Here is a 56314-nt window from a genome sequence, read left to right on the forward strand (position 1 = left end):
ACCATCGCCCCGCCGAACCCGGCGAGCGCCCGGCCGGCCAGGGCCACGCCGAAGTCGGGGACGAAGGCGGTCAGGAGGTTGCCCGCGGTGAAGACGGCGAACCCGGCGAGGAACAGCGGCCGCCGGGCCCTGCGCGCGGTGCACGCGGCCATCACGGGCCCCAGTACGGCGTAGGTGAAGGCGTAGGCGGTCAGGAGCCAGCCCGCGGTGCCCACGGACACGCCGAGCGAGTCGGCCGCGTCCGGCAGGATCCCGGCGATGACGAAGCTGTCGGTGCCGATGGCGAACATTCCGGCGGCGAGGACGAGGAGTGATCGGTACACGGGGGCGGGACCTCCGGTGGGTGTGGGGGCACCACGGGTGCGGTGCCTGCGGTGGATGCGAGGGGCGCGCCGGGGCGCCGGGCGCCGGGGGCGTCCGTGCGAGCGCTCGATGTAACTGAACCTGTTACGACACAGGGTGCAAGAAAGGCCGGTCCGCTCGGACCGGCCCGTTCGGCAGGGTCAGGCGACCGTCTCCTTGAGCACGTCGGCGACGGTGACCGCGGCCAGTTCGGCCTTCATCGCCTCCTCCGCACGGTCGTACGCGCCGCGCAGGACCGGCGGAATGCCGCGCCCCACGGGGCACTTCCGGTTGGGGGCGGAGGCGTGGAGGGCGAGGAGCGGGTCGGGCTCGACCGCGAGGTAGACGTCCCGGAGCGTGATCGCACCGGGCTCGCGGGCGAGGCGCCAGCCCGCGCCCTGGCCGCGCTGCGACACGACGAGGCCCGCGTCGCGCAGCCCGCCGAGCGTGCGGCGGATGACGACCGGGTTGGTGTTGACGCTGGCGGCGATCTCGTCGGACGTCACGATGCCGTCGGGCCGCTTGGGGCAGACCAGGGCCATCCACGTCAGCGCGTGCGTGGCCACGGTCATGCGGCTGTTGGCGCTCACGGGCCCTCCGGTCGCTCGGTTCGCTCGGCTCCGCTGTCGAAACTGATTCTGTTACGACAGGGGCGCGGCTGTCCAGCCCTGCCCCTGTCCGCGCAGGTGCGCGAGCGCGTCGAGGGGGACGTCGAGGGGGACCTCGGCGTCGGGAGGCGCAGTCATCCGAGGAGCGCGGGCGGCGGGTCCGACGGCCGCAGGAAGGTGACGGTGGGGTGGTCCTGGGGCGCGGCGGGCGGGGTGACCCGGGCGCGGACGCCGTAGACCTCCGCGATGAGGGGCTCGGTGATGACCTCCACCGGCGTGCCGTGCGCGTGCGCCCTCCCCTCCTTCAGGACCAGGATCTCGTCGCAGAACATCGCCGCCAGGTTGAGGTCGTGCAGGGCGATCACCGTGGTGACGGGGAGGGCGGCCACCAGGGCGAGGAGGTCCAGCTGGTGGTGGATGTCCAGGTGGTTGGTGGGCTCGTCGAGGAGGAGCTCGCGGGGGGACTGGGCCAGGGCCCGGGCGATGTGGGAGCGCTGGCGTTCGCCGCCGGAGAGGGTGTGCCAGGGCTGGTCCGCGCGGCCGGACAGGCCCGTGCGGGCCAGGGCCTCCGCCACGGCCCGCTCGTCCTCTGTGGTCGACGGCGCCCAGGCGCGGCGGTGCGGCACCCGGCCCAGGCGTACGACGTCCCGCACCGTCAGGTCGACCTGGGTGTCCGCCTGTTGCTCCACCAGGGCGAGACGGCGGGCGACCGCGCGGCGGCCCAGGTCGCGCAGCGGCTCGCCGTCGAGGGTGACCGCCCCGGCGGTGGGGGCCAGGACGCCCGCGAGGAGGCGCAGGAGCGTGGACTTCCCGGAGCCGTTGGGGCCCAGGAGGCCGACCACCGTGCCCGGCCGCGGGGCCAGGGTGACGCCGTCGACGATGAGGCGCCCGCCCGCGGCCCGGGAGACCCGGTCCGCGCTGAGGCCCGCGCCGCCCTCCGCGGGACCTGCCGAAAGCTCCCCCGGAAGGCCCGCCGAAGGCTCCGTCGAAGAACCTGCCGAAGGCTCCGCCCGCGACTCCGCCGCGCTCATCCGACCCTCCTCGTGCGGTAGAGGACCGCCACGAACGCGGGGACGCCGATCAGCGACGTGACCACCCCGACCGGCACCTCCTGCGGGTCCAGGAGCGTACGGGCCAGGGTGTCCACCCAGATGAGGAACACCGCGCCCGTCAGGGCCGTCACCGGCAGCAGGCGGGCGTGGCGCGGACCGACGAGCACACGGGCCGCGTGCGGCAGGGTCAGGCCGACGAAGCCGATGGCCCCGGCCGCGCTGACCAGGGCCGCCGTGAGCAGGGCCGTGGTGCACAGCAGGAGCAGCCGGACCCGGGTGACGTGCACGCCCAGGGCGGCCGCCGCGTCCTGGCCGAAGGCGAACGCGTCGAGGGTGTGGGCCTGGGACAGACAGATCACCAGGGCCACGGCGAGGACCGCCGCGCACACCGCCACGTCCGTCCAGTCCGCGCCGCTCAACGAGCCGAGCAGCCAGAACAGGACGCCGCGCGTCGTCTCCGCGTCCGCGGCCGTCAGGATGACGAAGGAGGTGAGGGAGGAGAAGAGCTGCATGGCCGCGACGCCGGACAGGACCACGCGGTCCGTGGTGGCGCCCAGGGCCTGGCTGAGGAGCAGCACGAAGCCGAACGCGCACAGGGCCCCGGCGAAGGCCCCGCCGGAGACCGACACCGCTCCCCCGCCGACCCCGAGGACCACCACCGCCACCGCGCCCGTGGACGCCCCGGAGGACACCCCGAGGACGAAGGGGTCGGCGAGCGGATTGCGCAGGAGCGACTGGAGGACCGCGCCGCACACGGCGAGGCCCGCCCCGCAGACGCCCGCGAGCAGGGTGCGCGGCATGCGCAGGTTCCACACGATGCCGTCGCGCAGCGGGGTGAGCCGGGCCTCGCCCCAGCCGAGGTGGGCGGCCACCGCCGCCCAGACGTCCGGTACGGAGATGTCGGCCGGGCCGATGGTGACGGCGACGGCCACCGAGAGCGGGAGCGCCACCAGGCCCGCCGCCCACAGCAGGGCCGTGCGCCAGGCGCCGGACCGGAGGCGCGGGCCGCCGCGGGCCCGCTCGCGTGCGGCCGTGCTCACCGCGCCAGGCCGAACGCGCGCAGCCCCGCCGCGACTTGCTCGATGCCGTCGACCGTGCGGATCGTCGGGTTGAGGGCCTGGCCGCTGAGCAGCACGTACCGCTTCTTCTTCACGGCCGTGAGGTTCTTGGTGACGGGGTTGGACTCCAGGAACCTGATCTTCTGGCGGGCGCTCTCGGCCGACTGGGCCTTGCGGGTGAGGTCGCCGATGACGAGGACGTCCGGGTCGCGGTCGGCCACGGTCTCCCAGTTGATCTGGGGCCACTCGGCGCGCGTGTCGGCGAAGACGTTGCGGACGCCGAGGGCGCGGGTGATGACGCCGGGCGCGCCGCAGCAGCCCGCGATGTAGGGCGCCTTGGAGTCGGAGAACCAGTACAGGACGGACGCGTCGGACGCCTTGAGCGTCCGCTTCGCCCTGGTCACGCGGGACTTGAGGTCCGCGACGAGGCGCTCGCCGCGCGCCTGGACGTGGAAGACCCGGGCCAGGTCGCGGATCTCGCCGTAGACGGTGTCCATGGTGAGCGTCTTGGTGCGGGTGCCGTCGCCGTCGCCGCCGTTGTCCTTGCCCGCGCAGTCGGTGGGCGAGACGTAGACGGGGACGCCGAGCTCGGTGAACTTGGCGCGGTCGGCGACGCCGCCCTTGCCGACGGTGTAGAGGAACGACGCGCTGACGAAGTCCGGCTCCTTGGAGAGGACCTTCTCCAGGGACGGGTAGCGGTCGGCGAGGCGCTCGACCTTCGCGTTCTGCTTCTTCAGGCGGGGCAGGACCGGGTCGGTCCAGGTGCCGGTGCCGGCCATGCGGTCGGCGAGGCCGAGGGAGAGCAGGATCTCCGTGGAGCCCTGGTCGAGGGAGACCGCCCGCTTCGGCGGGGCCGTGACCTCGGCCTTCTGGCCGCAGGAGGTGACCGTCACCGGGTAGCCCGCGGCCTTGGCACCGGCGTCCTGCCGCTGCGCGGAGCCGCCGCCGCAGGCGGTGAGCAGGAGCAGGCCGCCCGCCGCGAGCAGCGCGGTCAGACGCGGCCCGGGGGCGGTGCGGGCACCGGGGGCGGCGCTGCGGGGACGGGCGGCCGCGCGGCGTGCGCGAGGGGCAAGAGGGGGCACAGGACTTCCCGGGTCTCATGGCTCATGCGCGGAGCCTGGTCTGCGAAACCCCGCCGCCCGGCGCGCGGTCGGCGGTGCCAGCAGGTCTTCGGACTCGGGTTCGTCCGGGCGGGGCCGCCTTCCCGGATGTCCGTGACATCCAGTGGCCGCTGGTCCCGCCCGTCCCCCTCACCGCTGCGCGTCAGTTCCGGATTCCCACCGGATTCCCTGGCCCGGGTACGGGCGCGACTGGCGTGCGCAAGCTATCACCCCGCCGCGGGCCGGGAGGACGTCACCCCTGCTCGGGGCGTGGTTCGCCGCGGTAGGTGCCGAAGGACCACTTGTTGCCCTCCGGGTCCGCGACAGCGAACTCGCGGCTGCCGTACGGCTGGTCCTCTATCTCGCGGATGACCTTCACGCCCGCCTCCTTGAGGCGGCGGTGGAGGGCGTCGACGTGATCCGTGACGACGTACGCGCCGAACGTCCCCGGCTTGAGGCACCACTCGGCCGACCGCGGGTCGTAGGAGCCGAGCATGACGCCGCCGCCCTCGGGCCAGTCGAGCTGGGCGTGGGCGACGCGGCCGCCGTCCTCGTACACGGCGGTGCGCAGGAAGCCGACGGTGGTGACGAGGAAGTCGATGAGGGCGGGGGCGTCGTGGGCCTGGAAGGTGGGCCAGACGTCGGGGGCGCGGAGGTTCGGGGTGGTCCGAGTGCTCTGTACCGCTTCGTTGGTGTTCATGTCCCTCAGTCTTCGCCGTCGCGGTGCCCCCCGGCTTGGATATTCCGGCACTCCTCGGCCAGCCAGGCGCTCGGGCTCGCGCCCGTGTACTGGCGGAAGTCGCGCACCAGGTGGGAGTGGTCGTAGTAGCCGCAGTCGGCGGCGACGCGGGCGAGGTCGGCGGGCGCGCCCGCGACGACCGCGCGCACGACCCGCGCCTTCGCGTGCTGGAAGCGCATCAGGCGGGCGGCCTGCTTGGGCGGCACGCCGGTCTCGGCGCGGAACAGGGCCGTCAGGCGGCGTTCGCTGAGCGCGACGTGCGCGGCCAGGCCCCGCAGGGTGCCCGCGCCCCGGTGCCGGGCGAGCCAGGCCCAGGCCTCGGCGACCTCGGGGCGCACCGGGGCGAGGCGCCCGGCGTCGGCGGCGCGGCGCGCCAAGTAGGCGTTGAGGCAGGCGAACCGCTCGTCCCAGCCGTCGGCCTCGCACAGCCGCTCGCGGACGTCGGCGGCGATCCGGCCGAGGACGTCCGTGCCGTCGGTGACGAGCCGTCCCGTCAGCTCGGCGGCCGGGAGGCCGAGGAGCGAGCGGGCCGCGAGCGGGTGCACGGCGAGCTGGATGCCCGCCTGGTGCTCGGGCTGCACGACGTACGCCGGGCTCTGGTGCAGCCCGCCCACGACGATGTCGGTGCGCACGGCGTCGGGCCCGGTGGCCTGCTCGGCGGTGGAGCCGGTGACGACGGGCCCGTCGAGCGAGAAGATCAGCGTCAGATACGGCGACGGCAGGCCGCGGTGCAGGCCCGGCGCCTCGCCGCTCGTGCGGTAGCCCACGGCGGACACGACCTTGCCGCCCTGCTCCGGCGGGAGCGGGGGGCGGACGAACTCGCGGCGGGCGGTGTCCATGCGTCCATTGTGACCACGCGCGGGGCGCCGGGCACGGCTTCGCGGGCGCCGGGCACGGCCTCGCGGGCGCCGGGCACGGCCTCGCGGGCGCCGCCGCGCCTACCCGCTCCGCCGCGTCCCACGCCCGCCACGCACCGTGACATCGATCATGGGAATCGGCTGCGCGCGCTCGTAGCATGGCCCGCCGCTCCGCACCGGGCGGCGCGTCACCTCCGAGGATCCGAGGAACGGACACCATGGCTGTACGAGCACGAAGCAGGACCAAGCGGGCGGCCCTCGGACTCGCGGGGGCGCTCGCCGCGGCGGTGTTCGCGGGCGGTGTGCTGTGGCCGGGCGCGGACGCGGCCACGGCGAGCCCGTCGGCCGCGCCCGTCCGGCTCGCGCACTGGCCGAAGCCGGTGGCCGCCGAGCTCGGCGAGGTCATCGCCGAGAACGCGCACAACGGCGCGTACGCCGTCTTCGACGCGGACAACACGACGTACCGCAACGACCTGGAGGAGGCGCTGCTTCCGTTCCTGGAGATGAAGGGCGTCCTGACCCGGAAGTCGATGGCCCCGTCCCTGAAGGTCATCCCGTTCAAGGACACGGCCACGCACCAGGAGAGCCTCTACAGCTACTACACCCGCCTCTGCGAGGTCGACGACCAGGTCTGCTACCCGTGGGCCGCGCAGATCTTCGCCGGCTTCACGCTGAAGCGGCTCAAGGGGTACGTCGACGAACTGCTCGCGTACGACAGGCCGATCCCGGCGACGTACTACGAGAACGGGAAGGTGACGCGGACCGAGGTCCACCGCCCCGAGTTCTCCCCCGGCATGCGCGAGCTGTACACGTCCCTGCGCGCGCACGGGATCGAGGTGTACGTGGTGAGCGCCGCGAGCGAGGACCTGGTGCGGATGGTGCTCGCCGACCCGAAGTACGGGTACGGGGTGAAGCCGCGCAACGTCATCGGCGTCGGCCTCCAGCTCAAGGACCCGCGGACCGGCCGCGTCACCAGCTCCCGCAAGGAGATCGCCGAGGGCCGCTTCGGGCCGGAGGACCGGGCGCGGCTCGCCCGCTACGAGCTGACGCCGAACCTGTGGGCGCCGCTGACCTGGTACCAGGGCAAGCCCGCGGCGATCTCCACGTACATCGACGAGTGGAAGAAGCCCGTCCTCGTGGCCGGGGACACGCCGTCGAGCGACGGGCCGATGCTCTTCCACTCGGCGGACGTGCGGCACGGGGGCGTACGCGTGTGGGTCAACCGCAAGGACGGCTACATGGAGCAGCTGGACGAGATGAAGCGGAAGAACGCGGCGCGGCAAAGGGAGTTGGGGCAGCCCGTGACCGCGGACAAGCGGTGGCTGACGGTGACGCCGGAGCAGCTCGGCTAGGCACCGCTCCCGTCCAGGCGGCGGAACGCCGTCTCGACGGCCGGGCGGTCCGCGCCGTCCGCGAGGAGGGCGTGGAGCAGCAGGCGGGCCTTGGGCGCGTCGAGGGCGCCCGCGGAGATCAGGCCGCGGGACAGCAGGTCGGCCTCGGAGCCGGGGCCGCGGTAGGTCTCGCTGAGGAGCGGGCCCGCGCCGGTGCGCGAGGCGAGGACGACGGGCATCCGGGCGGCGCGGGCCGCGAGCGGTTCGACCAGCCACTGGGGTGCGTGTCCGGCGCCGAAGGCCGCCACGACCAGGCCGTCGAAGCGGTCGTCCACCGCCTCCAGGAGCTCGCCGCCGTCGCCCAGGGAGAGGGTCAGCAGGGCCACGCGGGCGGCGTTCCCCAGCCGCAGCGGGCGCTCCACGGTGGGCTCCTGGGGGCGCAGCAGGATCCGCGGCACGCCCTCCACCACGCGGCCGAGCGGGCCCGCGCCGGGCGAGACGAACGTGGTGAGGGAGGTGGTGTGCGCCTTGCGCGCGTGCCGGGCCGCGTGGATCTCGTCGGCGAGGACCACGAGGACGCCGAGGCCCCGGCAGCGGGGGTCGGCGGCGACGGCGAGCGCGGCGGCGAGGTTCGCCGGGCCGTCCGCGCCCGGCAGGTCGGGGCGGCGCATCGCGCCGGTGACCACGATCGGGGCGCGCGGCGCGCACACCACGTCGAGCAGGAAGGCCGTCTCCTCCAGGGTGTCGGTGCCCTGGACGACCACGACGCCGTGGCCCGCGGCGGTGGCCTCGTCCACGCGCTCCGCGAGGGCGGCCAGGTCCGCCAGGGTCAGGGAGGAGCCCGGGAGCCTGCGGAAGTCGTGCAGCTCCGTCTTGACGTCGTCGGGGACGGGGACGGCGGCGAGGGTCTGGGAGCCGGTGAGGCGGGCGGAGCCGCCGCCGGAGTGGGCGGAGATGGTGCCGCCGAGGGTGAAGACGCTGACGGTTGTGGTCATGCCGGAGGCTCTCCCCGGGCCCGCACCGGCCCGAAACCAGGAGGCGTGGTCGCGCTCGTCACACGGCGGTCCGGGCGGCGGGCCCCTTCGGTACGCCGTTCAGTACGCCGTGGTCGCGGTGAGGACCCCGGCCTCGATCGCGCTGGTCAGCGCCTTGTGGTCGGTCGCGTTCTGGGAGACGTAGCGCACGGCGAAGGCCGCGACGGCCCGGTCGAAGGTGTCGGCGGAGCCCAGGTAGGCGGCGATGGCCACGCGGTCGCCGGAGCGGGCGTGGGCCCGGGCGAGGGCGGTGCCGCAGAGGCGGGCGTAGGCGAGGAGTTCGGCGGGTTCGAGGGCGGCGACGTCCACGGAGCCCTTCATGTCGCGCAGCTGGCGCCAGTAGTAGGCGCGGCCCTGCGGGCCCGTCATCCAGCCGAGGAAGATGTCGCCCGCGGCCTGGAGCAGGCGCTGGCCCGCGACGACGCGGTGGCCCGGGTGGAGGTAGGGGCCGCTGGGCAGGTGCTCTTCGAGGACGGACCGCACGGCCTCCTTGATCTGCAGGAACAGCGGGTCCTCGGCGTCCCGGCCGGTCAGCAGCACGATGAAGCAGCGGGTGCCGACGCTGCCGACGCCGACGACCTTGCGGGCGGCGTCCACGAAGCGGTAGCGGTCGAGCAGGAGGCGGCGCTCCTCGGCGAGCGTCGAGCGGTAGTCGCCGAAGATCTTGCGCAGCGCCGCCATGTCGGGGGCGCCCGCCGGTTCGAGGAGGGGCGGGTCGTGGACGATGCGGCGGCGGTCGTCGACGACCTCGGTGAGTCTGCCGAGAGCCTGGAGGCTGGTGCGGCGGCGGGCGTGCGCGAGGCGGGCCGCGGCGCGCTCGCGCTGGTGCGCGGAGTCCATGAGGCGCAGCACGTCGCCGGTGTCGACGCTGGCGTACCAGACGTCCAGCTCGCCCTTGCGGGCCAGGCGCCGGATGCCGGTGCGGTAGGCGGTGACGGCGGCGAGGGCCGCGTCGTGGGCGCCGTCCTCGCCCCCGCCGGTCTCGCGGGCGGCCACGGCGACGCTGGCGGCGAGGCGTTTGACGTCCCATTCGAAGGGGCCGGGGTAGGTCTCGTCGAAGTCGTTCAGATCGAACAGGAGGCGGCGCTCGGGCGAGGCGAACACGCCGAAGTTCAGCAGGTGCGCGTCCCCGCAGAGCTGCACGGTGAGGCCGGTGTGGCGCTGCGCGGCGAGGTCGCCCGCCATCACGGCGGCGGCTCCGCGCAGGAAGGCGAAAGGGGACGCGGCCATGCGCCCGTAGCGGATCGGCAGGAGCTCCTGCACGCGGTCGGCGGCCTGCCGCTCCAGGACGGCCACCGGGTCGGGCCGGTCCGCCGAGGGGATCCAGATCCCGTGCGAGGACCGGGAGGCCCGTTTGCGGGCGGCCTTGCCCCGCTCCGCGCGCTCGGCCGCGGTGGTCATGGGCGGTCCCCTTTCCGCGGGGCGGGTCCGGGGTGCTCGCGGGGCACCCCGGACCCGCCCCTCTTCCCGTGGTCAGGGGGCCCTCCCCCTGCGTCCCCGTCTATCGCTCTTCGCGCCCGGCCTCAAACGCCGGACGGGTTTGAGGGGCCAAGAGCAGCCAACGCCGGAGCGCGCGGGCGCGCATGTCGGTTACGCCGGGCGGGTGACGCCGGACGCCGGGGCCGGGGGGGGGGAGGATCCGCGTCAGCGGTTGTAGCGCATGAAGGCGCGCACCATGTGGCACGTCGTGTCGGACGGGGGGTGGATGCCCACCGTTTCGGCCATCGTGCGTATCCGTACGTTGCTCGCCTGGTTCGGCACCCAGACGCCCGCGTCGAGGAGGGCGATAGCCAGGCGCATGGCCTTGAGGCGGCGGTTGTGCGTGATGTACCACTCGCGGGGGCGGCCGGGCGGCAGGGGGTGCTTCTCCATCGGGACGTACGGCACGTCGAGCAGCGGCTGCTGGCCCTGGCACGGGGTGCGGGACGCTCGGGACGGGGTGCGGTTGCGGGAGCGGGCGGTCGGCTTGGCGGGCACGGACGGGACTGCGGCAGCGGGCACGGACATCCTCCTGTCGCGGTTCGGGAACCCTCGCGGGCCCCTTCGAACATTGCTTCCATTCTACGTGCCGGCACTGACAACGGCCCGTGCCCAGAGGAGCAATCCCCGCTGGCCAGAAGGGGTTTGAGGGGGCGTGGGGCGGATGGTTCGGAGGTAGCGTGTGCGGCATGGAGATCTGGATCAACCCCGCCTGTTCGAAGTGCCGCAGCGCCCTGACGCTGCTCGACGCGGAGGGCGCCGACTACACGGTGCGCCGCTATCTGGAGGACGTGCCCACCGCCGACGAGATCCGCGACGTGCTCGGCAGGCTCGGCCTCGAACCCTGGGACATCACCCGCACCCAGGAGGCCGCCGCCAAGGAGCTCGACCTGAAGGACCGCGCCCGCTGGCCGCGCGACGACTCGGGCCGCGAGGCGTGGATCGAGGCGCTCGCCGCGCACCCGAAGCTCATCCAGCGGCCGATCATCACGGCGGACGACGGCACGGCGGTGGTGGCCCGCACGGAGGAGGCGGTGCGGGACGCGCTGGGGCGGTGACGCGCCCCGCCCGGTGACCTGGCGGCGCGGGGCGGCCGGGCGAGGCGCGGGGCGGCCCGGCAAGGCGCGGGGCGGCCCGGCAAGGCGCGGGCCGACCGAGCGACAAGAGCGGGCAAACCTTTACAGACACGTGCGTATCCGTACGTAGGGTGGAGCGCTCCACCCGGGCCGGACCTGCGGCGCGGGACGAGCGAAGGGAGCGGCCCGTGCGCAGCTGGCTCGCCGGGGGCGTCTACGGCACGGTGCTCGCGAGCGCGCTGCTCGCCGCGCTGCAGTCCGAGGGCGAACGCTTCACGCCGTACTACGACGCGGCCTGGGTCATGGTCACCGCGGGCACGGCGGCGCTCGCCCACGGCTACGCCCACCACATGGCCACGCACAAGCCGGGCAGCGGCAGCCACCGCTGGCGCCAGCTCGGCTGGGCGCTCGCCGACGAGTGGCCGGTGGTCATCGCCTGCTGGCCGACCGTCGCGCTCCTCGTCCTCGCCGGGATCATGGACTGGCCCGAGCGGAGCGTCACGTATACGGGGCTCGGCCTGAACGCGGCGCTGCTCTTCGGGTGGGGCACCTTCGCCGCGCTGCGCTCGGGCTACCGCAGGCGCTCGGCCGTGCTCATCGGCGTCGCCGACGCGGCGATCGGCCTGCTGATCGCGGCGGCCAACGCGGTGATCAAGTAACGCCGGGCCCCGGCCCCGCGGGGTGATCTGAACCACTCCCGCCCCAGGTAACACGGGGTTCACATACGGGCAACGGACGGGAAATCGCGCGTTGACAGGCTGCCGTCATCGCCACGGCCCGCAGCACCCGCACGACTGCGCCGTACCAAGTGTTCTAAGGATGAGGCCCGTGACCTTCAAGGCTGAGTACATCTGGATCGACGGCACCGAGCCGACCGCCAAGCTCCGTTCCAAGACCAAGATCCTCACCGATGACGCACAGGGCGCCGAGCTCCCCCTCTGGGGCTTCGACGGCTCGTCCACCAACCAGGCGAAGGGCCACGCCTCCGACCGCGTCCTGAAGCCGGTCTTCTCCTGCCCGGACCCGATCCGCGGCGGCGCCGACATCCTGGTCCTGTGCGAGGTCCTGAACACGGACATGACGCCGCACTCCTCCAACACGCGGGCGCTGCTCGCCGAGGTCGAGGAGCGGTTCGCGGCGCAGGAGCCGATCTTCGGCATCGAGCAGGAGTACACGTTCTTCGAGGGCGACCGCCCGCTCGGCTTCCCGGCCGGAGGCTTCCCGGCCCCGCAGGGCGGCTACTACTGCGGCGTCGGCGCGGACGAGATCCACGGCCGCGACGTCGTCGAGGCGCACCTGGAGCACTGCCTCGCGGCGGGCCTCGGCATCTCCGGCATCAACGCCGAGGTCATGCCCGGCCAGTGGGAGTTCCAGGTCGGCCCGCTCTCCCCCCTCGAGGTCTCCGACCAGCTGTGGGTGGCCCGCTGGCTGCTCTACCGCACCGCCGAGGACTTCAAGGTCTCCGCCACCCTCGACCCCAAGCCGGTCAAGGGCGACTGGAACGGCGCGGGCGCGCACACGAACTTCTCCACCAAGGCCATGCGCGAGGGCTACCCCGCGATCATCACCGCGTGCGAGTCGCTCGGCGAGGGCTCCAAGCCGATGGACCACGTCAAGAACTACGGCGCGGGCATCGACGACCGCCTCACCGGCCTGCACGAGACCGCCCCCTGGAACGAGTACTCGTACGGCGTCTCCGACCGCGGCGCCTCGGTCCGCATCCCGTGGCAGGTCGAGAAGGACGGCAAGGGCTACATCGAGGACCGCCGCCCGAACGCGAACGTCGACCCGTACGTGGTGACGCGGCTGCTGGTCGACACCTGCTGCGCGGCCCTGGAGAAGGCCGGTCAGGTCTGACCCGTTCCGTCCGTTGTGCCGGTTTCTGCGAGGGGCGCCCACCGCTGTGGTGGGCGCCCCTTTCGTGCTGCTCAACGCCCTTGTCAAAGGCGTCACTTCACGCCATCCAGATGTCAAGACGGCGTATCAACGTTCGAGAAGGGGTCTGGCGGACCCGTTCCCATCTGCTTCAATGGGGCCATGGGCAGCTTCCAGAACACCGCGACGGGTCATCATGACCTTGAGCCCTTCTGGCCTTCCCGGCAGCACCACGACTTCGACCGGGTGTGTTGCCGCGCGCTGAACGCGCGGGCCCTCTAAAGCCGTTCCCCCGGCCTCCGGCCTGACGCGCACGACGTACGTCCTCGACGACTCCTTAGCGCGAAAGAGCTGACTCATGGCGAACTCCCGTACCTTCACCGCCGCCAACGCCGCCACCGCCACCCGTCCCGCCGTGCCCTCGGCGCGGGGACGGCTGCGGGCCGTCACGCCCGACGAGGTGGCGCGGATCTCCGACCTCGCCGACTTCTCCGGCTTCCTGCCGCCCGGCGCGACGCTCCTGCCCGCGCCGCAGCACACCCTGCCCACGCTGCCGGGCCAGCCGCCGATGATCGGCTACCTGGTCCTGCTGCCCGCCGGGCAGGAGCACCTCGCGGCCGTCGCGCCCGACCCCGAACAGGCCCCCGGGGCGAGCGGCGAGGGGCCCGTGCGGATCGACGCCGCGCGGCGCTCCGCACACGTCGACGGGCGCCACCTGGACCTCACGTACCTGGAGTTCGAGCTGCTCGCGCACCTCGTCGCGCACCCGCACCGGGTGCACACCCGCGACCAGCTGGTGACGACGGTGTGGGGCTACGGCCACGTGGGCGACGGGCGGACCGTCGACGTCCACGTCGCCCGGCTGCGCCGCAAGCTCGGCGCCGAGCACCGCAGGACGATCCAGACCGTGCGGCGCGTGGGCTACAAGTACGCGCCGCCGACGGCGGGCTGACCCGCCCGTTCTCCTGCTGGCGGAATCCGGTTCCCGCGGGCCGGTCCTGGCGGGCAGAGTGCGGATCATGAGACTTCTGATGCTCGGTGGTACGGAATTCGTGGGCCGGGCCGTCACGGAGGCCGCGCTCGCGCGCGGCTGGGACGTGACGGTCTGCCACCGCGGGCGGCACCCGGCGCCCGCCGGGACGCGGGCGGTCACCGTCGACCGCGCGGCGCCCGGCGGGCTCGCCGCCCTCGCCGCCGACGGCGGCACCTGGGACGCCGTCGTCGACACCTGGTCGGGGGCGCCGCGGGCCGTGCGGGACGCCGCGCGGCTGCTCGCTGGGCGCGCCGGACGGTACGCGTACGTGTCCAGCGGCTCGGTGTACCGCTACCCCGGCGAGGCGGGCTCGGACGAGTCGTTCCCCGTCGTGGACGGCGACCCGGACGCGGACGCGGTGGCGTACGCCGAGGACAAGCGGGGCGGTGAACTCGCCGCCGAAGCCGCCTTCGGTCCTGAGCGGACGCTGCTCGTGCGGGCCGGGCTGATCCTCGGCCCCTACGAGAACATCGGGCGCCTTCCGTGGTGGCTGAACCGGGTCGCGCGGGGCGGTCCCGTGCTCGCCCCCGGGCCGCGGACGGCGGGCATCCAGTACATCGACGTACGGGACCTCGCCCGGTGGACGCTCGACGCGGTGGCGGCCGGGCTGCACGGGCCCTACAACCTCGTGTGCCCCCAGGGCCACGCCACGATGGGGGACCTCCTGGAGGCCTGCGTGGACGTGGCCGGGGGGCCTGGCGCCGAGCTGCGGTGGACGGCGCCGGAGGCCGTCCTCGGCGCGGGCATCGAGCCGTGGTCGGAGCTGCCGGTGTGGCTGCCGCCGGGGGAGCTGTACGAAACGATGCACGACACGAGCGCGGCCAAGGCCGGGGCGCGCTGCCGCCCCGTGGCCTCGACCGTGGCCGACACCTGGACCTGGCTCCGGACCCTCGGCGGGGTGGCCCCCCACCGCCCGGACCGCCCGGCGGTGGGCCTCTCGCCGGAGAAGGAGGCGAAGGCCCTGGCGTAGCCCTGGCCGGGGCGCCGGGCGGCGCCCCGGGCCGGGGGTGTCACGCCGGGACCCTGACCCGGGCCGGAGCCTCCGTCGGGGTTTCGCCGTGGGAGACCTGCGGGAGCCAGCGAAGGCCCCGGGGGGTGTGCCAGTTGCGGTCGCCGAGGAGGGTCATGAGGGAGGGCAGCAGGATCATGCGGACCACCGTGGCGTCGAGGAGGACCGCGACCCCGAGCCCCACGCCCATCTGCTGCATGTCCTGCATGGACAGCATGCCGAACACCGCGAACACGGCCACCATGATCACCGCGGCTCCGGTCACGGCTCCCGCGGTCCGCGAGATGCCCTCGCGGATCGCGGCCCGGTTGTCGAGCCCCTGGTCGCGGGCCTCGCGGATCCGGGAGACCACGAACACGTGGTAGTCCATCGACAGGCCGAAGAGGACGACGAGCACGAACAGCGGCATCCAGCTCTCGATGGCGCCGGCCTTCTCCGAGCCGATGAGCGAGGCGCCCCAGCCGTGCTGGAAGACGGCCGTCATGACGCCGTAGGCCGCGCCCACGGAGAGCAGGTTCAGGGCGATCGAGGTCACCGCGATGACCACCGAGCGGAAGCTGAGGAGCATCAGCAGGAAGGTGACGGCGGCGATGAAGAGGAAGACCGGCACGATGCCCTCGCCGAGCTGGTCGGTGAAGTCCCGCGATCCGGCGAGCTCTCCGCCGACGTAGGCCTCCAGGCCGTCGGCGCGGGTGCCGGCGCGGAAGTCCCGCACGTCCGACCTGAGGTCGTCCAGGGCCTTCTTGGCGGCCGCGTCGCTGCCGGTGCCCGGCAGCGGCACCTCGATCTCGGCCACGTTCGCGGCCTGGTGCAGCGTCAGCTCGGCGCCCTTGCCCGCCTGCGCGGTGAGCGCGCGCAGGCCGTCACGGACCGGCGCCGCCCCGATGTCGTCGGCGTGCACGACGACGCGGGCGGGCGCGGGGCCGCCGGGGAACTCGTCGGTGATCTCCCGGTACGCCACGGAGAGCCGCGCGTCCGAGCCGAACTGCTTCTCCAGGCCGAGCTGTTCGGTCTTCATGCCGAGCGCGGGCGCGGCCAGGGCGAGCAGCAGCCCGGCGGAGGCGACGGCGAAGACCTTGGGCCGGGCGAGGACCGGCTTCACCAGGGACCCGGCGAGCGTGCCGCTGGCGTGGACGCCCTTCTTGGCCCGGCGGTTGAGGAAGGGGATGCGCCCGGCGTCGATGCGGTCGCCGAGCCAGGACAGGAGCGCGGGCAGGACGGTCACGGAGCCGAGCATCGCCACGCACACCACCAGGATCGTGGCGACGGCGAAGCCCTTGAAGAGGAGCAGGCCCGACAGGAACATGCCCGCCATGGCCACCATCACGGTGAGGCCGGAGACCAGGACGGCGCGCCCGCTGGTGGCGGCGGCGATCCGCAGCGCGGTCTCGGCGTCGTGGCCCGCGGCCCGCTCGTCGCGCTCGCGCCGCAGATAGAACAGGCAGTAGTCGACGCCGACGGCGAGGCCCATCAGGAACATCACGGAGTACGTGGTCTCGGCCATGTGCACCGCGTGGCTGGCGAGCCCGAGCAGCCCGAAGGCGGCGACGCAGGCGGTCAGCGCGAGCCCGACGGGGAGCAGCGCGGCGACGACCGCGCCGAAGGCGACCAGGAGGATGGCGAGCGCGAGCGGCACCGCCATGAACTCGGCCTTCTTCAGGTCGTCGGCGAGCAGGTCCTTGAGGAACTTCTCGGAGCTGGCGTCGCCGAACTGGTGGACGGCGATCCCGTGCGCCTTCCCCGCGTCCCTGGCCTCGTCGACGGCCGCGAGCACCGGGTCGACGCGGTCGGCGGCCTGGTCGGACTCACCCTTGACCGCGAAGCGGAGCAGCGCGTCCTTGCCGTCCTTCGAGGGCAGCGGCGGCTGCACCTTCGTCGTCTCCCCGGTCTTCTCGATCGCCGCCGCGAGGTCCGCGGCCGCCTCCCGCCAGCCGTCGGCGGTGCGCGCGCTGACCATGACGAGTTCGGAGGCGGGCTCGTCGATGCCGGCGTCCTTGAGGATCGTCGCGGCCCGCGCCGAGTCGCCGGTGCCCATCTCGTCGTCGTCCGCGGTGACGGTGCCCGTGGCGCCGCCGACGACGGTGGCGAGCACCACGAAGAGCAGCCAGCCGAGGATCGCCTTCTTGCGGTGGTGCGCGCTCCACACCCCGAGTCGTGCCGCGAGGTTCAGCCTCTTGGCGCTCATGACCTTCGCCCCCATTGGTAAGCGTGAGTTAAGCGAGTTGACGTGAATCACGCTAGGAATCGGCGGCGCCCGGCCCCAGCCGCCGAACCCCCCTCTCGGTGAAGCACAGGGCGAGGCCGGGGGGTGTCGTCAGGTACACCCCCGTTCCGGTGGCGGAACCGAATGACCCGGGCCGCCCCGACCAGGGAAACTGTCCTTGTGCCCGGTGTTCTCGAACACGGCGGGACACAGCGGGCCACGGGCGGACACCGCCGGACGCGGCCGGTCACGGCAGCCGAGGAGAGGGAGACCATGAAGACGTCGAGGGTGCGCGAGAGCCTGCTCGCGGGAGCGCGCGGCCTGTATATGACGGTGCTCTCACTGGTCGGGTCGATCACGCTCTTCGTGCTCTCGGTGGTGTCGATCGTGCTGATCCCGCTCGGGATCGGCGTGTTCACCACCCCGCTGGTCCTGACCGCCGTACGCAAGTACGCGACGCTGCACCGCGTGCACGCCGGGGAGTGGGCGGGCGTGCCGATTCCGGTCCCCTACCGGCAGGAGCCCGCGCGCCCTGCCCGCGGCGTGGTCGGGCAGGTGGAGCGGTGCGGCCGGATGCTCAAGGACCCGGCGACCTGGCGGGACCTGCAGTGGCTCCTGGTGAACATGACCTTCGGCGTGGTCCCGGCGATCCTGCCGCCCGCCCTGGTCCTGTACATGGCGTACGGCTGGGTCCTCGCCTGCGGCGTCTGGAAGCCGATCTACGACGCGGGCGGCGGCGAGTGGTTCGCCTTCATCCACGTCACCTCGCAGAACGCCGCGTTCGCCGCCGCCGCGCTCGGCACCGCCTTCTTCGTACTGAGCCTGTACGTCAATCCGCTGCTGCTGCGCGCCCACTTCCAGCTCTCGCGCACCCTGCTGGCCCCGACGGCCACCATGCGGGAGCGGGAGCTCGCGCAGCGCGTGGACCGCCTGGAGGAGACCCGGCACGACGCCGTGGACAGCTCCGCCGCCGAGCTGCGCCGCATCGAACGCGATCTGCACGACGGCGCGCAGGCCCGCCTGGTCGCCATGGGCATGGACCTCGGCACCATCGAGGCCATCGTGGAGCAGAACCCGGCCAAGGCCAAGGAGATGATCGCCAAGGCGCGGCAGAACTCCGGCGAGGCGCTCACCGAGCTGCGCGACCTGGTGCGCGGCATCCACCCGCCGGTCCTGGCCGAGCGCGGCCTCGGCGACGCGGTGCGGGCCCTCGCGCTGCGGCTGCCGGTGGCGACGGACGTGGACGTGGACCTGGCGGGGCGGGCGGACGCCTCGGTGGAGTCGGCGGCGTACTTCGCGGTGAGCGAGGTCCTGACGAACGCGGTCAAGTACGCGCAGGCGGAGCAGATCTGGGTGGACGTCCACCACACGGACGGCATGCTCCGCATCGCGGTCACCGACAACGGCAAGGGCGGGGCGAGCGTCGGCTCGGGAACCGGCCTGAGCGGGATCGAACGGCGGCTCGGTACATTCGACGGCATACTCGCCGTCAGCAGTCCCGTTGGCGGCCCGACCATGGTGACCATGGAGATCCCTTGCGAGTTGTCCTAGCCGAAGACCTCTTCCTGCTGCGCGACGGCCTGGTGCGGATGCTGGAGGCGTTCGACTTCGAGATCGCGGCCGCCGTGGAGACCGGACCGGAACTCACCAAGGCCCTGGCGGAGCTCCAGCCGGACGTCGCCGTCGTCGACGTCCGGCTGCCGCCGTCGCACACCGACGAGGGGCTCCAGTGCGCCCTCGCCGCGCGCCGCGCGCGCCCGGGCCTGCCGGTCCTCGTCCTCTCCCAGCACGTGGAGCAGCTGTACGCGCGCGAGCTGCTCGCCGACGGCACCGGCGGCGTGGGGTACCTCCTGAAGGACCGGGTGTTCGACGCCGGGCAGTTCATCGACGCGGTGCGCCGGGTCGCGGCGGGCGGCACCGCGATGGACCCGACGGTCATCCAGCAGCTCCTGTCGCGGCGGTCGGCGAACGAGCCGCTGGGCGCGCTGACCCCGCGCGAGCGCGAGGTCCTGGAGCTGATGGCGCAGGGCAGGTCCAACGCCGCGATCGCCGCGCAGCTCGTGGTGACGGAGCGGGCCATCGCGAAACACACCTCCAACATCTTCGCGAAACTCGGCCTTCCGGTCTCGGACGACGACAACCGCCGTGTCCTCGCGGTTCTCGCATTCCTCGACCAGGGCCGCTGATCAACTTCCGGTCGCCGTAAGGGATTTACCCGCTCCGCGTTGAACGCGGCGGGCTCCTGGTGCGTACGTCAGCCCATGGGACGCACCACACGACGCACGTCACGAAAACGATCAAAGCTGGCCGGGCGGGCGATCGCCGCGTCGGCGGCGCTCATCCTGGGCGGCGGCGGACTCGTCGCGGTGAATGTCTACGCGAACGCCGAGGAACGTCCGCCGCCGGACGTCCGGAACCAGAGCCAGGTCCAGGGGGACGGGCCCCGGGCGACCACCATCAGCTGTCCGGACGTGGGCAATCAGCTGCCCGCGGTCCCCAAGGACGCCCGCGCCGAGGTCGACCGGCGGCTCGCGGAGCTGGACAGCCAGCTCACCGAGGCGTACGCGCGCTTCGCCGAGGCCGAGAACCCCGAGGACCAGAGCGCGGTCCTCGATCCGCTGGAGGAGCAGCGGCGGCCGACCCTCGACTCCATCCGCACGGCGCTCGACCGGAGCGGCGAGGCCCCCGAGAACCTGGACGGCATGGCGCGGTGCACCATGCGCGCCGACGACGACGGCCCGCCGCAGCAAGGCACGGGCCAGGACGCGGACCAGGACCAGGGCGCGGGCCAGGGCCAAGGGCCGGGCCGGACCCAGGAGCCGGGCCAGGACCAAGGACCGGGCCAGGGCCAGGGCCAGGGCCAGGCGGGCAACGGCCCCGAGGCCGGGGACTTCGTCGACATCACCTCCGTACGGCCCAACGTCCAAAAGCCCCGCAACCAGCGCGGCGCGTCACGCGGCGCCTTCACCACCCGCTGCGGCACGAACGAGAACGGCAAGTTCAACCCGGACAACGTCATCGTGGCGCCCGGCGTGAGCAACGGCGCCCACCACATGCACGACTACGTCGGCAACCAGGAGACCGACGCCTTCTCCAGCGACCAGGAACTCGCCGGCGGCCGCACCAGCTGCCGCAACCAGGGCGACAAGTCGACGTACTACTGGCCCGTCCTGCGGCTCCAGAACGGAAACGACGAGGACGACTCCGGTGCGGACGGCGGCGGCCGGGACAAGAACGTCGGCGAGATCCAGACGCCGGACCAGGTCACGCTGAAGTTCGTCGGCAGCCCCGTCGGCAAGGTCACCGCGATGCCGCGGTTCCTGCGCGTCATCACCGGCGACGCCAAGGCGTTCACCAACGGCGACGCGAACGCCAACGCCTCCTGGAGCTGCACCGGATTCGAGAACCGGCAGCTGAAGGACAAGTACCCGATCTGCCCCGAGGGCAGCGAAGTGGTCCGCACCTTCCGCTTCCAGAGCTGCTGGGACGGCCGGAACACCGACAGCGCCAACCACCGCACGCACGTCGCGTTCGCCGACCCGCGCAGCGGCCGCTGCCCCCGGGGCTTCCGCGCCGTGCCGCAGCTGGTGCAGCGCATCGTGTACGACGTGCCGCCGGGCCCCGGCTTCGCCGTGGACTCCTTCCCCGAGCAGCTGCACAAGCCCGTCACCGACCACGGTGACTTCATCAACGTGTTCGACCAGAGGCTGATGCGACGCGTCGCCACGTGCCTGAACGAGGGCCGTCGCTGTTCTTGACGCCGCGGGCCGCCGGTGGCTGACCGCGCCCGGGCGGCGGGGCCGGGTACCGGCGCAGCCCCGCGCCCCTTCGGGTGCTCTGCGCGGTCAGCCCGCCGGTGTGTGGTGCGAGGACCTCTCCACCGTCCCGCCGAGGTGGCCGCGCAGCGCCCTGAGCACGCCCGGCTCGCCCACCGCGACCCACTTGCGGCCCACGAGGTAGCTGCCGCCGTAGTCCTTGGCCTGGTTGAGCCACTCGCGCTCGCCCCGGTCGGTGGCGAAGGTCGCAAGGACGAAGCGGCCGTCGCCGTTCCGGCAGTTCGCCCGGCGCAGCTCCGCCGCGTCCGTCTGGACGTCGGGCGCGCACTCGGCCCTCGCCGCGAGCTGCTCCAGGGTGCCGGTGGCCGTCGCGGGGCGCGCGGGCCCCGCCCCTTCGCCGCCGTCGCCCGCGAGCCCGGCCGCGATCACCAGGCCGATCGTGGTGGCCGAAACGGCCCCGGCCGCCCACACCATGCTCCTCATCCGCCGCTCCCGTCTCATCAGGTGATGTGAACGCGCCGTGTCCGTGCGTTCCGTCGCGCCCCGCAGGCCGCCCGGATACCGTGCGCCGCAGCCATCGACGCAGGGGGTACACATGTACGAGCCATCGCGACGCTCCGTCCTCGGCACCGCGGGCGCCCTCGGCCTCACCGGCCTGGGCACCGCCCTTCCGGCCGGGCCGGCCCGCGCGGCCGAAGGGCCCGTCCGGGGCCCGGCCTTCGATACGGATGCGGCGCGCGCCGTGCTCAATCGTCGACTCCCGCACCACGCGGACCAGTTCCGGCTCAGACTCGTCCCGGCGCACGGCCGCCGGGACCGCTTCCGCGTGACCGGGACGACGGGGCGCGTCGAGGTGTCGGGCACCACCCCCGCCGTGCTGCTCGCCGGAGTCCACTGGTACCTGAAGTACGTGTGCGGCGCGCACCTCGCCTGGAACGGCGGCCAGCTGAACCTGCCGCGCCGGCTGCCCGCGCCCGCGCGCCCGCTCACCCGGTCCACCGCGCTCCCCCACCGGTTCGCGCTCAACGACACCAACGACGGCTACACCGCCCCGTACGCCGACTGGCCGTACTGGGAGCGCATGATCGACCTCCTCGCCCTGCACGGCTGCAACGAGGTCTTCGTCATCGCGGGCACCGAGGCCGTCTACCACCGGCTCCTGAAGGACTTCCGGTACACCGACGCCGAGTCCCGCGCCTGGCTGCCCGCGCCCTCGCACCAGCCCTGGTGGCTGCTGCAGAACCTGTCCGGCTACGGCGGCCCGCTCTCGCCGGAGCTCATCGCGCGTCGCGCGGAGCTAGGCCGCCGGATCGTGGACCGGCTGCGCGAGCTGGGCATGGCGCCGGTCCTGCCCGGCTACTACGGACACGTCCCCGACGGCTTCGTCACCCGCAACGGCGGCGACGCCCGCGTCGTCCCGCAGGGCACCTGGCACGGCTTCAAGCGGCCCGACTGGCTGGACCCGCGCACCGACGCGTTCGCGCGGGTCGCCGCGGCCTTCTACCGCCACCAGCGCGATCTGTTCGGCGCGGCCGGGCACTTCAAGATGGACCTGCTGCACGAGGGCGGCACCGCGGGCGACGTGCCCGTGCCGGACGCCGCGCGCGGCGTGGAGAAGGCCCTGCGCGCCGCGCACCCGGGCGCGACCTGGGTGATCCTCGGCTGGCAGGAGAACCCGCTGCCCGAGCTGCTCGACGCCATCGACAGGAAGAAGATGCTCATCGTCGACGGCGTCTCCGACCGCTACGGCAGCGTCACCGACCGCGAGAAGGACTGGGGCGGCACGCCCTACTGCTTCGGCACCATCCCGAACTTCGGCGGGCGCACCACCATCGGCGCCCGCGCGCACGTCTGGCAGGAGAAGTTCTTCGCCTGGCGCGACAAGCCGGACAGCGCGCTCGCCGGGACCGCCTATCTGCCGGAGGCCACCGACCGCGACCCGGCCGCCTTCGCCCTCTTCTCCGAACTGGCCTGGCGCGACGGCGAGGTGGACCGCGCCGCGTGGTTCTCCTCCTACGCCGACTTCCGCTACGGCGGGCACGACCGCGCCGCGCGGTCCGCCTGGCGCGCCCTGCACGACACCGCGTACCAGCACACGGCGGTGGAGCGCAGCGACCCGCACGACTCGCTGTTCGCGGCCCGCCCCGACCTGGCCGCGAACCGCGCCGCCGAGTACGCGCCGCGCGCCCTCACCTACGACCCCGCCCGCTTCGACGCGGCCCTCGCGGGCCTGCTCGGCGTCGCACCGCGCCTTCGCGGCAGCGCCGCGTACAAGTACGACCTGGTGGACGTGGCGCGCCAGGCCCTCGCCCACCGCAGCCGCCAGCTCCTGCCGCAGCTCAGAGCCGCCTATCTGCGCAAGGACCAGGACACCTTCCGGGCCCTGTCCACGCTGTGGCTGCGCCTGATGCGGCTCGCGGACGACGTGACCGGCGCGCACGAGGCCTTCCTGCTCGGGCCGTGGCTCGACGACGCGCGGCGGCTCGCCACCGGCGACACCGAGCGCGCCGAGTTCGAGCGCACCGCGCGGGCCCTCATCACCGTGTGGGGCGACCGCCCCACCTCCGAGGGCGGCAATCTGCACGACTACGGCAACCGCGAGTGGCACGGCCTGCTGCGCGACTTCTACACGCCGCGCTGGCAGCGGTGGCTGGACGAGCTCGCGGACGCGCTCGCGGCGGGCCGCGCGCCCCGGGCGGTCGACTGGTTCGCCGCGTTCGAGGAGCCGTGGACGCGCCGCCGCGACGACCATCCGCTGCGGCCAGTCACCGACGCGCACCGCACGGCCTCGCTGGTCCGGGACGCGCTCGCCCGCGCGCCCTACCAGGGCTCCTTGGAGGTCACCGCCGAGCCGCCCGCGTTCCCGCCCGGCGGCGGCGCCCGCGTCGAGGCCCGCTTCCGCAACGTCAACGGGCTGCGCGCCACCGGCCGCGTCGACTTCGCCCTCACCGGCATCGACGCCGCGCCCGACGGGCCGACGTCGCTGCCCCGCGTGCCCGCCGGCGGCTCCGGCACGGTCGCCTGGCGCGCGCACGCCCCCGGCACCCCCCTCGACCGGCCGCTGCGGCCCCTCCCCTACACGATCGCTGTGGAGTACGGTCCGCGGGGCGAGCCGCGGGTGCGGGCGGTCCACGAAGGCACCCTCTTCGAAGCCGGGCCCCTCGGCCCCGAGTGGCGCACCCACACCAACAACGCCGCCGTCTTCGGCGAGCTCGACGGGCGGTACGCCATCGACGGCGCCGGGGCCGATCTGTGGCGCGGCACCGCGGAGTTCGGCACGCTCTTCAGGCCGGGGGCCCTGCGGGACGGGGGCTCCGTGACCGTGCGCGTCGACTCCCAGGCGGCCACGGGGCCCTGGGCCCGGGCGGGCCTCGTCGCCCGCAACTCCCTGGCCGCCCCCGGCTCCCCGGGCTTCCTGAACCTGGCCGTCACCCCCGCCAACGGGGTCGTCCTCTCCTACGACACGAACGGCGACGGCACCCTGGACACCTACCGCCGCGTCACCGGGGTGAAGGCGCCGGTGCTGCTGCGCCTCTCCCGGGCGGGGGGCTCCTTCACCGGGGAGTTCTCCACGGATGGCGGGGCGTCCTGGCGGGCCGTCGCCACGGTGCCCCTGCCGGGGGTGGCCGCGGTCCAGGACGTGGGCCTCTTCATGACCGCGGCCAACGCCGGCGCGGGGGCCCGCGGCCTCGTCGAGTTCAGCGCCTGGCACCTGACCTGACCTCGCGGCGCGCCCCAGACCCGCCCCTTCCCGCTTCCTGGGGGCTCCGCCCCCAGACCCCCGCTCCTCAAACGCCGGAGGGGCTGAAAGATCTGCCGCAACCGGCGACAGTTCCAGCCCGTCCGGCGTTTGAGGACGAGGCGCGAAGCGCCAAAAAGGGGGGAGCACGGGGGCGGCAGCCCCCAGTGTGAAGTGACCGTCGGACCATTCGCTCGTTCTGCTGAACGTGTCGTCATCGCAGTCCACGAAAGCCGCCGCGCCGACCGGAGGGGCCGGGGAGACCGGGTCCGCCAGGTCCGTCGTCGACGTCGAGCAGGCCGAAGCCGCCCTCGTCGAGCACTACCCCCGCCTGGTCCGCCTGGCCTACCTGGTCCTGCCGCCCGGCCTCGGCCGCAACCGCCGCGTCCTGACCGCGCACGCGCTCGTCCAGCGGGCCCTGCCCCGCGGCCGCGCGCAGACCGCGGTCGTGCCGGACCAGCGCGGCCCCGGCCGGAGCGCCGACCCCGGCTACGCCTACGTACGCCGCCACGTGCTGCGCGCGGCCCTGGAAGCGGGACTTCCGCTCAAGCGCCGGGCCTGGCCCAAGCGGTCCCAGCTGCCGCCGCTGCTGCCCCAGGTGTGGGGCCTCAGACTGTTCCCGCGCTCCGGCGGCGCCGACGAACTCGCCCTGGACCAGCGGCTCTCCGCCCTGTCCGGGCCCGCCCGCGCCGTGTACGTGCTGCGCGGGCTCGAACGGCTCGGGGACGACGAGGTGCGCCGCGCCCTCGACGCCGCCGGGGTCGCCGACGTGGACACCGCCCTCACCGAGGCCGACGGCGTCGAGGCCCTGTACGCGCTCCTGGAGTCCCCCGAGTTCGACCCGTGCTCCCTCCAGGCCAGGCCCACCGACCTGATGCGGCGCAGGCAGCACCTGCGGGCCGCGGCCGTGGCCGCCGCTGCCGCCCTGGTCTGCGGGGCGCTGCTCGGCATGCCGGGCGAGGGCTGGGGCCCGGACGGCGCCGCCGCGCCCCCGTACGCGAAGAACCCGGCCGCCGAGGCCGCGCTCGACCCCGCGAAGCTCACGAAGGCCGCGCCCGCCGCCTGGAAGCGCTCCCCGCGCACCGACTTCACGGTGTGGCCCGCGCGCGGCGAACTCACCGGCGACACCGCCCTGTTGCGCCGCGCCCTCGCGGTGTGGGCGCGGCCCGGCGAGTCCGTACGGGTGTCGGCGACGCCGGGCACCGCGGCGGGGGCGCCGCCCGGGCCCGCGCAGCTGCTCTTCGCGGGCGAGGTCGACGCCGCGCGCGTCGTCCTCCTCCACGACGGCCTGCGCGTCGTGCGGTACGCCGAGCCCGAGGACGGCACCGGCGGCGCCGCGCTCGACTTCGCCCGGGTCGACGGCGCCACCGCCGCCGACTCCGGCGCGGTCGTGCTCGGCCGCTCCGACGGCAACGTCCGCTATCTGACGGCTCCTTGGGTGCGCTCCGCCGCCGTCCGCGACCTGCTCAGGCCGAGCGGCGCGGCCACCGCGCTGCGGCGCGGCGCCGACGGCGTCACCGCGCCCTTCGCGAGCCCCGCCCTCGCGGGCGACTGCCGGTCCTGGAACGCGCTCCAGCTGCGCGAGGCGGACGGCGCCACGCGGCTCTCCACGGACCTCGGCGAGCTGACCCCCGCCCGGCTCACCGCGGGCCGGCCCACCGCGCCCCGCGACGCCCGCGCCACCGACTGGGACCGGACCGCCTGCTCCCTCGCGGCCGCCCGCTCGCACGGCGTCCGGTCCGTCAACGCGTGGCAGTACGCCCGCCAGGCCCTGCCCGACGGCAGCGGCCAGGCGCGCTGGGTGTGCACCCGGGCGGAGACCTGGCAGGGCAACGCGAGCCAGGCCCTCGCCCAGGTCCTGACGCCCGGCGCCGCGGCGGGCGCCGTCGCCGCCAAGGCGGAGAACTCGCCCGCCTGCGGCGAGCGGGAGCCGCGCGTGCTCGCGGGCGTGCTGTGGAAGGCCCGTACGGGAAGCTGGTACGTCCTGGCCGCGGGCAGCGAGGACGTGGTCTCGGTGCGGGTCTCTGGGCGAGCGCCTGTTGCCGGTCCCGTGGCCGCGCTGCCCGCGAAGCGGGGCGAACGGCTTCAGCTGACCGCGAGGCTCGCGGACGGCTCCAGGCTCAGCGTTCTTCACTGACCTCCGCCGTCGACCGTCTGCGGACCGTCGTGGCTCGTCGCGCAGTTCCCCGCGCCCCTATGGGGCGCGGGCCCTCGGGCCGCGACCTCCATGGGGCGCGGCCCGAAAAGCCCCTCCGAGGGGTGTACCCACGGGGTTACTCGGCCGTACATTGACGCCATGTCTAACACGAAGGCCCGGCTCCCCCAGCCCGTCGCCTCCGAGCACATACCGCTCAAGGCCCGCAACGTCTCCTTCTCCTGGGAGAAGACGCCCCTCCACTGGCTCCCGGGCGACCCCTTCACCACGCACACGATCAACGTCCTGCACCTCCTGCTGCCCGCGGGAGAGCGCTGGTTCGTGCACGTGTACAAGCAGGCGCTCCCCCTCATCCGCGACGAGGAACTGCGGGCGGACGTCATCGGGTTCATCGGCCAGGAGGCCATGCACGCGCAGGCCCACGACGAAGTCCTGCCGCACCTGCGGGAGCAGGGCCTCGACCCGACCCCGTACACCGCCCAGGTCGACTGGCTCTTCGAGAAGCTGCTCGGCGACCGGACGCTGCCGCCGGGCCGGGCCCGCCGCTGGTGGCTCCTGGAGCGCGTCGCGATGATCGCGGCGATCGAGCACTACACCGCCTTCCTCGGCGACTGGGTCCTGAACGCGCACGAGCTGGACCGGCGCGGCGCCGACCCCACGATGCTGGACCTGCTGCGCTGGCACGGCGCCGAGGAGGTCGAGCACCGCTCCGTCGCCTTCGACCTGTTCGTGCACCTCGACGGCTGCTACCGCCGCCGGGCCCGCACCTGGGCCACCGCCTTCACTGCGCTGGTGTTCCTGTGGCAGCGCGGCGCCCGCTTCTTCATGGAGAACGACCCGACGCTGCCCGGCGGCAAGGCGACCTTCAGGGACTTCCACCGGAGCGGGCGCGCGGGCACGCTGCCCAGCACCGGCGCCATGCTCCGCTCCATCCCCACGTACCTGAGCCGCTCCTACCACCCCTCGCAGGAGGGCAGCACGGCCCAGGCCGTCGCCTACCTCGCCGCGTCCCCCGCCGCCACCGCCGCCGAGGCCCGCGCGAACGGAGCCGCGTGACCATGCCGCTGCCCCGCACCGCCCGCACCGCCCTGCTCGTCACCGGCGCCGTCCTGGTCGCCGGGCGGACCAGACGCGCCCTGCGCCGCCGCATCGGCGCGTCCCCGCTGTGGCCGCTGCCCGCCCTGGAGACGCCCGTCTCGGGGCAGCCGCGCTCGCGGGCGCTGCGGCTGCGCGTGGCCCGCCACGAGCAGGTCGCCGACGGCGTCGTCCAACTGCGCCTGGAGGGGCGGGCGTTGCCCGCCTGGGAGCCGGGCGCCCACCTCGATCTGGTGCTGCCATCGGGGCTCGTACGGCAGTACTCGCTGTGCGGCGACCCCGGCGACCCGTCCTCGTACACGATCGCCACCCGCAGGATCGGCGCCGACGAGGGCGGCAGGGGCGGGTCGCGCGAGGTGCACGAGGAACTGTACGAGGGCGCGGAGGTCGAGGTGCGCGGGCCGCGCAACCGCTTCCCGCTGGTCGCGGACGCCCCCGCGTACGCGTTCGTCGCGGGCGGCATCGGGATCACCCCGATCCTGCCCATGGTCCGGGCCGTCGAGGCCCGGGGCGGCAGCTGGCGGCTGCTGTACTGCGGGCGCGGCCGGGCCTCCATGCCCTTCCTCGACGAGGTGGAGAAGGCGGGCGGCGAGCGGGTCACCGTCGTCGCCGAGGACACGGACGGGCGGCCGGACGTCGCCGGGTTCCTCGACGGCGCCGCCGAGCGGGGCGCCGCCGTGTACGTGTGCGGGCCCGAAGGGCTCATGGACGCCGTGGCCGCCGCGCTGCCCGAGAGCGGCCCGCCGCACCTGGAGCGGTTCGCGCCCCGCGCCCCGGCGGACGGCGGCGCCTTCGAGGTCGAACTGCGCCGCAGCGGCCGCACGGTGACCGTCGACGCGGACACCACGGTGCTCGCCGCCGTCCGCAAGGAGCTGCCGAGCACCCCGTACTCCTGCGAGCAGGGCTTCTGCGGCACCTGTCAACAGCGGGTCCTGGAGGGCGAGATCGACCACCGGGACGAGCTGCTCACCGACGGCGAGCGGAGCGACTCGATGCTGATCTGCGTGTCCCGCGCGCGAGGGGAGCGGATCGTCCTCGACCTGTGAGCACGCCGACGGCGGCGAACGGGCGGAGCAGGGGCCTCCGTTCATGGTCCGAACGGATCGGTAGAGTGTTCGCATGACTACGGGGACGCGGCGCAGGATGGGTGTCGAGGAGCGGCGGCAGCAACTGATCGGGGTGGCCCTCGAACTGTTCAGCCACCGCTCGCCCGAGGACGTGTCCATCGACGAGATAGCCTCGGCCGCCGGCATCTCGCGCCCGCTCGTGTACCACTACTTCCCCGGCAAGCTCAGCCTGTACGAGGCCGCCCTGCAGCGGGCCGCCGACGAGCTGGCCGAGCGGTTCGTGGAGCCGCGCGAAGGGCCCCTCGGCGCCCGCCTGCTGCGGGTGACGGGCCGGTTCTTCGGCTTCGTCGACGAGCACGGGCCCGGCTTCTACGCGCTGATGCGCGGCGGACCCGCCGTCGGCTCCTCCACGACGAACGCCCTGATCGACTCGGTGCGCCAGGCGGCGTACGACCAGATCGTCGCGCACCTGGGCATCGCCGCGCCGCCCGCGCGCCTGGAGCTCGTCGTGCGCTCCTGGATCTCCCTCGCCGAGTCCACCGCCCTGATCTGGCTGGACGGCCGCCGCATCCCGCGTGCCGAGCTGGAACGGCAACTCGTGCACGACTTCGCGGCGTTGGCGGCGGTCAGCGCGGCGTACGACCAGGAGATGGCGGAGCTGCTCGGCCAGGTCCTCGCCGACGAACCCGCCGACGGCCCGTTCGCGGACCTGCTCTCCCGCCTCGCCGCGTTCGCGCCGCCCGCCGTGCTGCCGTCCTAGCTCCCGGGCCCGGCGGCGGCGCGCCCGCCGCCGTCGGTGAGGCGCAGCGCCAACAGCGCGATGTCGTCCTCCCGTTCGCGGCCGAAGCACTCCAGGAGCGTGTCGCACAGGGCCGTCACGCCGTGCGGAGCCCCGGCGGCCGCGACGCGCAGGTGCTCCATCGACACGGCGAGGTCCGTGCCGCGCGTCTCGATCAGGCCGTCGGTGACCATCAGGAGGCGGTCCTCGGGCGTCAGCCGCACCTCGGTGGGCTCCGGGCGCGGCAGCCCGAGGCCGAGCAGCGGGCCGCGCGCCCTGACGTACCCGGCCCTGCCGCCGTCGTGGACGACCAGCGGCGGGATGTGCCCGGCGTTGGCGACCCGGACGCGGCCCGTCACCGCGTCGACGAGCGCCAGGCACAGGGTGGCCGTGACGTCCGGGTGGTAGCGCTGGAGCATGCGGTCCAGGCGCCCGGCGAGCGCCCCGGGCTCCGGGTCCTCCACGCAGTAGGCGCGCAGCGCGTGGCGCAGCTCCACCATCACCGTGGCCGCTTCCAGGGAGTGGCCCACGACGTCGCCGATGCCGGTGAGCACGCCCGCGGACGTGGCGAGCACCGCGTAGAAGTCGCCGCCGATCTCCGCCTGCCGCGAGGCCGGTTCGTAGCGGACCACGACCTCCGCGCCGGGGGTGTGCGGCAGCCGGGCCGGCAGGAAGCTGCGCTGGAGGGTGAGGGCGACGTGGCGCTCCTCCTCGTACATGAAGAGCTGCTCCGCGACGCGTGCGGTGGCGTGGGCGAGGCGCGTGAGCTCGGCGGCGTGGTCGTGCGCGTGGGCGGGGGTCGCCAGGCACACCGGGGCGTGGTCCTCGCGGGTCCGGGCGAGGGCGAGCAGCGCGCCGTCGGGCGGGGCGAGGAGCGGGTCGTCGTACGCGTGGTGGCCGCCGTGGCCGTTGCCCGCGCGGGAGTCCGGGCGGGGCCCGAGGACGTCGGGGCCCGCCGCGAAGGGGCCCGCGCCGAAGAACCCGGCGGGCCAGACCGGCGCGGGGATCACCGTGCTGTGGGCGCCGGTCCTGCCGGACATGAGGCTGCGCAGCAGCCGGGCCACGGCGTCGTGGGCGCCCCGGTCGGGCAGCGCCGTGGCGGCCCGGCGGCGGGACAGGCCGCGGTGCATCTCGCCCTCGTCGTCGAGCACGAAGGCCGCGGCGGGCGTGCCGCTGAGCCGGGCCGCCTGGGTGGCCGCGGTCTCGGCCAGCTCGTCCGGGCAGCCCGCGGACTGGATGTCGAGGACGGCCTCGGCGAGCAGCGCGAGCCGGCCCGCCCGGGTCGTGGCCGCGCTGCGGTGCCGGGCGCCGCGGGCGGCGGCGCGCACCACCGCCTCGATCTCCTCCGGCTCGGCGGGCACGGTCAGATAGGCCTCGGCGCCCGCGTCCAGGCCCCGGCAGCGGTCGAGGGTGCCGTGCGCGACGGCGGAGAAGTGCACGACGGGCAGGCCCGCGGTCGTCGGTGACGCCTTCATGCGGCGGCACAGGTCGTAGCCGCTCATGTCGGGCAGGCCGACGTCGACGAGCGCCACGTCGGGCAGTTCGCCCGCGCGCAGCCGGGCGTCGAGGGCGAGCAGGGCCTCGCCCGCGCTCCCGGCGAGCAGGACCCGGTGGCCCGCCCGGCACAGGACCGCGTCCAGCGCGTACCGGCTCGCGGGCACGTCGTCGACCACCAGAACGGTGGTGGCGTCCGGCCGGGCCTCTTCCTTCCGGCCCGCGACGTTCTCCATGACGCCCACGTGGACTGCCCCCCGGAGCTGCGGACGACAGCGGGCCCCCTCGGCACGCTCGGATCGCCCGTCCACGCTAGCGCTCCGGCACGCTCCTGGGGAGCGCATGGCGCCCTTGCGCCCCCGTCCACGGCGAACGCGCGGGCCGCGCCGGGTCCGCCCGCTCGTGACCTTCGCCTCCCGCCGGGCGTTCACCAGGGCGTCCGGCTCCCCCGCGCACGGCATCGGGAGGGGCGCAGTCGATCCCCGTACCGGCAAGGGACTTCATGACCCAGCACCTCACCGACGCACCGGCCGACGACGCCGACCGCACCGCCGCCGCGCCCACCGGCTGGTGGCGCGACGCGGTCATCTACCAGGTGTACCCGCGCAGCTTCGCCGACTCCGACGGCGACGGCATGGGCGACCTGCCGGGCGTCACCGCCCGGCTCCCCCATCTGCGACGGCTCGGCGTCGACGCCGTCTGGCTGTCGCCGTTCTACGCCTCGCCGCAGGCCGACGCGGGGTACGACGTGGCGGACTACCGCGCGGTCGACCCGGTGTTCGGCACCCTCGCCGACGCCGACGACCTGGTGCGCACGGCCCACGGGCTCGGCCTGCGCGTGATCGTCGACATCGTGCCGAACCACTGCTCCGACCAGCACGAGTGGTTCCGGAAGGCCCTCGCCGACGGCCCCGGATCGCCGCTGCGGGAGCGGTTCCACTTCCGCCCCGGCCAGGGCGCGCACGGCGAACTCCCCCCCAACGACTGGGAGTCGGTGTTCGGCGGCCCGGCCTGGACCCGGGCCGCGGACGGCGCGTGGTACCTGCACCTCTTCGCGCCCGAGCAGCCCGACTTCAACTGGGAGCACCCGGCGGTGCACGAGGAGTTCCGCTCCGTCCTGCGGTTCTGGCTCGACCTCGGCGTCGACGGCTTCCGCGTCGACGTGGCGCACGGCCTGATCAAGGCGCCGGGCCTGCCGGACGTCGGCCACGGCGAACAGGTCAAGCTGCTCGGCTCCCGGCCCACGCCGTACTTCGACCAGGACGGCGTGCACGAGGTCTACCGCGACTGGCGCGCGGTCCTCGACGCGTACGACGGCGAGCGCGTCGCCGTGGCCGAGGCGTGGACGCCGACGGTGGAGCGCAGCGCCCTGTACCTGCGCCCGGGCGAGCTGCACCAGGCCTTCAACTTCGCCTATCTGACGACCGAGTGGGACGCGGCGGCGCTGCGTGCCGTGATCGACCGCTCGCTGGCCGCCATGAACGCCGTGGGCGCCCCGGCGACCTGGGTGCTCTCCAACCACGACGTGGTCCGGCACGCCACCCGCCTCGCCCCCGGCGACCCGGCGCGCGGCCTGCGCAGGGCCCGCGCCGCGACCCTGCTCATGCTGGCGCTGCCCGGCTCGGCCTACCTCTACCAGGGCGAGGAGCTCGGCCTGCCCGAGGTCACGGACCTGCCCGACGAGGTGCGTCAGGACCCGGCGTTCTTCCGCGGCTCGGGCGCGGGCGGCGCGGGGCAGGAGGGCACCCGCGACGGCTGCCGGGTGCCGCTGCCCTGGTCGGGGACCCGGCCGCCGTTCGGCTTCGGGCCGGTGGAGGGCGGACCGAGCTGGCTGCCGCAGCCCGCCGCCTGGAAGGACCTCACCGTCGAGGCGCAGGAGGCCGACCCGGGCTCGACGCTGTCGCTGTACCGTGCCGCGCTCGCCGCGCGCCGGGCACAGCCCGCGCTGGGGGCGGGCGAGGCCGTGGAGTGGCTTCGGGCCCCGGAGGGCGTCCTCCTCTTCCGACGGCACGCGGAGGAGGGCCCCGGCGGTGCCGTCGTCGTCGCCGTGAACCTCACGGACCGTCCGGTGACGCTCCCCGCTCCCGGCCGGCTGCTCCTGAGCAGCGCCAACTCGGAACCGTCGGAGGCCGAGTTGGACGGCTCCGCCGCGGGCACCGTCGTACCCCCCGACACGACGGTCTGGTGGGCAGCGTGAGAGTCGCCCGGTACAGTCCAACCCTGTGACCGCGCGACTGGCCGACATCGCAGCCCAGGCGGGGGTCAGCGAGGCGACCGTGAGCCGGGTCCTGAACGGCAAGGCGGGCGTCGCTGCGGCCACCCGTCAGTCCGTGCTCGCCGCGCTCGACGTCCTCGGCTACGAGAGGCCCGTACGGCTGCGCAGGCGCAGCGCGGGCCTCGTCGGCCTGATCACGCCCGAGCTGGAGAACCCGATATTCCCCGCGCTCGCCCAGGTGATCGGGCAGGCCCTGACCCGGCAGGGGTACACGCCCGTCCTGGCCACCCAGACCCCCGGCGGCTCCACCGAGGACGAGCTCACCGAGATGCTGGTGGACCGGGGCGTCGCGGGCATCATCTTCGTCTCGGGCCTGCACGCCGACACCACCGCGGACACCGAGCGCTACGAGCGGCTGCGCGCCCAGGGCGTCCCGTTCGTGCTCGTCGACGGCTTCTCGCCCACGGTGCGGGCACCGTTCATCTCGCCCGACGACCGCGCGGCCATGCGCCTCGCGGTCACACACCTGGCGTCGCTCGGCCACACCCGCATCGGCCTGGCCCTCGGCCCGCGCCGCTTCGTACCGGTACAGCGGAAGATAGAGGGCTTCGCGCGCACCATGCGGGAGCGCTTCCAGCTGGCGCAGGACGCCGTCGAGGCGGAGCTCGTCGAGCACTCCCTGTACACGCTCGAAGGCGGTCAGGCGGCGACGTCCGCGCTCCTGGACCGCGGCTGCACGGCCGTCGTCTGCGCCAGCGACATGATGGCGCTCGGCGCGGTGCGGGCGGTGCGGGACCGGGGCCTGGAGGTGCCGGACGACGTCTCCGTCGTCGGCTTCGACGACTCGGTGCTCATCGCCTTCACGGATCCGCCCCTGACGACGGTCCGCAAGCCCGTGCCCGCGATGGGCCAGGCCGCGGTCCGCACGCTCCTCGAGGAGATCGCGGGGACGCCCGCGCCGCACAGCGAGTTCGTCTTCATGCCGGAGCTGGTCGTGCGCGGCTCCACGGCGATGTGCCCGGACGGGCGGCCGGGCACCGGGTCCGCCCCCTAGGAAATCGGCCTGAAGCGGCTCGTCCCTGAGGTGTAGGGAGTGCGCCCGGAACCCATCGGGGGGATGATCTGAGGTGAGGTGGGTATCTGGCAGACTCTGTGCCTATGGGTGAGATGACTGTGACGACACTGGAAGGCCGCCGGCGGCCCACCACATCACCCACCGCGGGCGAGCAGGATGACCGCTTTGGGCGGAATTTGCTGCGCCGCTTGCGTACGCCCCGACGACCACGGCTGTGGTTCGAGATCCTGCTGATCGCGGTGAGTTACTGGACGTACTCGCTGATCCGCAACGCCGTGCCGGAGCAGAAGTCGGCCGCGCTGCGCAACGCCGACTGGATCTGGGACGTGGAGAACACCCTCGGCATCGCCGTGGAGCGTTCCGTCAACCACGCCGTGGATTCCGTGACATGGCTCATCGTCGGCATGAACTACTACTACGCGACGCTGCACTTCATCGTCACGCTCAGTGTTCTCGTGTGGCTGTACCGCAGTCATCCCGGGCGGTACGCGGCCACGCGCCTGGTCCTCTTCGCGACCACGGCGGTGGCCCTGCTCGGTTACTACCTGTATCCGCTGGCTCCGCCCCGGCTGATGCCCGGCGGGGACTTCATCGACACCGTCATCGTGCACAACACCTGGGGCTCGATGGCGTCCGGCGACCTCAAGAACATGTCGAACCAGTACGCCGCGATGCCGTCCATGCACATCGGCTGGTCCCTGTGGTGCGGCCTGACCATCTTCGCCCTCGCCTCGGTGCCCTGGGCGAAGGTCCTCGGCCTGCTCTACCCCGTGGCGACGCTCGTGGTCATCGTCGCCACCGCCAACCACTTCTGGCTGGACGCGGTGGGCGGCATGATCTGCCTCGCCTTCGGCTACGCGGTCGTCCGCCTCTGGTACGGCGCCTTCCCTTACGCCCTGCCTCAGCAGATCCCGCCACTCCGGGCCTGATCCTCAAACGCCGGAGGGGCTGGATCTTCCAGCCCGTCCGGCGTTTGAGGACGAGGCGCGGAGCGCCGATACGGGGGTCCAAGGGGGCGGAGCCCCCTTGTTCGGGAAGGGGCGGGCCCGGGGCGCACCGCGAAGGGCTACGCCCCGTAGAAGCGCGCTTCCACCACGGCCCGGGCCCGCCGGGTGGTGCGGCGGTAGTCGTCCAGCATGTCCCCGACGTGCCCGGCCTCGTACCCCAGGTAACGCCCGACCGCGGCGAGCTCCCGCCCGTCGGACGGAAACGTGTCGCCCGCCCGCCCCCGCACCAGCATCACCGCGTTCCGCACCCGCGTGGCGAGCACCCACGCCTCGTCGAGGATCGCGGCCTCCTCGCCGGGGATGAGCCCGGCCGCGCAGGCCGCGGCGAGGGCTTCCCGGGTGCGGGTGGTGCGCAGGCCCGGCTCGGCCCAGGCGTGGCCGAGCTGGAGGAGCTGCACGGTCCACTCGACGTCGGAGAGGCCGCCGCGGCCCAGCTTGGTGTGCAGCGTGGGGTCGGCGCCGCGCGGCAGGCGCTCGGTCTCCATCCGGGCCTTCAGCCGGCGGATCTCGCGGACCGCCTCGTCGCCGAGCCCCTCGGCGGGGTAGCGCAGCGGGTCGACCAGCTCGACGAAGGCCCTGCCGAGGTCCGCGTCGCCCGCGACGGGCTCGGCGCGCAGGAGCGCCTGGGACTCCCAGACGAGGGACCAGCGGCGGTAGTAGGCGGCGTACGACTTCAGGGTGCGGACCAGCGGGCCGCTCTTGCCCTCGGGGCGCAGGTCGGCGTCGATGAGGAGCGGCGGGTCGGCGGAGGGCAGCTGGAGCAGGCGGCGCATCTCGGCGACGACCTTGTTCGCGGCCTTGGCCGCCTCCTGGTCGTCGACGCCCTCGCGGGGCTCGTGCACGAAGAGGACGTCGGCGTCGGAGCCGTAGCCGAGCTCGCGCCCGCCGAAGCGGCCCACGCCGATGACGGCGAAGCGGGTGGGCAGCTCGTCGCCCCAGCCGTCGCGGACCACGGCGCGCAGGGCGCCCGCGATGGTGGCGGCGGTCAGGTCGGACACGGCGGTGCCCACGCGGTCCACCAGCGCGCCCGCGTCGGTGCCCGCGCTGCCGTACGAGGCGATGAGGTCGGCCGCGGTGGTGCGGAACAGCTCGCGCCGCCGCACGCCGCGGGCGGCGGCCACCGCCTGCTCGGGCCCGTCGGCGCGGCGCACGGCGGCCAGGACCTCCTGTTCGAGGGCGGCGCGGCCGCGCGGCTCCAGGCCGCGTTCGTCGCCGAGCAGGGCGACCGCCTCGGGGGCGCGAAGGAGCAGGTCGGGGGCGAGGCGCCCGGCGGAGAGGACCCGGGCGAGGTTCTCCGCCGCCGCGCCCTCGTCGCGCAGCAGGCGCAGGTACCAGGGGGTCTTGCCGAGCGCGTCGGAGACCTTGCGGAAGCCGAGCAGGCCCGCGTCGGGGTCGGCGGAGTCCGCGAACCAGCCGAGCAGGACCGGCAGGAGCGTGCGCTGGATGGCGGCCTTGCGGGTGACGCCGGAGGCGAGGGCCTCCAGATGGCGCAGGGCGGCGGCCGGGTCGGCGTACCCGAGGGCGACGAGCCGCTCGCGGGCCGCCTCGGTGCTCAGCCGGGTCTCGCCGGGTGCCAGCTGGGCGACGGCGTCGAGCAGCGGACGGTAGAAGAGCTTCTCGTGCAGGCGGCGGACGACGGTGGTGTGCCGCTTCCAGGCGCGGCCGAGGTCGGTGAGGGGCTCGGCGCGCATGCCGAGGGAGCGGCCGATGCGGCGCAGGTCGGCGTCGTCCTCGGGCACCAGGTGGGTGCGGCGAAGGCGGTACAGCTGGATGCGGTGCTCCAGGGAGCGCAGGAAGCGGTAGGCGTCGTCGAGCTGGGTGGCGTCGACGCGGCCGACGTAGCCCCCGGCGGCGAGCGCGGCCAGGGCGTCGAGCGTCGTACCGCTGCGCAGCGACGCGTCCGCGCGGCCGTGCACCAATTGCAGGAGCTGGACGGCGAACTCGACGTCGCGCAGGCCGCCGGGGCCGAGCTTCAGCTCGCGGTCGACCTCGCCCGCCGGGATGTTGGCGATCACTCGGCGGCGCATCTTCTGCACGTCGGCGACGAAGTTCTCGCGCTCGGCGGCCTGCCAGACCAGGGGCGCGACGGCGGCAGCGTACTCCGCGCCGAGCTCGGCGTCGCCCGCGACGGGCCGGGCCTTGAGCAGCGCCTGGAACTCCCAGGTCTTGGCCCAGCGCTGGTAGTAGGCGAGGTGCGAGGACAGGGTGCGCACCAGCGGGCCGTTGCGGCCCTCGGGGCGCAGATTGGCGTCGACGGGCCAGATGGTGCCCTCGACCGTCGTGTCCGAGCAGATCCGCATCAGGTGCGAGGCGAGCCGGGTCGCGGCCCGCAGCGCCTTGCCCTCGTCGACGCCGTCGGCGGCCTCGCCGACGAAGATGACGTCGACGTCGGAGACGTAGTTCAGCTCGTGGCCGCCGCACTTGCCCATGGCGATGACCGCGAGGCGGCACTGGGCGGCGTCGGCGGGCGCGGCGGCGCGGGCCATGGCGAGCGCGGCGCGCAGCGTGGCGGTGGCGAGGTCGGCGAGCTCGGCGGCGGTCTGGGCGACGTCGGTGGTGCCGCACACGTCGCGGGCGGCGATGGAGAGCAGGCAGCGGCGGTAGGCGACGCGCAGCGAGACCGGGTCGGTGGCTTCGGCGAGGCCGCGCTCGAACTCCTCGACGCCCGGGTGCAGATCGGCGGCCTCGTACGTGACCAGGGCGCGCCAGTCGCGCGGGTGCCGGGCGAGGTGGTCGGCGAGCGCCTCGGAGGCGCCGAGGACGCCGAGCAGCCGGTCGCGCAGCGGCTTGGAGCTGACGAGGGTGTCGAGGAGCTCGCGCCGGTCGGTCTCGGCGGACTCCTTGGGCTGGGCCTCCACGAGGCGGACGAGGCCGAGCAGCGCCACGTCGGGGTCGGCGGTGGCGCCGAGCGCGTCCAGGAGCACCGGGTCGGCGCGGACGGCGTCGAGGCCGGGCGCGGCGAGCAGCCGCTCGGCGGCCGACGGGTCGGTGAATCCGTGCCGCAGCAGCCGCGTGAACGTGCTGCTCCTGCGCCCTTGCGGCAGCGTCATCCGCACGCCTTTCGCTCGCCTGTCCTGGCCAGAGCCTACCGAGCGGTGACGGGGCACGGTCCGATGAGTTTCCCGCGCGTGCGGGGTCTGCACCGGGACGCGAGCATGGAAGCGACAGGAGGGCCGTCATGACGAGCCAGGAACCGGTGACCGAGCTCGATCCGCGCTACAGCAGCGAGGACGCCGTCGCCGTCCCCTGGGCGCACGCCCTGGAGCTGCTGCGGTCGGCCGAGCAGTTCTGGATCTCGACGGTGCGCCCCGAGGGCCGTCCGCACGTCACGCCGCTGCCCGCGGTGTGGCAGGACGGGGCGCTGCACTTCGCGACGGGCCCCGAGGAGCGCAAGGCGCGCAATCTGGCGCGCAACCCCGAGACGGTCCTGACCACCGGCACCGGCCGGTGGGACCAGGGCTACGACGTGGTCGTCGAGGGCACGGCGACGCGGATCACGGACGAGCGGCGGCTGCTGGCCCTCGCCGCCGCGTGGGAGGACAAGTACGGCAGCTTCTGGCACTACGAGGTGCGGGACGGCTGCTTCCACCACGGCGCCGGGCACGCGTACGTCTTCGCGGTGGCGCCGCGCACGGTGTTCGGCTTCGGCAAGGGGGAGCCGTTCAGCCAGACGCGGTGGCGGTTCGCGTGACGGCGGGCGGGACGGAGGCGGCGGGCACGCCGGGGTCGCCGGGGTCGCCGAAGCCCCTCCCGAATCGAACAGACATCCGTACGATGAGCGGGCCAGGGTGCGCCCGGGTCGCGGCGTACCCCCGAAGGAAGGGATCGAGCCATGGAGTGGACGCTCGAAGTCGTGACACTGCCGGTCGCGGACCTCGACCGGGCCAAGGACTTCTACGAGACCAAGTGCGGCTTCAAGGCGGACCTGGACAGCGAGGTCGCGCCGGGCGTGCGCGTCATCCAGATCACACCGCCCGGCTCGCGCTGTTCGTTCGCGATGGTGACCGGTCTGCCCCTGGCCCCCGGCCAGGACGCGATGGCGCCCGGCTCGCTCCAGGGCCTCCAGCTCTGCGTGACCGACATCGAGGCGGCCCGTGCGGAGCTCGCGGGCCGCGGCGTGGACGTCACGCCGGTGCGGACGCTGGGCGCGCGGGGCTGGGAGGACGGCAGGGGCGACGCGGAGTGGAGCTCCTTCTGCTTCTTCAAGGACCCCGACGGCAACGGCTGGACGGTGCAGGAGGCCCCGGCCCCGCTCGCGCACCGCTGAACGCCGAACGACCGGCCACGAGGGCGCCCCGGCCCCGCGGACGCCCCCACGAGGAGGAGTCGATGGACTACACACTCGAAGTGATCCCCCTGCCCGTCACCGACATCGACCGGGCCAGGGACTTCTACGCGGACAAGTGCGGCTTCCACGTCGACATCGACGGGGAGGTCGCGCCCGGCATACGGCTCGTGCAGCTGACGCCGCCCGGCTCCGGCTGCTCGGTGATCCTCGGAGACACCGTCTGGGAGGCGACGCCGGGCCCGACGCCCGAGCCCGGCTCGTACCAGGGCCTGCAGCTCGTGGTCGCCGATCTGAAGCAGGCTCGCGAGGAGCTGACCGCCCGCGGCCTCGAACTGTCCGAGACGGTCTCGTACGCGGAGGCGGACGGCGCCTCCTTCATGTACTTCACGGACCCCGACGGCAACGGCTGGTGCATCCAGGAGTACAAGGTCCGGGCGGCACGGCCGCTGCGGGAGGTCATCTGAGCTTCTCCTCCATCCAGGCCACGCCGAACTCCACGACGTCCCGGGCCTCCAGGAGGTGGCTCTCGGCGGCGCCGACGAGCCCCCGCGCGCCCTTCCCGGTGGCGAGCAGCTCGCGGGCGATGACCTCGAACGGCCAGACGCCGTCCGGCACGACCGGGGAGTAGTCGAAGGCGCCGTCGGCGGAGTCGATGTCGTGGAAGCGCCGCCAGACGCGCTCGCCGCCCTCCAGGACGGGCTGTTCGTAGTCCACGAAGCGCTTGCCGGGGGCGTCGGCGAGGGCCTCGGCGTGGTGCAGCAGCGTGAGCGAGTCGAGCGGCGCGCCGAGGAGCAGCACCCGGCCGCCCTTCGCCACGAGCCGCGCCAGGGGGCTGTCCGGGCCGTGGGGGTCGTCCCACGGGTGGTCGGCCATCAGCGCCCGCGCGTCGGCGCCGAGCGCGGCGAAGCTGGCGTCGGGGTGGCGGCTGCGCACGGCGCCGGGCCAACGGCGCAGCGCCTCGGGCAGCCGCCCGTTGTTGTGGTCGGCCTCGCTCAGCTCCGGGTCGTAGGCGGGGTGCTCCGCGCGCAGGGCGTCCTGCCACTCCTGGGGCCAGTCCGTGCTGAACTCGTACGGCGGCGCGTCGTTCCACCCGCAGGTCACCATCAGCGTGCCGCGCTCCCCCACGACGTCGCCGAGCGCCCCGATGAGTGTCTGGGGCCCGCCCGCCACGTACCCGATGGCGGACATCCGGGTGTGGAACATGACGACGTCGCCCGCGGCGAGGCCCAGCGCCCGCAGGTCCCGCACGAGCCGGCCCCGGGTCACGGGGCCGCCGGAGCGCTTCAGCAGTTCCTCTTCGTCCATGCCCGCGACGCTATCCGCGCACCACGACACGCGAGCAACTCATTTACCGGTACGGGGAGTCCGGAAGGCGGCGGCCGCCGTGCGGCTCAGCGGTCGGCCGCGGCGCCCAAGGGCTCGCCGACGATGCGCTCGGCGAGGCGGGCCGCCAAGCGCCGTGCGTCCCGCTCCAGTTCACCCCGCGCGGCGTCCCGCTCCGCGGCGACGGCGGCCTCGGCGAGGGCCGCGTCGGCCGCACGGGCCCCCGAAGACCCCACGCCTCCAAGACCTTCCGGAGCCCCAAGTCCCCCAGGAGCGCGGGAGGTTCGCGCCCCTACAGCACCGGCAGGTTCTTGCGCAGCTCGAAGGCCGTGACCTCGGAGCGGTACTCCTCCCACTCCTGCTTCTTGTTGCGCAGGAAGAAGTCGTAGACGTGCTCGCCGAGGGTCTCCGCGACCAGTTCGGAGCGTTCCATGAGGTGGATGGCCTCGCCGAGGTTCTGCGGGAGGGGTTCGATGCCGAGGGCGCGGCGTTCGGCGTCGCGGAGGGCCCAGACGTCGTCGTCGGCGCCGGGCGGGAGTTCGTAGCCCTCCTCGATGCCCTTGAGGCCCGCGGCGAGGAGGACCGCGTAGGCGAGGTAGGGGTTGGCGCCGGAGTCGAGGGAGCGGACCTCGACGCGGGCCGAGCCGGTCTTGCCGGGCTTGTACATGGGCACGCGGATGAGGGCGGAGCGGTTGTTGTGGCCCCAGCAGATGTACGAGGGGGCCTCGCCGCCCGCGCCCGCGGTGCGCTCGGAGCCGCCCCAGATGCGCTTGTAGGAGTTGACCCACTGGTTGGTGACCGCGGAGATCTCGGCGGCGTGCTTCAGGAGGCCCGCGATGAAGGAGCGGCCGACCTTGGAGAGCTGGTACTCGGCGCCGGACTCGTAGAACGCGTTGCGGTCGCCCTCGAAGAGGGACAGGTGCGTGTGCATGCCGGAGCCGGGGTGCTCGGAGAACGGCTTCGGCATGAACGTCGCCTGGACGCCCTGCTCCAGGGCCACCTGCTTCATGACCAGGCGGAACGTCATGATGTTGTCCGCCGTGGAGAGCGCGTCCGCGTAGCGCAGGTCGATCTCCTGCTGTCCGGGCCCGCCCTCGTGGTGGCTGAACTCGACCGAGATGCCCATGGATTCGAGCATCGTGATGGCCTGGCGGCGGAAGTCCATGCCCACGTTCTGCGGGGTGTGGTCGAAGTAGCCGCTGGTGTCGGCGGGGGTGGGCCGCGAGCCGTCCAGGGGCCGGTCCTTCAGGAGGAAGAACTCGATCTCGGGGTGCGTGTAGAAGGTGAAGCCGAGGTCGGAGGTCTTGGCGAGGGCGCGCTTGAGGACGTAGCGCGGGTCGGCGAAGGACGGGGAGCCGTCCGGCATCAGGATGTCGCAGAACATCCGGGCCGTGCCGGGCGCCTCCGCGCGCCAGGGCAGCACCTGGAAGGTGGACGGGTCCGGCTTGGCGATCATGTCGGACTCGTAGACGCGGGCGAAGCCCTCGATCGCCGAGCCGTCGAAGCCGATGCCCTCGTCGAAGGCCTGCTCCAGCTCGGCGGGGGCGACCGCGACCGACTTCAGGAAGCCGAGTACGTCCGTGAACCACAGGCGCACGAACCGGATGTCGCGCTCCTCCAGAGTGCGGAGCACGAACTCCTGCTGCTTGTCCATCTCGACTTCCACCCATCCTTGCTGGTCGGAACCGGCTGCTCCCAAGCCATGGGACGTCGCCCCGGCACATGAGCATCCCACCACACGGTTTCACGCGCGTTGCGGCCGCTCATCGCCCATACTGCACGGTTCCGCGGAGGCGGTGACAGCCGCGTCGGACCATCCGCTTAAAGTGGTATCTCAGATGCAAGTTTTACGCGGGCCGGGCTCCGGTCCCGTGCGGAGCCGTGCCCCGGTTCCGCCGGGGACGGGGCGCCGCGCCGCGCGAGCCGGGACGCCCGTCCCGCGAGAGGAGGCACCTTGCTGTCCGACCAGTCCGCCGCCGCCGTCCGCGCCACGCTGCCCGCCGTCGGGGCCGCCATCGAGGACATCACCGCCCGCTTCTACGACCGGCTCTTCGCCGCCCACCCGGAGCTGCTCCGGGACCTCTTCAACCGCGGCAACCAGGCCGCGGGCACCCAGCGCCGGGCCCTCGCCGGGTCCATCGCCGCCTTCGCCGCGCACCTCGTGGACCGCCCGGACGAGCGGCCCGACGTGATGCTCGCCCGCGTCGCGCACAAGCACGCGTCGCTCGGCGTCGCGCCCGGCCAGTACGAGACGGTCCACCGGCACCTCTTCGCCGCCATCGCCGAGGTCCTCGGCGACGCCGTCACGCCCCGGGTGGCGGCCGCCTGGGACGAGGTGTACTGGCTGATGGCGAACGCCCTCATCACGATCGAGGCCCGCCTTTACGCCGAGCGGGGCAGTACGGCGGGCGCGGACGCGCTGCGCGCGTGGGACGTGGTGGAGCGGATCGAGGAGACGGCGGACGTCGCCACCTTCCGACTGCGCCCGGCCGACGGGACGCCCCCGCCCGCCTTCCGCGCGGGCCAGTACGTGTCCGTGCAGGTCGAGCTCGCGGACGGGGCCCGGCAGATACGCCAGTACAGCCTGTCAGGGGTGCCGGGCGGGGACGTGCGGCAGATCAGCGTGAAGCGGGTCCGGGGCGGCGCCGGGCCCGACGGCGAGGTCTCCGCCCACCTCCACGCGCGCGTGCGCGTGGGCGACCGGCTGCGGATCTCCGCCCCCTACGGCGACCTCGTCCTCGACGACGGCGTCCTGCGCGGCCCGGACGGCCGGACGCCCGCGCCGCTCCTGCTCGCCTCCGCGGGCATCGGCGTCACGCCCATGGTCGCGATGCTCGAACAGCTCGCGGCCGCCGGGCACCGGGGTCCGGTCACCGTCGTGCACGCCGACCGCTCCCCCGCCGACCACGCGCTGCGCGCCGCCCACCGCGCCTACGCGGACGCGCTGCCGGGCGCCACGGCCCACTTCTGGTACGAGCGCCCGGAGCCGGGCCACCCCGCCGACCGCACGGGCCGCGTGGACCTGGCCGCCGTGCCGGTGCCGCCCGGCACGCACGCGTACCTGTGCGGACCGCTGCCCTTCATGAAGGCCGTACGCGCCCAGCTCCTCGCCAAGGGGGTCGCGCCCGCCGCCGTCCACTACGAGGTCTTCGGCCCCGACCTGTGGCTCGCGAGCCCGAGCAGCAGCGGTCCCGTCGGCGAGGCCACGATGTCCGCGACGGTCAGCGGGTCGAGGGTGGCGTAGAACGCCTCCTGCGCACGGCGCAGCGCGCCCCGCAGCCGGCATCCCGAGTTCAGCGGGCAGGGCGTGGCGCCCTCGCACTCCACGACGTCCCCGTCGCCCTCGAACTCGCGGACCAGTGCCCCGACGGACGCGGTGCGCCCCGCCTCGGTGAGCACGAGCCCGCCGCCCCTGCCGCGGCGGGCCTCGACGAGGCCGAGGTGCGTCAGGCGCGCGGCGACCTTCGCGGCGTGCGTGTAGGGGACGGCCATGTCCTCGGCCACCTGGCGGGTGGTGGGGGCGGCGCCGGTCGCGGGCGCGTCCCCGTGGCGGCGGCCCGGCGCGTCCGCGACGGCCAGGCGCATGAGCATGCGCAGGGCCAGGTCGGTGGAGTGCAGGAGCCGCATGTCGCGCAGCGTAGGGAATGCGCATGAGGGGTTCAAATTTTCGAGGCGGGCGGGCGGTGGGCCCGGGGAGCGGCGGGGTCCGGCCCGGCCTCCGTGAGGGACCGGGCCTGTCTCCCGCAAGAGACCGGGCCTGTCTCCGTGCGGGGCGGCGCCGCCCGGCCCCGGCCCCGCGTGCGGTCGGCCGGATGGCGACGGTCAAAGGGCGCCGCCCGCGCTGGATTTGGGAGATTGGAAGAGCGGCCCTTCCGCTCGGCGGGACGCGGGCTACGATCAACGCACTCGCAACGCCCCCTGTTCGACCCATCCGATCCGTCCCTTTCCGCAGAAGGACACACCATGGGTTCCGCCAAGAAGACGAGCAGCGCCGAACGCAAGGCCCGAATAGCGGAGATGCGGCGCGCCGAAGCCGCCCGCGAGCGCCGCACCCGCGCACTCACCATCACCCTGAGCGCGGTCATCGTCGCGGCCCTCGGCATCGGCGGCTACTTCCTGGTCTCGCAGGCCGACGACGACGATGACTCGGGCAAGGCGGGCGACGCGGCGGCCGTGGCGAAGTTCACCAGGACCAAGGACGGCGAGAAGGTCTGGGACGCCAAGAAGCTGGGCCGCACCCACGTCGCGGGCAAGGTGAAGTACCCGGTGACACCGCCGGTGGGCGGCAACCACAACCAGGTGTGGATGAACTGCAACGGCGACGTCTACCAGAACGAGATCCCGAACGAGAACGCCGTCCACTCCCTCGAACACGGCTCGGTCTGGGTGACGTACAACGACCAGGCGAAGCCCGCCGACCTGAAGAAGCTCGAAGCGAAGGTGAAGAAGACGCCGTACTCGCTGATGAGCCCGGTCAAGAAGCAGAAGGAGCCGCTGCTGCTCACGGCCTGGGGCCACCAGCGGGCCATCACGGGCGCGGACGACGCGAAGGTCGGCTCGTTCTTCTCCACGTTCGTCCAGGGCAAGCAGACCCCCGAGCCGGGTGCCGCCTGCACCAACGGCAAGGGGCAGTGACACGTCCGTGAGGACGGGGATGGGGCAGTGATGAAGCGCACCGACTGGCTGATCGGCGCCGTCGCGGGCGCGGTGCTCGCGGCGGGCGGCATCACGGCCGCCGTGGCCGCCACCGACGACTCCTCCGGCTCGGGGTCGGGCTCCGGCGTCGACGGCGCGCCGTCGGCCACCTCCGCCGACGCGGGGTTCGCCCGCGACATGTCCGTGCACCACCAGCAGGCCGTGGAGATGTCGTACGTCGTCCGCGACCGCACCAAGAACGAGGAGATCCGCAGGCTCGCGTACGACATCGCGCAGACCCAGGCCAACCAGCGCGGCATGATGCTCGGCTGGCTCGACCTGTGGGAGCTGCCCAAGGTGTCCGAGGACGCGCCCATGAAGTGGATGGGCATGGGCGACGCCCCGGCGGGCGACGACGGCGCGCTGATGCCCGGCATGGCGACGAACGCGCAGATGAAGCGGCTCGGCGAGCTCAACGGCCGCAAGGCGGAGATCTACTACCTGCGGCTGATGACCGCCCACCACAAGGGCGGCATCCACATGGCGCAGGGGTGCGTGGAGCGCTGCGCGGTGCCGGTCGAGCGGCGGCTCGCGCAGGGGATGGTGGAGTCCCAGGAGTCCGAGGTCAAGCTGATGGCGGACCTCCTGAAGGCCCGGGGCACAAAGCCATAGCCTTCCGGCGGTACCGGGGCCGGGCCCCGGGAGCCCGGTCTCGAAGCGACCTCGGGCCCACGGCACCCCGGCCCCGGAGCGAACCCCGGGCCCATCGCGGCCCGGCCCCGGAGTGGCCCCGGCCCCCGAGCGGCCTCGGGCCCAAGGCACCCCGGGCCCATCGCGGTCCCGGACCCACGGCGCCCCGGACCCGGAGCGGCCCCCAGCCCATCGCCGCCCGGGTCAGCCCGTGTGCCACGCCACGTGCGGTGGGCGGACCGCCGCGCACCGCGGCATCCCCGCCCCGTCCGTGAGCCCCAGCTCGGCGACGCCCGCCCCGGCCGCCAGCACCTCCTCGGGGAGGTCCGCGAAGAACAGCTTGGCGCGGCGGAACATCGCGAAGTCGCCACCGGGCGGCAGCTCGCCCCACGTCAGGTAGAAGAACCGTGCGCCCCGCGCGCCCTGCACGTACGGGCCCCTGAAGTCGGGCGTGCCGTCGAGTGCGGGAGCCATCGCCACCTCGAACTCCCACACCGCCTCGGGCGCGTCCCCCCGGACCGGGCCCTCCGGCTCCCTGCCCCGCTGCACGGCCACGTGCACGTCCCGGAACTCCCCGCACTCCGCCCCCGGCAGCTCCCGCCCCACCACCCGCAACGCCAGCCTCTGAGTCATGCGGTCCATAGCACCACGAGCCTCTGACAACAGCCGCCACCACCGCTGCCGCGACGGGTCTTCCCCGGCTGTGCGAGGCCCGGCCCCTACGCGGAGCGCTGCCGCTGAGCGGGCGGCCCCGCCGCTACCGCGGCGGGTTTTCCCACCCGCCCACCCGGATCTCCTCAGCCTTGCGCGGCCGGGCCCCGACGCGGAGCGCTCGCGGCCCGGTGGGTGGTTTCCGCCGCTACCGCGGCGGGATCTCCCACCCGCCCGCCCGGAACTCCTCAGCCTTGCCGGGTCCGGCCCCGACGCGGTGCGCTCGCGGGTGGGTGGTGCCCCATGGGCTCCCGCCCCGGGTAGGGGCGGGCGGGTGGGCCCGCCCCGGCCGCGCGCAGCGCGGCACCACGGACCCGCCCCCGGCTTCCCCGCTGTGGGCAATCGTCCCGCAGGGCGGGACGGGTGGGCACAGCGCAGAGGTGCCGAGCAACCGTTGAAGCAGGGGCCCGACCCCGGCGGCACGCGGCCCGGGCTCCCGCTGGGGGGCCATCGTCCCGCAGGGCGAGTGGAGCAATCCCCTGCTCAAGCGGAGCCGAGAGCTCGGGGAAGGGTGGGCACGGCGCCCAGGTGCTGAGCAGCCGCTGAGGCAGGGGCCCGTCCCCGGTGGGGGCGGGTGGGTGGGAGACGGCCCCGGCGGCGCGCGGCCCGGCTTCCCGCGGGGGGCCATCGGCACAGCCCAGGTGCCGAGCAATCGCCCCTCCGAGCCCGGCCCTGGCGAGGGCGGGTGGGCAGAGCCCCAGGTGCCGAGCAACCGTTGAGGCAAGGGCCGCAGCGAGGCCCGGCCCCCGCGAGGGCGGGCAGGCGCAGCCCCGGGTGGCGGGCGGCCGGAGGGCCGGGGCGAGGGTCCGGCTAGCGTGTGGCCAGGATCGTCTCGGCGACCTCGTGGGGGCGGTCGCGCATCAGGAGGTGGCCCGCGGGACACAGGGCCTGGAAGGACGCCCCGAGGACCGCGGCGAGGCCGCGCTGCCGCGACACCCAGCGGCTCGCGCCCGCAGGGCCCGCGGCGAGCACCGCCACCGGCACGTCCGGCAGCGCGGCCACCCGCCTGAGCAGGGCGAGTTCATGCGCCACGTCGCCGTACGTCACGTACTCGACGAGCCCGGCCCGCCACACCCGGCTCGCCCCGTACACCGCCCGCGGCCCACGCGGCACGCCCCCGCCCCGCAGCAGGGGCCCGAGGGCCCGCGGCACCCCGAGCGCGCCGAGGACCGCCCCGCCCGCCCGCGCCCCCGCGACCCGCGCCCCGCGCGCGGGCAGCGCCCGCGTCCGCTCCTCCACGCTGGAGTCGACGAGGACGAGCCCGGCCACCCGCCCCGGCCACCACCGCGCGAACGCCTCCGCGTGGAACCCGGCGAGCGAGTGCCCGACGACCGTCACGGCCCGCTCCCCCAGCCCCACGGCGTCCAGGACACGGGCGACGCGCTCCGCCTCCCCCGCCAGCGTGGGCGCCCCGCGCGCGGGCCCGCTGCGGCCGAGCCCGGGCCGGTCGAAGCGGACGACGGTGCGGGCGGGGGCGAGCAGCTCGACCACCGGGTCCCACTCGAACCACGCGAGCCCCAGCCCCGCGCTGAGCACGCACACGGGGCCGTCCCCGGTCACGTCCACGTGGTGCGGCACCCCGTCGATCCGTACGAACACCCTCCCGGTCACCTCCGCCGTCGTCCGAGGACGAGCCACGCGAGGCCCACCAGCCACAGGGCGATCGCGAGCACCTGGAGCCGCTGGCCGATGCCGAGCCCCCACGTGCCGTGCCCGGCGTCGAAGGCGAAGACGGCCGCGAGGGTCCAGACGGTGGCGGCGAGCTCGACGGCCACGAGCACCGCGAGCACCGCCCGCTGCCGCACCCCGCCCGCGCCCGCCCGGCGTACGGCCGCCGTCAGGAGCACCATCCCCACCAGCGCCCCGGCCACGGCCACGCTGCTGCTGACCGCGTGCGCGGAGTGCGTGAAGGGCACGAGCCCGGCCCGCTCGCGCGCGAGGCACGCCGCGTCCACGGTGGGCGCGCAGCTCAGCGGAAGGCGCGCGTCGGCGGCCGTGGCCGCGCCGAAGAGGACGAGCCCGGCCCAGCCGAGGGCCGACAGGGCGCGGACGCGCGGCACGGCGGCCCGGCAGCGCAGCCGCGCCAGGCCGCCCAGGGCCCCCGCGCACACCAGCACGCCCGCGGCGAAGTCCACCGTCCGGAAGAAGGCCCCGTACGGCTGGTCCTCGGCGGCGAGCTCGCTCACGTACGTCCGGAGCGGCGAGAGCCCGGTCGGCAGGACCGCTTCGAGGGTCCACGAGGTGTACGCGGCGGCGCCGACGACCAGGAGCGCGGCCACGGCCACGCGCACGGCGCGGGGCGCTTCGGTGGCTCGGGGCGTGGGGGACATACGCGTCGTGAGGCTAGTTGAGAGCATTCGCGCCCTGGTGGTCGGGGTGGATCCATTCCGGTTTGCGGAACTTGAGGAAGGCGGCCGGAGCGGCCACGCCGATCGCGAGCAGCCCGCCGCCGACGATCATCAGATAGCGCCACAGCGGCGCGTCGCCGAACTGGTCCGGCGGCACGAAGCCGATGCAGAGCGCGCACGCCGAGGCGACGAAGCCGACCCCGGCGACGAGCGTGACGGCGGGCACCACGAAGCCGCGCTCGACGTGCGGCTGGGTGCGGCGCAGCCGCACCACGGCCACGAACATCAGCAGGTACGCGATGAGGTAGATCTGCACGGTGATCACGGAGAACATCCAGTACGCGCTGGAGACGTCGTCGCTGAAGGCGTACATGACGCCGATCAGGGTGGTGATCACACCCTGCGCGATCATGATGTTCAGGGGCACGCCGTGCTTGTTGAAGCGCTGGAGGAACGGCGGCAGATAGCCCTCCTGCCGGGCCAGCGTCACCAGGCCCTTGGCGGGTCCCGCGAGCCACGTCAGCATGCCGCCGAGCGCGGCCATGACCAGCATGATCCCGACGACCTTCGTCATCCAGCCGATGTGGAAGTGGTCGAAGAACGCCTGGAAGGCCTGCATGAGCCCGGCGGTGAGGCTGAGCTGCTCGGACGGCATGACCCAGCTGATGGCCAGGGCCGGAACGACGAAGATCAGCAGGACGAGGCCGGTGGCCAGGAAGATCGACCGCGGGTACTCCGCGCGCGGGTGCCGCAGCGACGACACGTGGACGCCGTTCATCTCCATGCCGGCGTACGACAGGAAGTTGTTGACGATGAGCACGAGGCTGGCCAGGCCCGTCCACGGCGGCAGCCAGTGGTCGGCGGTCATGGGCGCGGCGGGCTCGTTGCCCTGCCCCAGGAAGACGAGGCCGAGGGCGACGAGCACGACGCCGGGGATGAGCGTGCCGATCACGAGCCCCAGGGACGAGAGGCCCGCCACCGTCTTGGTGCCGCGCGAGGTGATCCACACCCCGGTCCAGTAGATGACGACGATGACGATGGCCACGTAGAGGCCGTCCTCGGCGAGGCTCGGATGGACGACGTACGCGAACGTCGAGGCCACGTACGCGAGCAGGCTCGGGTAGTACGCGATGGTCATCGCGAACTGGCACCACACCGCGACGAATCCGAGCGGCTTGCCGAGCGCCTCGCTCACCCACCGGTAGATGCCGCCCGTCCACCCGGAGGCCAGCTCCGCGCCGACGAGGGCCGTGGGCAGCAGGAAGACCACGGCGGGCAGGAGGTACAGGAAGACGGCGGCGAGGCCGTAGATGGCCATGGCGGGCGAGGGCCGCAGGCTCGCCACGGAGGCGGTGGTCATCAGGGCGAGCGTCACCCAGGAGATGAACTGCCGTGAGGTCCCGGTGTCCTCCCCGAACTCCGCGGCCCCGGCGTCACCGGCCTTCGCGGCCGCCGCGGCCCGTTCGGCCGCCGTCGTCTCGCCCGCGCTCTGTCCGGGCTTGTCCGTAGTCGTCATGGGTTCATGATCAATGTTTCTCGCGGGCCCCGCACATCGCCCCATACCGGGGAGGGGTAGGCTCCCGTCCATGGCCCCGAAGCAACAGCCCACGAGCGCGAGCGGATTCCTGCTCCTCGTGGCGCTGTTGTTCGGCATCGTGACGATGCACACGTTGGGGCATCCGCAGGAGCACGGCGACGGCTCGACGCCCTCGGCCCACGCGCGCGTGGCGGACACCACGGGGCCCGGGGAGGCTCACGCGGCCACTCGGGGCACCGTGACGGGGCCGCTCACGCACGCGGGGGCTGCCGCCCCCACGGGGGCCGGGCCCGTGGCCGGGAACCAGGCCGCCGCGGATACGAGCGCCGGGCCGATGGCCGCGGGCCGCGCTGTCGCGCAGACGGGCACCGGACCCCTGGCCGCGAGCCACGCTGTCGCGGACGCGGGCGTCGAGCCCATGGCCGCGCGCCAGGCCGCACCGCACGCGGGCGCCCAGCCCCTGACCGCGAGTCACGTCGTCGCGGACGCGGGCGCCGGGCCCATGGCCGTGAACCACGTCGTCGCGCATGCGGGCCTCGGGGCCATGGCCGTGAGTCAGGCAGCCGCGGACGCGGGCGCCCAGCCCCTGACCTCGCCCCACGCCGCCCCGCACGCGAGCGCCGGACCCACGGCCGCGCACCAGGCCGCACCGCACACGGGGGCCCAGCTCCTGACCTCGCCCCACGCCGTCCCGCACGCGGGTGCCCAGCCCCCGGCCGCGAGTCACGTCGTCGCCCGTACCGCCTCCCCGCCCGGCTCTCCTTCCCACGGCACCGGCATGGACCCGATGTCCGTGTGCCTGGCCGTCCTGGGCGGCGCCCTCGTGCTCGCGCTGTTCGGCGCGGTGGCGGCGCGGCCGCCGGTGGCCGCGCCCGTCCTGCTGCCCGCCGGGCTCCGGGCGGCGCCGTGGCCCGAGCCGCCCCCGCCGCGCGCGCTCCTCGCCCGGCTCTCCGTGCTGCGGATCTAGGCCGCCGTACCGGCTGCTTCGCGCTGCCCGTGCCGCGGTGGGAACCTCCGCGGCCGCAGCGGTGTACCAGAAGCAGCAGACGCGCCCTTCTGCACGCACCACTCAGTACGGACGAGGTGTATCCAGTCATGCGCACCCACACCGAGCGCACCCCGCACCCATCGCGCCGAGCCCTGCTCGGCGCCGCCCTCGCCACCGCCGGGGCCGGGCTCGCCACGGCCTGCTCCAGCGGCTCCAGCGACGGCTCGCACTCCGGCCACGGCGGCCGGGGCGGCCCTTCGGCCGGTTCGAAGGGCTATGTGACGCCCTCCGGCCCCGAGGTCGCCGCGGCCGAGAAGAAGCGCCCGGGCGGCGGCCGCCTGCGCGAGCTGAAGCTCATGGCCATGCCCGCGACGCTCGACCTGGGCGGCCCCACGGTCAAGTCCTGGGCGTACGGCGACGCGCTGCCCGGCAAGGAGATCCGCGCGACGGCGGGCGACACGCTCTCGCTCACCCTCGCCAACCACCTCCCGCAGACCACGAGCCTGCACTGGCATGGCCTGGCCCTGCGCAACGACATGGACGGCGTCCCCGGCCTCACCCAGCGGGACATCAAGCCCGGCGCCGCCTTCACCTACCGCTTCAAGGTCCCGCACCCGGGCACCTACTGGTTCCACCCGCACTCCGGCACCCAGCTGGACCGGGGGCTGTACGCGCCCTTGATCATCGACGACCCCAAGGAGCCCCTGACGTACGACAAGGAGTGGGTCGTCGTCCTCGACGACTGGGTCGACGGCGTCGACGGCTCCACCCCCGACGCGGTCCTCACGGAGCTGCGCGGCGGCATGGACATGGGCGGCGGCATGGACCACGGGGGCGGCATGGACCACGGCGGCTCCGGCGGCAGCGGCGGCGCGGACGGCTCCGGCGGCAGCGGTGGCGGCTCGGGGCACGAGGGGCACATGTCCCGCACCGCCCTGACCGGCTCCGCGAAGGCCTCCCCCGAGCCCGAGCCCAAGGGCCCTTCCCGCATGCTCATGGGCTCCACCAGCGACATCCTCGGCCGGGACGCGGGCGACGTGGCCTATCCGCACTACTTGATCAACGGCCGCACCGCGAAGGCCCCCACCTCCTTCCGCGCCCGCCCCGGCGACCGCATCCGGCTCCGCCTGATCAACGCCGGCGGTGACACCGCCTTCCGGGTGGCGCTCGGCGGCCACGAGCTGACGGTCACGCACACCGACGGCTTCCCGGTGCGGCACCAGAAGGCCGACGCCCTGCTCATCGGCATGGGCGAGCGGTACGACGTCCTGGTCACCGCCAAGGACGGGGTCTTCCCGCTGACCGCCGTGGCCGAGGGCAAGAAGGCGGCGGCCCAGGCGGTGCTCCGCACGGGCGGCGGCCGCGCGCCGTCACCGTCGGTCCGGCCCAAGGAGCTCAAGGGCCGCGTGGTGCTCGCCGAGCGGCTCACGGCGGACGACTCCGTGGCCCTCAAGCCCGGCGCCCCCGACCGCACCATCAAGATCCGGCTGACAGGAGGCATGGAGAAGTACGACTGGGCCTTCGACAAGAAGCCGTACGCACCGGACCGGCGTCACCCGGTGCGCGCGGGTGAGCGCGTGCGCCTGGAGTTCAGCAACTCCACGTCGATGTGGCACCCCCTCCATCTGCACGGCCACACCTTCGCCCTGGCGAGCGCCCCCGGGCGCCCCCGCAAGGACACCGCGATCGTGCTGCCGAACGGCCGCCTGACGGTGGACTTCGAAGCGGACAATCCAGGCCTGTGGATGATCCACTGTCACAACGTGTACCACGCGGAGGCAGGAATGATGACCGTCCTCGGCTATCGCTCCTGACCCAGGTCAAGGCCAGGGCGCGGTGCTCCTGGGCGGTCGTCCGCCGTCCGTTCCAGGGGCATCGCGTCGGGTTGACGATTACACTGGGGCCGTGCCTCAACTACGCCTTGCGCTGAATCAGATCGACTCCACCGTCGGCGACCTCACCAAGAACGCGGACGCGGTCCTCCGCTGGACCCGGCACTCCGCCGAACAGGGCGCGCACCTCGTCGCGTTCCCGGAGATGGCACTCACCGGTTATCCGGTGGAGGACCTCGCCCTGCGTTCCTCCTTCGTGGAGGCGTCCCGTCGGGCCCTGCGCGCGCTCGCGGTCCGCATCCGCGACGAGGGCCTGGGCGAACTGCCCGTCGTCGTCGGCTATCTGGACCGCAGCGACGAGGCCAAGCCGCGTTACGGCCAGCCCGCGGGAGCCCCGCGCAACGCGGCGGCCGTGCTGCACCGCGGCGAGGTGGCGCTCACCTTCTCCAAGCACCATCTGCCCAACTACGGCGTCTTCGACGAGTTCCGCTACTTCGTCCCCGGCGAGACGCTCCCGGTCGTCCGCGTGCACGGCGTCGACGTGGCGCTCGCGATCTGCGAGGACCTGTGGCAGGACGGCGGCCGCGTCCCGGCCGCCCGCACGGCCGGGGCCGGGCTCCTGCTGTCCATCAACGCGTCCCCGTACGAGCAGAACAAGGACGACCAGCGGCTCGAACTGGTCCGCAAGCGGGCGCAGGAGGCCGGTTGCACCACCGCCTACCTGGCGATGACGGGCGGTCAGGACGAGCTGGTCTTCGACGGCGACTCGATCGTCGTCGACAGGGACGGCGAGGTCATCGCGCGGGCCCCGCAGTTCGCCGAGGGCTGTGTGGTGCTCGACCTGGAGCTGCCCGCTGCCGCCGCGCAGGCGCCGTCGGGCGTCGTCGACGACGGGCTGCGCATCGAGCACGTCACGCTCTCCGCCGAACCGCTCGCGCCGTACGAGGCCGAGCACACCGGCACGTACGCCGAGCGCCTGGACGACGACGAGGAGGTCTACTCGGCCCTCGTCGTCGGCCTGCGCGCGTACGTCCAGAAGAACGGCTTCCGCTCCGTGCTCATCGGGCTCTCCGGAGGCATCGACTCGGCACTCACGGCCGCCCTCGCCTGCGACGCACTGGGCGCGGAGAACGTGTACGGGGTCGCGATGCCCTCCCGGTACTCCTCCGAGCACTCCATCGCCGACGCGGCGGAGCTGGCGCGCCGCACCGGCCTCGGCTTCCGCACCGTGCCGATCGCGCCGATGTTCGACGCGTACATGGAGTCCCTCGGGCTCACCGGGCTCGCCGAGGAGAACCTCCAGTCGCGGCTGCGCGGCACGATGCTCATGGCGCTCTCCAACCAGGAGGGCCACATCGTGCTCGCGCCGGGCAACAAGTCCGAGCTGGCCGTGGGCTATTCGACGCTGTACGGCGACTCCGTCGGGGCGTACGGGCCCATCAAGGACGTCTACAAGACCTCGGTCTTCCGGCTCGCGAAGTGGCGCAACCGGGCCGCCGCCGAGCGCGGCGGGACCCCGCCGATCCCCGAGAACTCCATCAGCAAGCCGCCGAGCGCGGAGCTGCGGCCCGACCAGGTGGACACGGACTCGCTGCCGGACTACCCCGTCCTCGACGCGATCCTTGAGCGGTACGTGGACCGGGACGAGGGCGCCGAGGCGGTCGTCGCCGCGGGCTTCGACGCGGAGCTCGTCGCGCGGACGCTGCGGATGGTGGACACCGCCGAGTACAAGCGGCGGCAGTACCCGCCGGGCACCAAGATCTCCCCCAAGGGCTTCGGCAAGGACCGGCGGCTGCCGATCACCAACGCCTGGCGCGAATAGCCCCCGACGGGCCGCGGCTGCCCACCGCTGCCGCGGCCGAGCGGGTGCCGCCCGGGGCCCTAGTGGTGGGTCCGCTCCCGGGTCGGCTTCGGGGTGGGGGTGACGACCCGGCCCGGGGAGGGCGCGGGGGTGCGGCGGAGGTCCTCGGCGTAGGCGATCGCCGCGACGCCGAGGCCGAGGACGGCGAGGGCCGCCCCGGCGAGGGCGGGGGACGTGACGCCGAAGCCCGCCGCGAGGGCGAGGCCGCCGATCCACGCGCCGCCGGCGTTCGCGAGGTTGAACGCGGCCTGGTTGGCGGAGGAGGCGAGCGAAGGCGCCGCGGCGGCCTTCTCCATGACCATGAGCTGGAGCGGCGAGCCGGTGGTGAAGGCGGCCATGCCGAGGAGGGTCACGCCGACGGCGGCGCTCCACTCGGCCTTCATGAGGAGCGGGAAGAGGAGGAGGACCAGGGCGAGGGAGGCCAGGCCGCCGAAGAGGGTGCCGCGCAGGGCGTGGTCGGCGAGCCGCCCGCCGAGCAGGTTGCCCGCGGTGGCGCCGACGCCGAAGAGCGCGAGCAGCAGCGTCACACTGGCCTCGGCGAACCCCGCGGAGTCGGTGAGCATCGGCGTGACGTAGCTGTAGGCGGCGAAGAGCGCCCCGAAGCCCGCGACGGTCGTACCGAGCGCGAGCCACACGGGCAGCGAGCCGAGCGCCCGCAGCTCGCCGCGCAGGCCCACGCTCTCGCCGTGGCCGTGGTCGGCGGGGACGAGCAGCGCGAGCGCGGCGATGGCGGCGAGCCCGATCGCGCTCACGGCGAGGAACGTGGCGCGCCAGCCGAGCTGCTGCCCCATGAGCGTGGCGATGGGCACGCCGACGACGTTGGCGACGGTGAGCCCGAGGAACATCAGGGACACCGACCGCGCCTTGCGCTCGGGCGCGACGAGCCCGGTGGCGACGACCGCGC

At 74.3% G+C, this 56314-nt stretch carries 49 protein-coding genes and 1 riboswitch (2 of these 50 running past the window's edge); of the genes, 26 read left to right on the plus strand and 23 right to left on the minus strand.

Annotated features, from left to right (window positions below):
- The 7 genes from C9F11_RS12430 to C9F11_RS12460 all read right to left on the minus strand — a co-directional run.
- A protein-coding gene (locus C9F11_RS12430; protein ID WP_138959346.1) for an MFS transporter crosses the window boundary here: on the minus strand, nucleotides 1-323 show its 5' portion. 880 nt of this gene lie to the left of the window's left edge; the window shows 323 of its 1203 coding nt (coding positions 1-323); its start codon is at nucleotides 321-323; the stop codon falls past the left edge of the window.
- 180 nt (nucleotides 324-503) lie between these two features.
- Nucleotides 504-932 carry an Rrf2 family transcriptional regulator gene (locus C9F11_RS12435; protein ID WP_138959347.1) on the minus strand — a complete coding sequence of 143 codons (429 nt, stop codon included), beginning with the start codon at nucleotides 930-932 and terminating at the stop codon, nucleotides 504-506.
- A gap of 152 nt (nucleotides 933-1084) precedes the next feature.
- Complete coding sequence (locus C9F11_RS12440; RefSeq protein WP_138959348.1) at nucleotides 1085-1981, minus strand: ABC transporter ATP-binding protein; 897 nt, start codon at nucleotides 1979-1981, stop codon at nucleotides 1085-1087.
- Complete coding sequence (locus C9F11_RS12445; protein WP_249402168.1) at nucleotides 1978-2973, minus strand: iron chelate uptake ABC transporter family permease subunit; 996 nt, start codon at nucleotides 2971-2973, stop codon at nucleotides 1978-1980. The genes C9F11_RS12440 and C9F11_RS12445 overlap by 4 nt, the downstream gene beginning before the upstream one ends.
- Before the next feature lie 65 nt (nucleotides 2974-3038).
- A complete protein-coding gene (locus C9F11_RS12450; protein ID WP_138966385.1) occupies nucleotides 3039-4055 on the minus strand; it encodes an ABC transporter substrate-binding protein in 1017 nt (338 codons plus the stop codon).
- Between the two features lie 148 nt (nucleotides 4056-4203).
- Nucleotides 4204-4390: riboswitch (cobalamin riboswitch) on the minus strand.
- Between the two features lie 23 nt (nucleotides 4391-4413).
- A complete protein-coding gene (locus tag C9F11_RS12455) occupies nucleotides 4414-4860 on the minus strand; it encodes a VOC family protein (RefSeq protein ID WP_138959350.1) in 447 nt (148 codons plus the stop codon).
- A gap of 5 nt (nucleotides 4861-4865) precedes the next feature.
- Nucleotides 4866-5738 (minus strand): helix-turn-helix domain-containing protein, encoded by an 873-nt coding sequence (locus C9F11_RS12460; protein WP_138959351.1) that lies wholly within the window; start codon nucleotides 5736-5738, stop codon nucleotides 4866-4868.
- Between the two features lie 236 nt (nucleotides 5739-5974).
- Here C9F11_RS12460 and C9F11_RS12465 point away from each other — a divergent pair, with 236 nt between their 5' ends.
- Nucleotides 5975-7108 carry an HAD family hydrolase gene (locus C9F11_RS12465; protein WP_138959352.1) on the plus strand — a complete coding sequence of 378 codons (1134 nt, stop codon included), beginning with the start codon at nucleotides 5975-5977 and terminating at the stop codon, nucleotides 7106-7108.
- On the opposite strand, the gene C9F11_RS12470 is transcribed toward C9F11_RS12465, so the two are convergent.
- The 3 genes from C9F11_RS12470 to C9F11_RS12480 all read right to left on the minus strand — a co-directional run bounded on the left by C9F11_RS12470 (nucleotide 7105) and on the right by C9F11_RS12480 (nucleotide 10128).
- Nucleotides 7105-8082, minus strand: coding sequence for an asparaginase (locus tag C9F11_RS12470; RefSeq protein ID WP_138959353.1), 978 nt, complete (start codon nucleotides 8080-8082; stop codon nucleotides 7105-7107). The two genes, C9F11_RS12465 and C9F11_RS12470, sit on opposite strands and share 4 nt — an antisense overlap.
- Before the next feature lie 99 nt (nucleotides 8083-8181).
- Nucleotides 8182-9522, minus strand: a complete 1341-nt coding sequence (locus tag C9F11_RS12475) for a DUF2252 domain-containing protein (RefSeq protein WP_138959354.1) — start codon at nucleotides 9520-9522, stop codon at nucleotides 8182-8184.
- A 243-nt stretch (nucleotides 9523-9765) separates the two neighbouring features.
- The gene (locus C9F11_RS12480) at nucleotides 9766-10128 is read right to left on the minus strand and encodes a hypothetical protein (RefSeq protein WP_171075714.1); all 363 of its coding nucleotides are present in this window, start codon (nucleotides 10126-10128) and stop codon (nucleotides 9766-9768) included.
- Nucleotides 10129-10289: 161 nt separating this feature from the next.
- On the opposite strand from C9F11_RS12480, the gene C9F11_RS12485 reads away from it, so the two are divergent.
- The 5 genes from C9F11_RS12485 (at nucleotide 10290) to C9F11_RS12505 (ending at nucleotide 14554) form a co-directional block, all read left to right on the plus strand.
- Nucleotides 10290-10658: an arsenate reductase family protein gene (locus C9F11_RS12485; RefSeq protein WP_138959355.1), complete on the plus strand. Its 369-nt coding sequence runs from the start codon at nucleotides 10290-10292 to the stop codon at nucleotides 10656-10658.
- Nucleotides 10659-10864: 206 nt separating this feature from the next.
- Entirely contained in the window at nucleotides 10865-11335 is a 471-nt protein-coding gene (locus C9F11_RS12490) for a hypothetical protein (protein WP_138959356.1), read from the plus strand.
- A gap of 169 nt (nucleotides 11336-11504) precedes the next feature.
- Nucleotides 11505-12533 carry a glutamine synthetase gene (gene glnII / locus C9F11_RS12495; protein WP_138959357.1) on the plus strand — a complete coding sequence of 343 codons (1029 nt, stop codon included), beginning with the start codon at nucleotides 11505-11507 and terminating at the stop codon, nucleotides 12531-12533.
- Between the two features lie 376 nt (nucleotides 12534-12909).
- Complete coding sequence (locus C9F11_RS12500) at nucleotides 12910-13503, plus strand: winged helix-turn-helix domain-containing protein (protein ID WP_138959358.1); 594 nt, start codon at nucleotides 12910-12912, stop codon at nucleotides 13501-13503.
- A gap of 67 nt (nucleotides 13504-13570) precedes the next feature.
- Nucleotides 13571-14554, plus strand: coding sequence for an NAD-dependent epimerase/dehydratase family protein (locus C9F11_RS12505; protein WP_138959359.1), 984 nt, complete (start codon nucleotides 13571-13573; stop codon nucleotides 14552-14554).
- Nucleotides 14555-14594: 40 nt separating this feature from the next.
- Here C9F11_RS12505 and C9F11_RS12510 read toward each other — a convergent pair whose 3' ends face one another.
- Nucleotides 14595-16778, minus strand: coding sequence for an MMPL family transporter (locus tag C9F11_RS12510; protein WP_171075715.1), 2184 nt, complete (start codon nucleotides 16776-16778; stop codon nucleotides 14595-14597).
- Nucleotides 16779-17069: 291 nt separating this feature from the next.
- Between C9F11_RS12510 and C9F11_RS12515 the strand changes: the two genes are divergently transcribed.
- From C9F11_RS12515 to C9F11_RS12525, 3 genes are all read left to right on the plus strand, one after another.
- Complete coding sequence (locus C9F11_RS12515; protein WP_138959360.1) at nucleotides 17070-18347, plus strand: sensor domain-containing protein; 1278 nt, start codon at nucleotides 17070-17072, stop codon at nucleotides 18345-18347.
- Entirely contained in the window at nucleotides 18332-18982 is a 651-nt protein-coding gene (locus C9F11_RS12520; RefSeq protein WP_138959361.1) for a response regulator transcription factor, read from the plus strand. Before C9F11_RS12515 ends, C9F11_RS12520 begins: the two co-directional genes overlap by 16 nt.
- A gap of 75 nt (nucleotides 18983-19057) precedes the next feature.
- A complete protein-coding gene (locus tag C9F11_RS12525) occupies nucleotides 19058-20554 on the plus strand; it encodes a DUF1996 domain-containing protein (RefSeq protein WP_138959362.1) in 1497 nt (498 codons plus the stop codon).
- An 87-nt stretch (nucleotides 20555-20641) separates the two neighbouring features.
- Here the strand turns inward: C9F11_RS12525 and C9F11_RS12530 are convergent, their stop codons facing one another.
- Nucleotides 20642-21055, minus strand: coding sequence for a hypothetical protein (locus tag C9F11_RS12530; protein ID WP_138959363.1), 414 nt, complete (start codon nucleotides 21053-21055; stop codon nucleotides 20642-20644).
- Nucleotides 21056-21167: 112 nt separating this feature from the next.
- On the opposite strand from C9F11_RS12530, the gene C9F11_RS12535 reads away from it, so the two are divergent.
- The 5 genes from C9F11_RS12535 to C9F11_RS12555 all read left to right on the plus strand — a co-directional run bounded on the left by C9F11_RS12535 (nucleotide 21168) and on the right by C9F11_RS12555 (nucleotide 29388).
- Nucleotides 21168-24293 carry an alpha-N-acetylglucosaminidase gene (locus C9F11_RS12535; RefSeq protein ID WP_138959364.1) on the plus strand — a complete coding sequence of 1042 codons (3126 nt, stop codon included), beginning with the start codon at nucleotides 21168-21170 and terminating at the stop codon, nucleotides 24291-24293.
- Nucleotides 24294-24519: 226 nt separating this feature from the next.
- Nucleotides 24520-26448, plus strand: a complete 1929-nt coding sequence (locus tag C9F11_RS12540; protein WP_138959365.1) for a hypothetical protein — start codon at nucleotides 24520-24522, stop codon at nucleotides 26446-26448.
- 159 nt (nucleotides 26449-26607) lie between these two features.
- A complete protein-coding gene (locus C9F11_RS12545) occupies nucleotides 26608-27522 on the plus strand; it encodes a metal-dependent hydrolase (protein ID WP_138959366.1) in 915 nt (304 codons plus the stop codon).
- Between the two features lie 2 nt (nucleotides 27523-27524).
- Nucleotides 27525-28607: a PDR/VanB family oxidoreductase gene (locus C9F11_RS12550; protein ID WP_138966392.1), complete on the plus strand. Its 1083-nt coding sequence runs from the start codon at nucleotides 27525-27527 to the stop codon at nucleotides 28605-28607.
- 73 nt (nucleotides 28608-28680) lie between these two features.
- On the plus strand, nucleotides 28681-29388 hold the full coding sequence (locus C9F11_RS12555; RefSeq protein WP_138959367.1) for a TetR/AcrR family transcriptional regulator: 708 nt from the start codon (nucleotides 28681-28683) through the stop codon (nucleotides 29386-29388).
- Here the strand turns inward: C9F11_RS12555 and C9F11_RS12560 are convergent.
- Entirely contained in the window at nucleotides 29385-31136 is a 1752-nt protein-coding gene (locus tag C9F11_RS12560) for a fused response regulator/phosphatase (protein WP_138959368.1), read from the minus strand. The two genes, C9F11_RS12555 and C9F11_RS12560, sit on opposite strands and share 4 nt — an antisense overlap.
- Nucleotides 31137-31402: 266 nt before the next feature.
- Here C9F11_RS12560 and C9F11_RS12565 point away from each other — a divergent pair, with 266 nt between their 5' ends.
- The 3 genes from C9F11_RS12565 (at nucleotide 31403) to C9F11_RS12575 (ending at nucleotide 35119) form a co-directional block, all read left to right on the plus strand.
- Entirely contained in the window at nucleotides 31403-33097 is a 1695-nt protein-coding gene (locus C9F11_RS12565) for an alpha-amylase family glycosyl hydrolase (RefSeq protein WP_138959369.1), read from the plus strand.
- Nucleotides 33098-33122: 25 nt separating this feature from the next.
- Nucleotides 33123-34169, plus strand: a complete 1047-nt coding sequence (locus C9F11_RS12570) for a LacI family DNA-binding transcriptional regulator (protein ID WP_138959370.1) — start codon at nucleotides 33123-33125, stop codon at nucleotides 34167-34169.
- Nucleotides 34170-34273: 104 nt separating this feature from the next.
- Nucleotides 34274-35119: a phosphatase PAP2 family protein gene (locus tag C9F11_RS12575; RefSeq protein WP_138959371.1), complete on the plus strand. Its 846-nt coding sequence runs from the start codon at nucleotides 34274-34276 to the stop codon at nucleotides 35117-35119.
- A 137-nt stretch (nucleotides 35120-35256) separates the two neighbouring features.
- On the opposite strand, the gene C9F11_RS12580 is transcribed toward C9F11_RS12575, so the two are convergent.
- On the minus strand, nucleotides 35257-38247 hold the full coding sequence (locus C9F11_RS12580; protein WP_138959372.1) for a bifunctional [glutamine synthetase] adenylyltransferase/[glutamine synthetase]-adenylyl-L-tyrosine phosphorylase: 2991 nt from the start codon (nucleotides 38245-38247) through the stop codon (nucleotides 35257-35259).
- A gap of 128 nt (nucleotides 38248-38375) precedes the next feature.
- Between C9F11_RS12580 and C9F11_RS12585 the strand changes: the two genes are divergently transcribed.
- From C9F11_RS12585 to C9F11_RS12595, 3 genes are all read left to right on the plus strand, one after another.
- Nucleotides 38376-38888, plus strand: a complete 513-nt coding sequence (locus C9F11_RS12585; RefSeq protein WP_138959373.1) for a pyridoxamine 5'-phosphate oxidase family protein — start codon at nucleotides 38376-38378, stop codon at nucleotides 38886-38888.
- A 141-nt stretch (nucleotides 38889-39029) separates the two neighbouring features.
- On the plus strand, nucleotides 39030-39464 hold the full coding sequence (locus C9F11_RS12590) for a VOC family protein (protein ID WP_138959374.1): 435 nt from the start codon (nucleotides 39030-39032) through the stop codon (nucleotides 39462-39464).
- A gap of 62 nt (nucleotides 39465-39526) precedes the next feature.
- Nucleotides 39527-39949 carry a VOC family protein gene (locus C9F11_RS12595; protein ID WP_138959375.1) on the plus strand — a complete coding sequence of 141 codons (423 nt, stop codon included), beginning with the start codon at nucleotides 39527-39529 and terminating at the stop codon, nucleotides 39947-39949.
- Here the strand turns inward: C9F11_RS12595 and aac(3) are convergent.
- The 3 genes from aac(3) to glnA all read right to left on the minus strand — a co-directional run bounded on the left by aac(3) (nucleotide 39942) and on the right by glnA (nucleotide 42462).
- The gene (gene aac(3) / locus C9F11_RS12600) at nucleotides 39942-40790 is read right to left on the minus strand and encodes an aminoglycoside 3-N-acetyltransferase (protein ID WP_138959376.1); all 849 of its coding nucleotides are present in this window, start codon (nucleotides 40788-40790) and stop codon (nucleotides 39942-39944) included. The genes C9F11_RS12595 and aac(3) overlap by 8 nt on opposite strands.
- Before the next feature lie 86 nt (nucleotides 40791-40876).
- On the minus strand, nucleotides 40877-41044 hold the full coding sequence (locus tag C9F11_RS47345) for a hypothetical protein (RefSeq protein WP_171075716.1): 168 nt from the start codon (nucleotides 41042-41044) through the stop codon (nucleotides 40877-40879).
- A 56-nt stretch (nucleotides 41045-41100) separates the two neighbouring features.
- Nucleotides 41101-42462, minus strand: a complete 1362-nt coding sequence (gene glnA / locus C9F11_RS12605; RefSeq protein ID WP_138966394.1) for a type I glutamate--ammonia ligase — start codon at nucleotides 42460-42462, stop codon at nucleotides 41101-41103.
- Between the two features lie 300 nt (nucleotides 42463-42762).
- Between glnA and C9F11_RS12610 the strand changes: the two genes are divergently transcribed.
- Entirely contained in the window at nucleotides 42763-44052 is a 1290-nt protein-coding gene (locus tag C9F11_RS12610; RefSeq protein WP_138959377.1) for a globin domain-containing protein, read from the plus strand.
- Here C9F11_RS12610 and C9F11_RS12615 read toward each other — a convergent pair.
- The gene (locus tag C9F11_RS12615; RefSeq protein ID WP_138959378.1) at nucleotides 43947-44435 is read right to left on the minus strand and encodes an Rrf2 family transcriptional regulator; all 489 of its coding nucleotides are present in this window, start codon (nucleotides 44433-44435) and stop codon (nucleotides 43947-43949) included. The genes C9F11_RS12610 and C9F11_RS12615 overlap by 106 nt on opposite strands.
- 336 nt (nucleotides 44436-44771) lie before the next feature.
- Here C9F11_RS12615 and C9F11_RS12620 point away from each other — a divergent pair, with 336 nt between their 5' ends.
- Together C9F11_RS12620 and C9F11_RS12625 are read left to right on the plus strand one after the other, a co-directional pair.
- Entirely contained in the window at nucleotides 44772-45443 is a 672-nt protein-coding gene (locus C9F11_RS12620) for a DUF3105 domain-containing protein (RefSeq protein ID WP_138959379.1), read from the plus strand.
- A gap of 30 nt (nucleotides 45444-45473) precedes the next feature.
- Complete coding sequence (locus C9F11_RS12625) at nucleotides 45474-46115, plus strand: DUF305 domain-containing protein (RefSeq protein ID WP_138959380.1); 642 nt, start codon at nucleotides 45474-45476, stop codon at nucleotides 46113-46115.
- A 222-nt stretch (nucleotides 46116-46337) separates the two neighbouring features.
- Here C9F11_RS12625 and C9F11_RS12630 read toward each other — a convergent pair whose 3' ends face one another.
- The 4 genes from C9F11_RS12630 to C9F11_RS12645 form a co-directional block, all read right to left on the minus strand.
- Nucleotides 46338-46766: a DUF5990 family protein gene (locus tag C9F11_RS12630; protein WP_249401701.1), complete on the minus strand. Its 429-nt coding sequence runs from the start codon at nucleotides 46764-46766 to the stop codon at nucleotides 46338-46340.
- Nucleotides 46767-47654: 888 nt separating this feature from the next.
- On the minus strand, nucleotides 47655-48443 hold the full coding sequence (locus C9F11_RS12635; protein ID WP_249401702.1) for an alpha/beta hydrolase: 789 nt from the start codon (nucleotides 48441-48443) through the stop codon (nucleotides 47655-47657).
- Between the two features lie 8 nt (nucleotides 48444-48451).
- Nucleotides 48452-49174, minus strand: a complete 723-nt coding sequence (locus C9F11_RS12640; RefSeq protein ID WP_138959382.1) for a DUF998 domain-containing protein — start codon at nucleotides 49172-49174, stop codon at nucleotides 48452-48454.
- A gap of 13 nt (nucleotides 49175-49187) precedes the next feature.
- The gene (locus C9F11_RS12645; protein ID WP_138959383.1) at nucleotides 49188-50708 is read right to left on the minus strand and encodes an APC family permease; all 1521 of its coding nucleotides are present in this window, start codon (nucleotides 50706-50708) and stop codon (nucleotides 49188-49190) included.
- A gap of 70 nt (nucleotides 50709-50778) precedes the next feature.
- Here C9F11_RS12645 and C9F11_RS12650 point away from each other — a divergent pair, with 70 nt between their 5' ends.
- The 3 genes from C9F11_RS12650 (at nucleotide 50779) to C9F11_RS12660 (ending at nucleotide 55371) form a co-directional block, all read left to right on the plus strand.
- The gene (locus C9F11_RS12650; protein WP_138959384.1) at nucleotides 50779-51696 is read left to right on the plus strand and encodes a hypothetical protein; all 918 of its coding nucleotides are present in this window, start codon (nucleotides 50779-50781) and stop codon (nucleotides 51694-51696) included.
- 128 nt (nucleotides 51697-51824) lie between these two features.
- Nucleotides 51825-53531, plus strand: coding sequence for a multicopper oxidase family protein (locus C9F11_RS12655; protein WP_138959385.1), 1707 nt, complete (start codon nucleotides 51825-51827; stop codon nucleotides 53529-53531).
- A 91-nt stretch (nucleotides 53532-53622) separates the two neighbouring features.
- Complete coding sequence (locus C9F11_RS12660; RefSeq protein ID WP_138959386.1) at nucleotides 53623-55371, plus strand: NAD+ synthase; 1749 nt, start codon at nucleotides 53623-53625, stop codon at nucleotides 55369-55371.
- Nucleotides 55372-55430: 59 nt separating this feature from the next.
- Here the strand turns inward: C9F11_RS12660 and C9F11_RS12665 are convergent, their stop codons facing one another.
- Nucleotides 55431-56314, minus strand: the 3' portion of a protein-coding gene (locus C9F11_RS12665) for an MFS transporter (RefSeq protein ID WP_138959387.1). Its footprint extends 334 nt past the window's final position; the window shows 884 of its 1218 coding nt (coding positions 335-1218); the start codon falls outside the window, past its right edge; it ends in the stop codon at nucleotides 55431-55433.

The sequence above is a fragment of the Streptomyces sp. YIM 121038 genome (assembly GCF_006088715.1).
In the GTDB taxonomy this organism is placed as follows: domain Bacteria; phylum Actinomycetota; class Actinomycetes; order Streptomycetales; family Streptomycetaceae; genus Streptomyces.

Excerpts from the sequence above, each read along its gene's own strand:
- C9F11_RS12620 (WP_138959379.1), top strand. The coding sequence starts at position 44,772 with ATGGGTTCCGCCAAGAAGACGAGCAGCGCCGAACGCAAGGCCCGAATA.
- C9F11_RS12555 (WP_138959367.1), top strand. The coding sequence starts at position 28,681 with ATGACTACGGGGACGCGGCGCAGGATGGGTGTCGAGGAGCGGCGGCAG.
- C9F11_RS12440 (WP_138959348.1), bottom strand. The coding sequence starts at position 1,981 with ATGAGCGCGGCGGAGTCGCGGGCGGAGCCTTCGGCAGGTTCTTCGACG.
- C9F11_RS12615 (WP_138959378.1), bottom strand. The coding sequence starts at position 44,435 with ATGCGGCTCCTGCACTCCACCGACCTGGCCCTGCGCATGCTCATGCGC.
- C9F11_RS12510 (WP_171075715.1), bottom strand. The coding sequence starts at position 16,778 with ATGAGCGCCAAGAGGCTGAACCTCGCGGCACGACTCGGGGTGTGGAGC.
- C9F11_RS12580 (WP_138959372.1), bottom strand. The coding sequence starts at position 38,247 with ATGACGCTGCCGCAAGGGCGCAGGAGCAGCACGTTCACGCGGCTGCTG.
- C9F11_RS12530 (WP_138959363.1), bottom strand. The coding sequence starts at position 21,055 with ATGAGGAGCATGGTGTGGGCGGCCGGGGCCGTTTCGGCCACCACGATC.
- C9F11_RS12630 (WP_249401701.1), bottom strand. The coding sequence starts at position 46,766 with ATGACTCAGAGGCTGGCGTTGCGGGTGGTGGGGCGGGAGCTGCCGGGG.
- C9F11_RS12460 (WP_138959351.1), bottom strand. The coding sequence starts at position 5,738 with ATGGACACCGCCCGCCGCGAGTTCGTCCGCCCCCCGCTCCCGCCGGAG.
- C9F11_RS12645 (WP_138959383.1), bottom strand. The coding sequence starts at position 50,708 with ATGACGACTACGGACAAGCCCGGACAGAGCGCGGGCGAGACGACGGCG.
- C9F11_RS12595 (WP_138959375.1), top strand. The coding sequence starts at position 39,527 with ATGGACTACACACTCGAAGTGATCCCCCTGCCCGTCACCGACATCGAC.
- C9F11_RS12625 (WP_138959380.1), top strand. The coding sequence starts at position 45,474 with ATGAAGCGCACCGACTGGCTGATCGGCGCCGTCGCGGGCGCGGTGCTC.
- C9F11_RS12575 (WP_138959371.1), top strand. The coding sequence starts at position 34,274 with ATGGGTGAGATGACTGTGACGACACTGGAAGGCCGCCGGCGGCCCACC.
- C9F11_RS12585 (WP_138959373.1), top strand. The coding sequence starts at position 38,376 with ATGACGAGCCAGGAACCGGTGACCGAGCTCGATCCGCGCTACAGCAGC.
- C9F11_RS12655 (WP_138959385.1), top strand. The coding sequence starts at position 51,825 with ATGCGCACCCACACCGAGCGCACCCCGCACCCATCGCGCCGAGCCCTG.
- C9F11_RS12470 (WP_138959353.1), bottom strand. The coding sequence starts at position 8,082 with ATGACCACAACCGTCAGCGTCTTCACCCTCGGCGGCACCATCTCCGCC.
- C9F11_RS12545 (WP_138959366.1), top strand. The coding sequence starts at position 26,608 with ATGTCTAACACGAAGGCCCGGCTCCCCCAGCCCGTCGCCTCCGAGCAC.
- C9F11_RS12500 (WP_138959358.1), top strand. The coding sequence starts at position 12,910 with ATGGCGAACTCCCGTACCTTCACCGCCGCCAACGCCGCCACCGCCACC.
- C9F11_RS12550 (WP_138966392.1), top strand. The coding sequence starts at position 27,525 with ATGCCGCTGCCCCGCACCGCCCGCACCGCCCTGCTCGTCACCGGCGCC.
- C9F11_RS12455 (WP_138959350.1), bottom strand. The coding sequence starts at position 4,860 with ATGAACACCAACGAAGCGGTACAGAGCACTCGGACCACCCCGAACCTC.
- C9F11_RS12640 (WP_138959382.1), bottom strand. The coding sequence starts at position 49,174 with ATGTCCCCCACGCCCCGAGCCACCGAAGCGCCCCGCGCCGTGCGCGTG.
- C9F11_RS12465 (WP_138959352.1), top strand. The coding sequence starts at position 5,975 with ATGGCTGTACGAGCACGAAGCAGGACCAAGCGGGCGGCCCTCGGACTC.
- C9F11_RS12565 (WP_138959369.1), top strand. The coding sequence starts at position 31,403 with ATGACCCAGCACCTCACCGACGCACCGGCCGACGACGCCGACCGCACC.
- C9F11_RS12505 (WP_138959359.1), top strand. The coding sequence starts at position 13,571 with ATGAGACTTCTGATGCTCGGTGGTACGGAATTCGTGGGCCGGGCCGTC.
- glnA (WP_138966394.1), bottom strand. The coding sequence starts at position 42,462 with ATGGACAAGCAGCAGGAGTTCGTGCTCCGCACTCTGGAGGAGCGCGAC.
- C9F11_RS12535 (WP_138959364.1), top strand. The coding sequence starts at position 21,168 with ATGTACGAGCCATCGCGACGCTCCGTCCTCGGCACCGCGGGCGCCCTC.
- C9F11_RS12590 (WP_138959374.1), top strand. The coding sequence starts at position 39,030 with ATGGAGTGGACGCTCGAAGTCGTGACACTGCCGGTCGCGGACCTCGAC.
- C9F11_RS12515 (WP_138959360.1), top strand. The coding sequence starts at position 17,070 with ATGAAGACGTCGAGGGTGCGCGAGAGCCTGCTCGCGGGAGCGCGCGGC.
- C9F11_RS12475 (WP_138959354.1), bottom strand. The coding sequence starts at position 9,522 with ATGACCACCGCGGCCGAGCGCGCGGAGCGGGGCAAGGCCGCCCGCAAA.
- C9F11_RS12525 (WP_138959362.1), top strand. The coding sequence starts at position 19,058 with ATGGGACGCACCACACGACGCACGTCACGAAAACGATCAAAGCTGGCC.
- C9F11_RS12485 (WP_138959355.1), top strand. The coding sequence starts at position 10,290 with ATGGAGATCTGGATCAACCCCGCCTGTTCGAAGTGCCGCAGCGCCCTG.
- C9F11_RS12480 (WP_171075714.1), bottom strand. The coding sequence starts at position 10,128 with ATGTCCGTGCCCGCTGCCGCAGTCCCGTCCGTGCCCGCCAAGCCGACC.
- C9F11_RS12560 (WP_138959368.1), bottom strand. The coding sequence starts at position 31,136 with ATGGAGAACGTCGCGGGCCGGAAGGAAGAGGCCCGGCCGGACGCCACC.
- C9F11_RS12650 (WP_138959384.1), top strand. The coding sequence starts at position 50,779 with ATGGCCCCGAAGCAACAGCCCACGAGCGCGAGCGGATTCCTGCTCCTC.